Source organism: Acidipropionibacterium thoenii DSM 20276 (genome assembly GCF_000423445.1).
Classification (GTDB): Bacteria; Actinomycetota; Actinomycetes; order Propionibacteriales; family Propionibacteriaceae; genus Acidipropionibacterium; species Acidipropionibacterium thoenii.
Map to the genome: position 1 here is coordinate 1 of NZ_KE384019.1, position 56,014 is coordinate 56,014.

The 56,014-nt window shown below is 67.5% G+C and carries 58 protein-coding genes and 1 riboswitch (1 of these 59 cut by a window edge); of the genes, 29 read left to right on the forward strand and 29 right to left on the reverse strand.

All coding sequences use genetic code 11. The features are described from left to right. Positions 1-258: transposase (locus G554_RS0111790; RefSeq protein WP_027588057.1), on the reverse strand; the 258-nt coding region annotated here is incomplete at its 3' end. A 138-nt stretch (positions 259-396) separates the two neighbouring features. Between G554_RS0111790 and G554_RS17405 the strand changes: the two genes are divergently transcribed. From G554_RS17405 to G554_RS0111805, 3 genes are all read left to right on the forward strand, one after another. After that, complete coding sequence (locus tag G554_RS17405) at positions 397-1,074, forward strand: transposase (protein ID WP_245570065.1); 678 nt, start codon at positions 397-399, stop codon at positions 1,072-1,074. A 164-nt stretch (positions 1,075-1,238) separates the two neighbouring features. Continuing rightward, a complete protein-coding gene (locus G554_RS0111800) occupies positions 1,239-1,496 on the forward strand; it encodes a hypervirulence associated TUDOR domain-containing protein (protein ID WP_245570045.1) in 258 nt (85 codons plus the stop codon). Next, entirely contained in the window at positions 1,489-2,025 is a 537-nt protein-coding gene (locus G554_RS0111805; RefSeq protein ID WP_027588059.1) for a DUF488 domain-containing protein, read from the forward strand. The genes G554_RS0111800 and G554_RS0111805 overlap by 8 nt, the downstream gene beginning before the upstream one ends. A 128-nt stretch (positions 2,026-2,153) precedes the next feature. Here the strand turns inward: G554_RS0111805 and G554_RS0111810 are convergent, their stop codons facing one another. The 3 genes from G554_RS0111810 to G554_RS0111825 all read right to left on the reverse strand — a co-directional run bounded on the left by G554_RS0111810 (position 2,154) and on the right by G554_RS0111825 (position 5,858). Next, positions 2,154-2,741 (reverse strand): DUF3387 domain-containing protein, encoded by a 588-nt coding sequence (locus tag G554_RS0111810; RefSeq protein WP_027588060.1) that lies wholly within the window; start codon positions 2,739-2,741, stop codon positions 2,154-2,156. A 576-nt stretch (positions 2,742-3,317) separates the two neighbouring features. After that, positions 3,318-4,043 carry a mismatch-specific DNA-glycosylase gene (locus G554_RS0111820; RefSeq protein WP_084648520.1) on the reverse strand — a complete coding sequence of 242 codons (726 nt, stop codon included), beginning with the start codon at positions 4,041-4,043 and terminating at the stop codon, positions 3,318-3,320. A gap of 57 nt (positions 4,044-4,100) precedes the next feature. Next, a complete protein-coding gene (locus tag G554_RS0111825; RefSeq protein ID WP_027588062.1) occupies positions 4,101-5,858 on the reverse strand; it encodes an oleate hydratase in 1,758 nt (585 codons plus the stop codon). A gap of 87 nt (positions 5,859-5,945) precedes the next feature. Between G554_RS0111825 and G554_RS16120 the strand changes: the two genes are divergently transcribed. From G554_RS16120 to G554_RS16125, 6 genes are all read left to right on the forward strand, one after another. After that, the gene (locus tag G554_RS16120; RefSeq protein ID WP_051233032.1) at positions 5,946-6,593 is read left to right on the forward strand and encodes a TetR/AcrR family transcriptional regulator; all 648 of its coding nucleotides are present in this window, start codon (positions 5,946-5,948) and stop codon (positions 6,591-6,593) included. Positions 6,594-7,020: 427 nt separating this feature from the next. Further along, complete coding sequence (locus G554_RS0111835) at positions 7,021-7,302, forward strand: type II toxin-antitoxin system RelE/ParE family toxin (RefSeq protein WP_027588063.1); 282 nt, start codon at positions 7,021-7,023, stop codon at positions 7,300-7,302. Continuing rightward, positions 7,277-7,597, forward strand: coding sequence for a HigA family addiction module antitoxin (locus G554_RS0111840; RefSeq protein ID WP_027588064.1), 321 nt, complete (start codon positions 7,277-7,279; stop codon positions 7,595-7,597). Before G554_RS0111835 ends, G554_RS0111840 begins: the two co-directional genes overlap by 26 nt. Then, complete coding sequence (locus G554_RS0111845; protein WP_027588065.1) at positions 7,594-8,085, forward strand: GNAT family N-acetyltransferase; 492 nt, start codon at positions 7,594-7,596, stop codon at positions 8,083-8,085. Before G554_RS0111840 ends, G554_RS0111845 begins: the two co-directional genes overlap by 4 nt. A gap of 137 nt (positions 8,086-8,222) precedes the next feature. Beyond that, entirely contained in the window at positions 8,223-8,423 is a 201-nt protein-coding gene (locus G554_RS0111850) for an antitoxin VbhA family protein (protein ID WP_027588066.1), read from the forward strand. Continuing rightward, positions 8,402-9,049 carry a Fic/DOC family protein gene (locus tag G554_RS16125; RefSeq protein WP_051233034.1) on the forward strand — a complete coding sequence of 216 codons (648 nt, stop codon included), beginning with the start codon at positions 8,402-8,404 and terminating at the stop codon, positions 9,047-9,049. Before G554_RS0111850 ends, G554_RS16125 begins: the two co-directional genes overlap by 22 nt. Before the next feature lie 198 nt (positions 9,050-9,247). Here G554_RS16125 and G554_RS17895 read toward each other — a convergent pair whose 3' ends face one another. Next, positions 9,248-9,451, reverse strand: a complete 204-nt coding sequence (locus G554_RS17895; protein WP_027588067.1) for a hypothetical protein — start codon at positions 9,449-9,451, stop codon at positions 9,248-9,250. A 256-nt stretch (positions 9,452-9,707) separates the two neighbouring features. Between G554_RS17895 and G554_RS0111865 the strand changes: the two genes are divergently transcribed. The 6 genes from G554_RS0111865 (at position 9,708) to G554_RS0111890 (ending at position 15,320) form a co-directional block, all read left to right on the forward strand. Further along, on the forward strand, positions 9,708-10,199 hold the full coding sequence (locus tag G554_RS0111865; RefSeq protein WP_027588068.1) for an HIT family protein: 492 nt from the start codon (positions 9,708-9,710) through the stop codon (positions 10,197-10,199). Between the two features lie 54 nt (positions 10,200-10,253). After that, complete coding sequence (locus G554_RS0111870) at positions 10,254-11,003, forward strand: aminoglycoside 3'-phosphotransferase (protein WP_027588069.1); 750 nt, start codon at positions 10,254-10,256, stop codon at positions 11,001-11,003. A gap of 71 nt (positions 11,004-11,074) precedes the next feature. Then, positions 11,075-12,961, forward strand: coding sequence for an ABC transporter ATP-binding protein (locus tag G554_RS0111875; RefSeq protein ID WP_245570047.1), 1,887 nt, complete (start codon positions 11,075-11,077; stop codon positions 12,959-12,961). 120 nt (positions 12,962-13,081) lie between these two features. After that, positions 13,082-13,945 (forward strand): Fpg/Nei family DNA glycosylase, encoded by an 864-nt coding sequence (locus tag G554_RS0111880; protein WP_027588071.1) that lies wholly within the window; start codon positions 13,082-13,084, stop codon positions 13,943-13,945. 77 nt (positions 13,946-14,022) lie between these two features. Continuing rightward, a complete protein-coding gene (locus tag G554_RS0111885; RefSeq protein ID WP_036925710.1) occupies positions 14,023-14,622 on the forward strand; it encodes a hypothetical protein in 600 nt (199 codons plus the stop codon). 137 nt (positions 14,623-14,759) lie between these two features. After that, the gene (locus tag G554_RS0111890) at positions 14,760-15,320 is read left to right on the forward strand and encodes a methylated-DNA--[protein]-cysteine S-methyltransferase (RefSeq protein ID WP_027588072.1); all 561 of its coding nucleotides are present in this window, start codon (positions 14,760-14,762) and stop codon (positions 15,318-15,320) included. Between the two features lie 37 nt (positions 15,321-15,357). On the opposite strand, the gene G554_RS0111895 is transcribed toward G554_RS0111890, so the two are convergent. The 3 genes from G554_RS0111895 to G554_RS0111905 all read right to left on the reverse strand — a co-directional run bounded on the left by G554_RS0111895 (position 15,358) and on the right by G554_RS0111905 (position 17,715). Then, positions 15,358-15,924, reverse strand: coding sequence for an isochorismatase family protein (locus tag G554_RS0111895; RefSeq protein ID WP_027588073.1), 567 nt, complete (start codon positions 15,922-15,924; stop codon positions 15,358-15,360). Between the two features lie 329 nt (positions 15,925-16,253). After that, positions 16,254-17,492 carry a sensor histidine kinase gene (locus tag G554_RS0111900; protein ID WP_084648521.1) on the reverse strand — a complete coding sequence of 413 codons (1,239 nt, stop codon included), beginning with the start codon at positions 17,490-17,492 and terminating at the stop codon, positions 16,254-16,256. A 40-nt stretch (positions 17,493-17,532) separates the two neighbouring features. Beyond that, positions 17,533-17,715 carry a hypothetical protein gene (locus tag G554_RS0111905; RefSeq protein WP_027588075.1) on the reverse strand — a complete coding sequence of 61 codons (183 nt, stop codon included), beginning with the start codon at positions 17,713-17,715 and terminating at the stop codon, positions 17,533-17,535. Positions 17,716-18,032: 317 nt separating this feature from the next. On the opposite strand from G554_RS0111905, the gene G554_RS0111910 reads away from it, so the two are divergent. From G554_RS0111910 to G554_RS0111925, 4 genes are all read left to right on the forward strand, one after another. Further along, positions 18,033-18,752 (forward strand): response regulator transcription factor, encoded by a 720-nt coding sequence (locus G554_RS0111910; protein WP_211220479.1) that lies wholly within the window; start codon positions 18,033-18,035, stop codon positions 18,750-18,752. Between the two features lie 99 nt (positions 18,753-18,851). Next, positions 18,852-20,351 (forward strand): MFS transporter, encoded by a 1,500-nt coding sequence (locus tag G554_RS16130; RefSeq protein ID WP_051233036.1) that lies wholly within the window; start codon positions 18,852-18,854, stop codon positions 20,349-20,351. A gap of 74 nt (positions 20,352-20,425) precedes the next feature. Then, positions 20,426-21,280 carry a CHAD domain-containing protein gene (locus G554_RS0111920; RefSeq protein WP_154654276.1) on the forward strand — a complete coding sequence of 285 codons (855 nt, stop codon included), beginning with the start codon at positions 20,426-20,428 and terminating at the stop codon, positions 21,278-21,280. Between the two features lie 217 nt (positions 21,281-21,497). Further along, positions 21,498-21,908, forward strand: a complete 411-nt coding sequence (locus tag G554_RS0111925) for a hypothetical protein (protein ID WP_027588078.1) — start codon at positions 21,498-21,500, stop codon at positions 21,906-21,908. 76 nt (positions 21,909-21,984) lie between these two features. Here the strand turns inward: G554_RS0111925 and G554_RS16135 are convergent, their stop codons facing one another. Continuing rightward, positions 21,985-22,650, reverse strand: coding sequence for an HAD-IA family hydrolase (locus G554_RS16135; RefSeq protein ID WP_051233037.1), 666 nt, complete (start codon positions 22,648-22,650; stop codon positions 21,985-21,987). Between the two features lie 85 nt (positions 22,651-22,735). Here G554_RS16135 and G554_RS0111935 point away from each other — a divergent pair, with 85 nt between their 5' ends. After that, complete coding sequence (locus G554_RS0111935) at positions 22,736-23,374, forward strand: aminoacyl-tRNA hydrolase (RefSeq protein WP_027588079.1); 639 nt, start codon at positions 22,736-22,738, stop codon at positions 23,372-23,374. A gap of 85 nt (positions 23,375-23,459) precedes the next feature. Continuing rightward, positions 23,460-23,978, forward strand: a complete 519-nt coding sequence (locus G554_RS0111940; protein ID WP_027588080.1) for a glycine cleavage system transcriptional repressor — start codon at positions 23,460-23,462, stop codon at positions 23,976-23,978. Between the two features lie 19 nt (positions 23,979-23,997). Here the strand turns inward: G554_RS0111940 and G554_RS0111945 are convergent, their stop codons facing one another. After that, on the reverse strand, positions 23,998-24,816 hold the full coding sequence (locus G554_RS0111945) for a hypothetical protein (protein WP_027588081.1): 819 nt from the start codon (positions 24,814-24,816) through the stop codon (positions 23,998-24,000). A gap of 256 nt (positions 24,817-25,072) precedes the next feature. On the opposite strand from G554_RS0111945, the gene G554_RS0111950 reads away from it, so the two are divergent. The 3 genes from G554_RS0111950 (at position 25,073) to tpx (ending at position 27,732) form a co-directional block, all read left to right on the forward strand. Further along, a complete protein-coding gene (locus tag G554_RS0111950; protein WP_245570048.1) occupies positions 25,073-26,062 on the forward strand; it encodes a PQQ-dependent sugar dehydrogenase in 990 nt (329 codons plus the stop codon). Positions 26,063-26,134: 72 nt separating this feature from the next. Next, positions 26,135-27,106: an aldo/keto reductase gene (locus G554_RS0111955; RefSeq protein ID WP_027588083.1), complete on the forward strand. Its 972-nt coding sequence runs from the start codon at positions 26,135-26,137 to the stop codon at positions 27,104-27,106. Positions 27,107-27,228: 122 nt separating this feature from the next. After that, entirely contained in the window at positions 27,229-27,732 is a 504-nt protein-coding gene (tpx, locus tag G554_RS0111960) for a thiol peroxidase (RefSeq protein ID WP_027588084.1), read from the forward strand. A gap of 215 nt (positions 27,733-27,947) precedes the next feature. On the opposite strand, the gene G554_RS0111965 is transcribed toward tpx, so the two are convergent. Then, positions 27,948-29,120 carry a nucleotide sugar dehydrogenase gene (locus tag G554_RS0111965; protein ID WP_036925719.1) on the reverse strand — a complete coding sequence of 391 codons (1,173 nt, stop codon included), beginning with the start codon at positions 29,118-29,120 and terminating at the stop codon, positions 27,948-27,950. A gap of 78 nt (positions 29,121-29,198) precedes the next feature. Here G554_RS0111965 and G554_RS0111970 point away from each other — a divergent pair, with 78 nt between their 5' ends. The 4 genes from G554_RS0111970 (at position 29,199) to meaB (ending at position 35,848) form a co-directional block, all read left to right on the forward strand. Continuing rightward, on the forward strand, positions 29,199-30,161 hold the full coding sequence (locus G554_RS0111970; protein WP_027588086.1) for an alpha/beta fold hydrolase: 963 nt from the start codon (positions 29,199-29,201) through the stop codon (positions 30,159-30,161). A gap of 68 nt (positions 30,162-30,229) precedes the next feature. Further along, positions 30,230-30,499, forward strand: a riboswitch (cobalamin riboswitch). An 82-nt stretch (positions 30,500-30,581) separates the two neighbouring features. Beyond that, complete coding sequence (mutA, locus tag G554_RS0111980; RefSeq protein WP_027588087.1) at positions 30,582-32,489, forward strand: methylmalonyl-CoA mutase small subunit; 1,908 nt, start codon at positions 30,582-30,584, stop codon at positions 32,487-32,489. After that, the gene (scpA, locus tag G554_RS0111985; RefSeq protein WP_027588088.1) at positions 32,486-34,672 is read left to right on the forward strand and encodes a methylmalonyl-CoA mutase; all 2,187 of its coding nucleotides are present in this window, start codon (positions 32,486-32,488) and stop codon (positions 34,670-34,672) included. The genes mutA and scpA overlap by 4 nt, the downstream gene beginning before the upstream one ends. 147 nt (positions 34,673-34,819) lie before the next feature. After that, positions 34,820-35,848 (forward strand): methylmalonyl Co-A mutase-associated GTPase MeaB, encoded by a 1,029-nt coding sequence (gene meaB, locus G554_RS0111990; RefSeq protein ID WP_027588089.1) that lies wholly within the window; start codon positions 34,820-34,822, stop codon positions 35,846-35,848. 22 nt (positions 35,849-35,870) lie between these two features. Here meaB and G554_RS0111995 read toward each other — a convergent pair whose 3' ends face one another. The 17 genes from G554_RS0111995 to G554_RS0112075 all read right to left on the reverse strand — a co-directional run bounded on the left by G554_RS0111995 (position 35,871) and on the right by G554_RS0112075 (position 51,388). After that, positions 35,871-36,086 (reverse strand): RNA-binding S4 domain-containing protein, encoded by a 216-nt coding sequence (locus tag G554_RS0111995; RefSeq protein WP_027588090.1) that lies wholly within the window; start codon positions 36,084-36,086, stop codon positions 35,871-35,873. Between the two features lie 101 nt (positions 36,087-36,187). Then, positions 36,188-36,949 (reverse strand): amino acid ABC transporter ATP-binding protein, encoded by a 762-nt coding sequence (locus tag G554_RS0112000; RefSeq protein WP_027588091.1) that lies wholly within the window; start codon positions 36,947-36,949, stop codon positions 36,188-36,190. Between the two features lie 53 nt (positions 36,950-37,002). Then, positions 37,003-37,944 carry an ABC transporter permease subunit gene (locus tag G554_RS0112005; RefSeq protein WP_027588092.1) on the reverse strand — a complete coding sequence of 314 codons (942 nt, stop codon included), beginning with the start codon at positions 37,942-37,944 and terminating at the stop codon, positions 37,003-37,005. 19 nt (positions 37,945-37,963) lie between these two features. Continuing rightward, the gene (locus G554_RS0112010) at positions 37,964-38,905 is read right to left on the reverse strand and encodes an ABC transporter substrate-binding protein (protein ID WP_051233039.1); all 942 of its coding nucleotides are present in this window, start codon (positions 38,903-38,905) and stop codon (positions 37,964-37,966) included. A 42-nt stretch (positions 38,906-38,947) separates the two neighbouring features. After that, positions 38,948-39,901 carry an ABC transporter substrate-binding protein gene (locus G554_RS0112015; protein ID WP_051233041.1) on the reverse strand — a complete coding sequence of 318 codons (954 nt, stop codon included), beginning with the start codon at positions 39,899-39,901 and terminating at the stop codon, positions 38,948-38,950. A gap of 131 nt (positions 39,902-40,032) precedes the next feature. After that, on the reverse strand, positions 40,033-41,619 hold the full coding sequence (locus G554_RS0112020) for a permease prefix domain 1-containing protein (RefSeq protein ID WP_051233043.1): 1,587 nt from the start codon (positions 41,617-41,619) through the stop codon (positions 40,033-40,035). A 7-nt stretch (positions 41,620-41,626) separates the two neighbouring features. After that, positions 41,627-41,989 carry a PadR family transcriptional regulator gene (locus G554_RS16140; protein WP_245570049.1) on the reverse strand — a complete coding sequence of 121 codons (363 nt, stop codon included), beginning with the start codon at positions 41,987-41,989 and terminating at the stop codon, positions 41,627-41,629. A gap of 166 nt (positions 41,990-42,155) precedes the next feature. Then, positions 42,156-43,007 (reverse strand): metal ABC transporter permease, encoded by an 852-nt coding sequence (locus tag G554_RS0112030; protein ID WP_027588096.1) that lies wholly within the window; start codon positions 43,005-43,007, stop codon positions 42,156-42,158. Then, complete coding sequence (locus G554_RS0112035) at positions 43,003-43,866, reverse strand: metal ABC transporter ATP-binding protein (RefSeq protein ID WP_036925722.1); 864 nt, start codon at positions 43,864-43,866, stop codon at positions 43,003-43,005. Before G554_RS0112035 ends, G554_RS0112030 begins: the two co-directional genes overlap by 5 nt. A gap of 219 nt (positions 43,867-44,085) precedes the next feature. After that, a complete protein-coding gene (locus G554_RS0112040) occupies positions 44,086-45,027 on the reverse strand; it encodes a metal ABC transporter solute-binding protein, Zn/Mn family (protein WP_027588098.1) in 942 nt (313 codons plus the stop codon). A 125-nt stretch (positions 45,028-45,152) separates the two neighbouring features. Beyond that, entirely contained in the window at positions 45,153-45,719 is a 567-nt protein-coding gene (locus G554_RS0112045; RefSeq protein ID WP_027588099.1) for a cysteine hydrolase family protein, read from the reverse strand. Then, entirely contained in the window at positions 45,719-47,179 is a 1,461-nt protein-coding gene (locus G554_RS0112050) for a purine-cytosine permease family protein (protein ID WP_027588100.1), read from the reverse strand. The genes G554_RS0112045 and G554_RS0112050 overlap by 1 nt, the downstream gene beginning before the upstream one ends. Positions 47,180-47,236: 57 nt before the next feature. After that, on the reverse strand, positions 47,237-48,001 hold the full coding sequence (locus tag G554_RS0112055; protein ID WP_027588101.1) for a hypothetical protein: 765 nt from the start codon (positions 47,999-48,001) through the stop codon (positions 47,237-47,239). Continuing rightward, a complete protein-coding gene (locus G554_RS0112060; RefSeq protein WP_027588102.1) occupies positions 47,998-49,167 on the reverse strand; it encodes a hypothetical protein in 1,170 nt (389 codons plus the stop codon). Before G554_RS0112060 ends, G554_RS0112055 begins: the two co-directional genes overlap by 4 nt. Continuing rightward, positions 49,167-49,865, reverse strand: coding sequence for an ABC transporter ATP-binding protein (locus G554_RS16145; RefSeq protein WP_051233047.1), 699 nt, complete (start codon positions 49,863-49,865; stop codon positions 49,167-49,169). Before G554_RS16145 ends, G554_RS0112060 begins: the two co-directional genes overlap by 1 nt. Continuing rightward, positions 49,862-50,932: a hypothetical protein gene (locus G554_RS0112070; RefSeq protein WP_126412633.1), complete on the reverse strand. Its 1,071-nt coding sequence runs from the start codon at positions 50,930-50,932 to the stop codon at positions 49,862-49,864. Before G554_RS0112070 ends, G554_RS16145 begins: the two co-directional genes overlap by 4 nt. A 30-nt stretch (positions 50,933-50,962) precedes the next feature. After that, entirely contained in the window at positions 50,963-51,388 is a 426-nt protein-coding gene (locus G554_RS0112075; protein ID WP_027588104.1) for a hypothetical protein, read from the reverse strand. A gap of 384 nt (positions 51,389-51,772) precedes the next feature. Between G554_RS0112075 and G554_RS16150 the strand changes: the two genes are divergently transcribed. After that, a complete protein-coding gene (locus G554_RS16150; protein WP_084648524.1) occupies positions 51,773-55,354 on the forward strand; it encodes a bifunctional proline dehydrogenase/L-glutamate gamma-semialdehyde dehydrogenase in 3,582 nt (1,193 codons plus the stop codon). Between the two features lie 29 nt (positions 55,355-55,383). Here the strand turns inward: G554_RS16150 and G554_RS0112090 are convergent, their stop codons facing one another. Continuing rightward, on the reverse strand, positions 55,384-56,014 hold the 3' portion of the coding sequence (locus tag G554_RS0112090; RefSeq protein WP_027588105.1) for an alcohol dehydrogenase catalytic domain-containing protein. It continues 437 nt past the right edge of the window; the window shows 631 of its 1,068 coding nt (coding positions 438-1,068); its start codon lies off the right edge, out of view; the stop codon is at positions 55,384-55,386.

A 56,014-nucleotide genomic window follows, 5' to 3' on the forward strand; every position in this document is an offset into this window, starting at 1 on the left:
CGCTTTTTTTAGGAACTCGTTCTCCATCCGGGCCTCACGGAGATCCTTCCTCAACCGTTCGAGTTCGGCCGACTCGGCACTGGTGAGGTTCTCGGTTTCCGGGTCCGGATTCTTCTTGCGATACTCCTTGACCCATACGCCGACAGTCTGAGCGACAAGATTGTATGATTCTGCTACGGCTTTGATGGTGCGATGCTTGTCCACGACTTCAAGAACGACCTGGTTCTTGAACTCCGGACTGTACTTCGATCCTGGCATGATGTGATCCTACCCGATTCTCGAAACTATGACTTTCCTCAGAAGTCCGGGAAGCTTCACTCAGTCCACCCAGCACAGAAGAAACTGAAACATCTACGCGTTGATGCCACGTCTATGCAGGTGTCATTGCCGGTCGCGATGACTTGGTGGGCTCAGCGCAGTGCGCTGCCTCGTACTCGGCGGGTGGGGCGTTGCCGAGGCGGGTGTGCGGGCGGGCGCTGTTGTACCTGTCGATCCGGGATCCGCACCGCCCTGGCGGACGCGCGGATCGCAGTCGACAAGTGGCATCTCGTCGCCCTCGCCAACCTCATGGTCACCCAGGTCCGTCAACGGATCACCCGGCAACTGCACGGCCGCCGCGGCACCGCCACCGACAAAGTCTGGGCCAGCCGGCAACTGCTGCTCACCGGCTACGAGCACCTCACCGTCAAGCAAAAGGCCCGGTTCAACGCCGCCCTCGCCGCCGAGGATCCGACCAACGAGATCGCCGCCGCGCATGCCGTCAAGGAACGCCTGCGCCTGCTGCTGGCCGAACACCAGCCGCACCAGATCCGGCGCAGGCTGTACGACTTCTACGACGCCGCCGCCCGCGCCGACATGGAGGAAACCAGCCGCCTGGCGACCACGATCGACACCTGGTGGCCAGCGGTGCTCGTCGCGCTCACCGAGGATGTGACCAACGCCCGCACCGAGGGCTTCAACCGGATCATCAAGCAAACCAAGCGTGTCGGATGCGGCTTCACCAACATGGACAACTACCGAAGGCGCATCATGGTCCACATCGCCCTCACCCGAGGGCAGAGACCAGCAGCATGAAATCAGCACACGCCCCGCTCAAATGCGGAGAGCCGATAATCCACGCTGGAGGCATCGACAAAGCCTTCGACACGTCGGGGCGCTTAGAATTGTGACAGAGTCGACGCGCCGTCGCTGTGCTTCGCGCAGTGGGGAACGGAGCGGACTCGCCGTTGCTACCCTGCGTGGCAGCGGACGAATTTCATCAGGCCACGGAGGGAACGAAGATGCCTGAAAGATTCAACATCGGTGACCACGTCGCGTGGAATTCGGAGGCGGGGCACGTCTCGGGCACGGTGACCAAGGTGCACACGAAGGATTTCGACTACAAGGGCCACACTCATCGTGCGTCGGAAGACGACCCGCAGTACGAGATCAAGAGCGACAAGACCGACCACATCGCCGCCCACAAAGGCAGCGTCCTGACTCTGGTCGATGAGTGAGCCTTTCTTCACGATCGGTCACTCGACGCGAGCGCTCGACGAGTTCCTCGAACTGCTGCGTGACAGCGGGGTCGAGCTGATCGTCGATGTCCGGAAGCTCCCGGGGTCGACGCGGTATCCGCAGTTCGACCAGGACGCGCTCGCGTCGTCGCTCGAGGCGGCGGGCATCGGATACCGACGCGCCGATGGCCTGACTGGTCGCCGCCCGGTGAGCCGGGACGTGCCGTTCGCGATCAACGGCTGGTGGGAGAACCGCAGCTTCCACAACTACGCCGACCACGCATTGTCCGAAGAGTTCAAACAGGCTTTGACAGAGCTGCGGGAGCAGGGGAGCGCACAGCGCGCGGCCGTGATGTGCTCGGAGGCGGTCTGGTGGCGGTGCCATCGGCGGATCATCGCCGATCATCTCCTCGCCCACGACGATCAGGTGCACCACATCCTCGGCGTCGATCACGTCGATCCGGCGCAACTGAGCCGCGGCGCGGTCATCGGGCCCGACGGCACGGTGACGTACCCGGCCGACGAATGACCAATGCGCCATTCGCTTCCGCACCCCGACCAGGGCTCGAAGACGCCCCGCCGATTTGGATCGCCCCGGGTTTAGTGGAGGGCTGGTTGTGCCGTCTCGGCGGTTGCCGGGGCGGTGGTCGTGTCAGCCTACCCTGACACTCCGCCAGCGAACACTTCTGCCTGCTCCAGCACCAGCTCGATTGCCTTAGCCTCCGCATCAGGTGGGTAGTCGTACTTGGCGAGGATGCGGCGGACCTTGGAGCGCATCGCTGCCAGCACGGACTCCTTGAGGTTCCAGTCGATCGTTGCTGATTGCCTGACAGACTTCACGAGCTCTTGCGCGATCGCCTTGAGTGTCTCGTCGCCCAGCTCCATCACCGCAGAGTCGTTCTGCACTACAGCGTCATAGAAAGCGACCTCGTCTTCGCGCAGCCCGAGCTCCTCGTGCCGCTTCTGAGCGTCTCGCATCTGCTTCGCGAGCTTGACCAGCTCGGCGATGATTTCAGCGGTCGTCAACGACCGGTTCGTATAGCGGTTCACGGCCTCATCGAGCATCTCCGAGTACTTGCGCCCCTGGACGACGTTCGTTCGCTGCACCGTACGGATCTGGTCGCTCAGGAGACGCCGCAGCAGCCCCAGCTGAAGGTTTGGCTTGTCCTTCTCCGCAAGCGAATCGAGGAACTCATCGCTGAGGATCGAGATCTCAGGCGTCTCGATCCCGGCGAGCTTGTACACGTCGACGAGGGGTCAACTTTCAGATCAGCGTCCCTGAGATCGAGCCCATCGTGGATTCCCTCCGGCATGCAGGTGTGGCTCTCTTCATGGAGCCGGAGACGAAGTGGTACCGCGTCAGTGACACCGAGGAAGCGGGTGTCCGCCAGTTCCTCGTGACTGATCCGGATGGGTACCTGATTCGGTTCCAGAGTTCGATCGGACGGCGTGAACCCGCGGACTGATAGGCGTGCGCTGTGCGACATCCCCGGACCACACCGCTAACGGTGACGTAACCCGATGGAGTTTGGGTTCTGAATCTAACCTCTGGCGTGGGACGGCGCCGGGAGCGTCCAGATCCAGCGGTGCCTGCGGGCGCTCTTCGACACGCTCGCCGGGCCGTGCGAGCTCCAGCAGCGAGCGGCCTGCTCGAGCGCCGCGTGGCGCTTCACCGTGGGCTCGAGCGCTGGTGACACGATCCGCTCGACCGCAGGCTGGCCGGTTGCGCGGATCCGCAGTGCCTGGGCCGGGCGCGGGGCACAGCGGCGCGCACCGAGCAGGCCCCCGGGCTCGAGGCTCCGCCGGCCTGAGCGCGGCGGCTCAGCCCCGCAGGGAGGCGGGCGGGGCGCCGGTGGCGGCCCACACCTCCCGCCACTTCTGCGCCAGCGTCGCGGCAGTCTCATGGGCGTTGAGCCCGCTGGGGTTGGGCAGCGCCCACAGGGTCACCCCGTCCGGCCACCCGGGCACCCACGGCGCCCCGGACTCATCGGCCGCCGGCTGCACCCCGAGCACCGCACCGGGACGGTCGAAGGCCTGACGGAATGCGGTGATGCCCACCACCGCGACGGCGCAGGGCCGCAGCACCGCGGCGCGCTGGATCAGGCGCCGCCCGCCCGCGCGCAGCTCTGCGCGGGTCAGCTGGGCGGCGCGCGCCGTGGTCCGACCCACGAGGTTGGCGATCCCGATCCCGCGCTCGGCCAGCAGCCGCTCGTCGTCCGGGCTCAGCCCCCGCGAGGCATCGACGGTACGGGGGAGAATGCCGGCCGCGGCGAGCGAGGGCCAGAAGCGGTTGCCCGGGCGCGCGAACGGGGCGTTGACCGCGGTCGTCCACGGGCTCGGGTTGATGCCCACGATGAGCAGGCGCACCAGGCCCGCGGACTCGGCATCGCCGGGCAGCGGCAGCACGTCGTCGCGAGCCGGGCCCTCCGCCGCCGCGGCGAGCTGGGCCGGCGTGGGCCGCGCACCGGCCAGCGGCGAGGGCCAGCGCCAGGGCCGCCAGGCGGCGGGCAGCCGGGATTCGGAGCCGAGGGGAGCGGTGGGCGACATGGGACCAGCCTAGGTGCGCCTCGGGACCGGGCCCGAGGCGCACCCGCGGCGGGGGGCTCAGATGAGGCTGTGCTCCTCGAGGAGCTGGCCGATCTCGCCGTGCTCGAGCCTGCCGCGCAGGTAGCCGCGCAGCGCGGCCGGGCCGGGCATCTCCACCTTCTTGCCGTCGCGCATGCGCGCCGAGGCCTCGAGCAGGTCGCGCACATCGTACGTGGAGCCCCAGGTCTCCGGCACCCCGCGCTCCACGTCGAGGAGTTCGTAGACGGCCTCCATACCGGTGCGCACCGAGTACTCGGTCGTGAAGATCGTGTCGCGGCCGGTCTCCGCGAACTGCCCGAGGAACGCGAAGTTCGCCGCCCCCTCCGGCACGACCTGCGGCCGGTCACCCGCGCGGCGGGGCATGAAGAAGCTCGTCACGTAGGGCATCATGACCGGCACGCACCGGGCGCCGGTCGCCGCGAGCCCGGGGATCTCCTCGACGGGCACGCCCAGGTGGTAGAGCCATTCCTGGGTGATCTCCTCGCCGGTGCACTGCGCCAGGGGCTTCTTCACGTAGTCGCCGTCGACGTCGACGAACAGTCCGTAGACCCAGACGACGATCTGATCCTTCGGCTGCTTCTTGAAGTGCGGCTGGCGATTGACCGTCCAACTCAGCAGCCAGGAGGAGTCCTCGGCGGTGACGATGCCGCCGGTGACCACGCGGCCGCTGAACGGATCGCGCTGGGCGATGCGCTCGATGTAGGCGGGGATGCGCTCATCAAGCGTCGTGACGGTGGCCGATTCCCACTTCGTCTCCTCGATCGAGGAGCAGAAGACCTCCGGGCGCCCGAACGCCGTGTCCTTCTTCGCGATGCGCTTCCACAGGTCCCAGGCCGGGGCCGGGCCCTCGTTGAGGGCGGCGGGCGTGTGGTGGTCGCCGTCATCGGAGTTGTCCACGAGCGAGCCGATCGTCATGAGCGCGAGGTCGTGCGCGCCGAGCTCGATGGTCTCCTCGGCGCCGTCGCGGCGGCAGCGGATCGCGGTGGCGCGGATCTCGCCGTTGCGGTGGGCGAAGTCCACATCGAGGACCTCGGTGCCGGAGCGGAAGACGACGCCGTGCTCGGTGAGGTAGTGCATGAGCGGCAGGACGAAGGACTCGTACTGGTTGTACTTCGTGAACTTCAGCGCCGTGAAGTCGGGCAGCCCGCCGATGTGGTGGATGAAGCGGTGGAGGTAGAGCTTGAACTCGAGCGCGGAGTGCCACTCCTCGAAGGCGAACATCGTCCGCCAGTACATCCAGAACGGCGAGTCGAGGAACTCGCGGCCCATCACCTCGTCGATGCGCTTGCCCTCCATCTCGGAGCGCTCGGCGAGGAAGATCTTCAACAGGTCCTTCTGCGCCCGCTTCGGCAGGTCGAAGCGGCCCTCGTGGCCGGCGTCCTCGCCCCGGCGCACGGTGGCGCGGCGCAGCGAGTAGTTGGGGTCGTCCTTGTTGAGCCAGTAGAACTCGTCGAGCACGGAGGCGTCCTCGAGCTCCAGGGAGGGGATGGAGCGCATCATGTCCCACAGGCACTCCATGTGGTTCTCCAGCTCCCGGCCGCCGCGGATGACGAAGCCCTTCTCCGGGACGTCGAGGCCGTCGAGCGCACCGCCGGCTATCCCGCCCTTCTCGAGGATCGTGACGTTGGCGCCGGGGACCCCGGCGTCGCGGATGAGGAAGACGGCCGCCGCGAGCCCAGCCAGCCCGCTGCCGACGATGTAGGCCTTCGTCTCCTGGGCGTGCCGCGCGGGGCGGGGGCGCGCGAATGCCTCGTAGTTGCCTGCCGTGTGTTCCATGGTCCGTCCTTCCCGACGCGTGCCGGACGGCGGTCATCCGGCCTCGTAATTGAGTGTACTCAATAATGAGTCGACTACAATCGCGGTATGAGGACTCAAGATGCCATGCGGCACGGGCAAGCGGCGGTGCCGGGCAGGCGCGAGCGGGCCAAGGCGGACAAGCGCGCCCGCATCCTCGCCGCGGCGCGCGCGCTGTTCGAGGAGCGCGGGTTCGAGCGGACCTCGATGAGCGAGGTCGCGCGCGCCGCGGATGTGGCGCAGGGGACCGTCTTCCAGTACGCGGCCACGAAGGCGGAGCTGCTCATGATGGTCGCCGAGGCGCTCTGGGGCGCCCACGAGCAGGCGAACACGGCCCCGCCGCGCTCCGCGCCGGCGGCGGGGGAGCCCGCGGCCCAGATCGCGGCCCTTATCTCGCCGTTCGTCGTCGCGATGCGCCGCTGGCCCGAGCCCACGACGTGGGTCGCCCGCGAGATCCTCTTCGGTGCGGATATGCCGCACCGCCAGCGGGTCCTCGGCCGCGTCGAGGGGCTCGAGGAGCAGATCGCCGCGCGCCTGCGCCACGACCGGGCCGGCGCCCCCGGCGCGGCTGCGGCAACCGGCGCCCGGCTCATCGTCACCGGGGTGCTCGCCGAGCTCAACCGCTCCCGGCAGGGGCGCATCGACGGCGAGGACGTCGATCTGGTGCTCCGCCGGCTCATCGACCTCGTGGTGGCGGGGGCGGGCGCCGCCCGGTGACCCGGAAGCCGTCCGGGCCGTTCGGGCCGCCGCTGGCACCGGCCGGCGCCGCCGCGATTGCCCACCGCGCGGCCGGCAGGCGCGTGCCCGCCACGGTCGTGTAGGGCCCCACGGTCAGGTCCTCGCCCAGCAGGGCGGGGGCGATGGCGCCATCGGAGAACTCCACTGCCGGAGATGTCGTTGTCCTCGTAGACCCCTGCTGGAGTCCATCCTCTAGCCTTGATGAGCGCCTCGGCGTCCTCCCTGTGGCGGTCCACACCCAGGCGACGGTTCTCGCGATCCTGAGAGATCCGCAGGTAGACGGCGGCCCGCCGAGGCTCAGCACTCATGGAGCCAATGGACGTCAAAGGTTATTCGGCTACGGAACGTGGTCGAGTTCCGGTTTAACGTCTAGCGTTATTGACGCTCCGCGTTATAAAGTGGTCACGTGATCAGATCGTTCGGCAGCACGGACACCGAGCGCATCTGGCATGAGCAGTACGTCAAGCGCGTCGATCGCACCGTGCAGCGGTCTACTCTGCGGAAGCTCGAGCTGATCCACGCGGCAAAGGACGTCGAGGATCTCCGGATCCCGCCGGGGAATCGGCTGGAGCGGCTCACCGGTGACCGTCGTGGCCAGCACAGCATCCGTGTCAACGCAAAATGGCGTCTCTGCTTCGTCTGGAGAGATGGAGGTGCGGACAATGTCGAACTCGTCGACTACCACTGAGGCCGATCTGATCGAACCGATCCATCCGGGGGAGATCCTGATGGACGACTTCATCGAGGGCTTCGGGATTACGCAGAACAAGCTCGCTGTGTCGATCGGCGTGCCGCCGCGGCGTATCAATGAGATCGTGCACGGCAAGCGGGGGATCACCGCGGACACGGCGATCCGTCTGGCGCGTTACTTCGGCACGTCCGAGGAGTTCTGGATGAACCTGCAGTCGAACTACGAGCTGCGCCTGGAGCGCCGGGCGCTGCGCGACAAGGTCGCTGCGATCACACCGCTGGCAGTCGCGTGACCGGCGCTGCGTGGGTCGCTGAGCGCGACCAGCAGGTGCCTGATGACCTCGCACGATTGCTTGCCACGGTTCCAGAATGGTTTGGGCGGACAGAAGCCAACGCCGAATATATCGAGGCTGCTCGGACCAAGGAGACCTGGACCGTGCGCGACACGGATGGACAGGTCATCGGTGCGACGCTGGTGGATCGGCACTTTCCCTGGGCCGCGGAGATCCACATGACCGTGGTGGAGCGTTCGGCTCACGGCACCGGGGTTGGGACCGCAATGCTCACTGCGATCGAACGTGATGCGGTTCCCCGTGGAGTTCGCCTGTTGGAGGTCAAGACACTTGGTGCATCTGATCCGGATGAAGGCTACGCCCGCACGCGTCACTTCTACGAGAAGTGCGGGTTCCTGGCGCTTGAGGAGACCAACCTCTGGGGAGACGAGACCCCATGCCTGATCATGGTGAAGTCACTTGGGGAATCGGGGGTCGCGCCGCACTGATAGGCGTCGACGCCAGAGGTTGATACGAACCGGAACTCGGTGGAGTTCCGCTTCAACGTGTGATCAGGTGGCTTTCTCGCGAGGGGCCGGGCCGTCCTAGTCTGGGAGACGAACACACCCCCTCCAAGGAGGTCATCGTGAGCATCAAGGATCCTGTGGAGAGCCGTCGCCAGTCTCTCGAGGAGATCGCGGCGAGCTGGGACCTCGAAGGGGCTCTTCCGGATGCGGAGACCTTGGAGATCGCCCGACAGTACGCCGACGGCGCCTACGAGATCGAGGAAGCGATCGAGAGGATCCGTACGTCGACTCTGTCTCGATGCGCATCGCAGCAGGCATGACCGAGATCACAGACCCGTACGTCTACCCGGGAACAGACGTTCTGCGCAACACAGTGGGGCTGATGGACCCCGATGACGCCTTCCGGTTCGAGCGCAACATGTCGTTCGCGCGTCGACGACAGTTGGAGATCAACCCGGTCCAGGGCGAATTCGATCTCAGGCATCTCTGCCGCATCCATCGGCAGCTCTATCAGGATGTGTGGGACTGGGCCGGGCAGATCCGCACGGTGGAAATCTCCAAGGGGTCCTCGCAATTCCATCCCCATACCCTCATCAGGCTCGCATTCGCCGGTGAGGTGGAGAAATTCCTGGCATCCAGCGCACTACTCAGCAACCCTCACGTCAACGATGATGCGTTCGTCCATGACGCCGCCGAACTGCTGTCGATGGTTAACTACATTCACGCTTTCCGGGAGGGAAACGGCCGGACCCAACGGGCCTACATCGATCAGATCGCAGGGCTGAGTGGTCGCCGCCTGACCTGGCGGAACGTGAGCCGACTCGACAACGAGCAGGCCTCGATCCGCGCATTCAACAGCGCAGCGGGAGCTCCCCTCGAGCTGATGCTCAGGGCAGCTCTTGAGCCCCCTGCCGCCGGATCAGCAGTCCTGGGTAGCGAGATCTAGCCTGTCGAGGGCGGTTAACTCATCAACTCCCTCACTGGCGCGTGTCCGCGCGATTCCGCGAGGGGTCGGCCAATCCGAGCAGCTGAAGTTACGGGACGCGAGGTGAGTGCACTCGGTCGGGGCACCAGGCATGCAGACTCCCCGAACGGGTTGGCCAGAGACCATCAAGGGTCCCGTGCCGATCTGCAGCACACGTGGTTACGCGCCGTTCTGTTTTCCTGGCTCAGATTCTTTCATCCGATCCATCGTCACTCGTATTGCGATGACCACCGGGATGATGAACATCTCAATTCCAAGAAGGTATCGCGTTGGATTGTTGAGGATTATGAGCAACACGCCGAGGAAGATCCCCACCACGCCCAGTGAGAGAAGCGTGATCTTGTAGAAGTGTCGTAACGTCATGGCGGCCCCTCATCTCATTTGCTCGTGTGCCAGCCCATGCCGGACGTCAACGTCCAATCCAGAGCGAAGGTAACTCGCGGACCCCCGCTGGCTGAGGTGTATCACCATCTCAGATCATATGCAGATAGTTACTCGCATCTCATCCCGGTCGCACCACTTCGCCTGACCAGACATCACAGGTGTCCAGCTGGTGTCATGATCGGCTATCGGCGGCGCCAGGTGACGGGATTTCATCATCACCTCTATCGTCAGTCCCATGGATTGGCGTGAAGACCGCATCGGCTCCGCTGCCAGAGGAGAGAACCCCACCGTTCTCGCTGAGCTCCCCAGTGGCTACGCCGTGATCGGTGACGTCCAGTTCCTTCCCGGCTACTGCGTACTACTCGGCAGGGATTCCCACACGAAGTCTCTTGCCGAGATGGCCCGCAAGGACCGAGTCCAGTTTCTGGCGGACTCTGACCTGCTCGCGACTGCGGTCGAACAGGCATGCCGCGATGCCGACCCTGCCTTCCGCCGCGTGAACATTGAAATCCTCGGCAACGCGGACGCCTTCCTCCATACCCACATCTGGCCGCGCTATGGATGGGAACCGCCCGAGATGATTCGGCGACCCGTCTGGCTTTACGGACCGGCCAGCTGGAAGGATCCGGCAACCGAGCTCGGCGACCGACACGACCACCTCCGCGCGGCCATCACCCGCCGTCTTCGGTCACTTGCCGGCGCTGACACTGTTCGCATTTCCGACTGACCTTGGGTGACCGTCAAGACCCGGTCGACCGGCTCTCGTTCCTATCATTCGGGTATGAGCGTCCCTGCTGTCGGTACTCCCGTTCCGGACGCCATCGAGCCGATGCTCGAGCAGGCGGGCCTCGGGGGGTTCGGCGTGCAGCCGGTCTGGGTCAACCAGGCCGGGGGATGGACTGTGGCCGTCCTTGGCCCCGACCGTCGACCTCAGTGGTACGCCAAGTGGAACCCGCTGTCCTCAGGGGAGTCGCTGGCCCGGGAACGTGAGCGCCTCACCTGGTTGCAGCCCCGGCATCCGGTTCCCGAACCGGTCGGTTACGACTGCGATGAGGCTCAGGAGCTGCTGATCACCAGGGCTGTGGCGGGTCGGTCCGCGGTCAGCCCGAGGTGGAGGCGCCGTCCGGATGTCGCGCTGGCGGCCCTGGGACGAGGCCTTCGCCGACTCCACCAGCTGCCGGTCGAGGACTGCCCCTTTGAGTGGGGCACCGAGACCAGGCTGGCGGGGCGAGACGTCGCAGACCTTCTCGGTGCCGACGAGCCGTCGATTGACCGACTGGTGGTGTGTCAGGGCGATCCGTGCGCACCGAACACCCTGCTCGCCGAGGACGGCGGCTTCCTGGCTCATGTCGATGTCGGCCGGTTGGGGATCGCCGATCGCTGGGCCGATCTGGCCGTCATGACATTGTCGATGTCCTGGAACTACCCGACCTTCGACGAGTCGGTCTTCTGGAGTGCCTATGGGGTGGAGCCAGATCCACAGCGGATCGATTTCTACCGCCGGCTGTGGCAGGCCGAGGACCAGGGCTGAGAGCAAATCGGGTGCTGGCCCTCCGACGGCTGGCTCGACGCCCGATCGGCCTGGCTTCCTATGATGCGCACATGAGCATTGGTGGCATGGGCCCTGGCGGCGGTCGTCCCGGCGGTGGCCGACGGGGGATCGACGAGGCGGCCCAACGGGCCCTCAACGCCCAGGCCCCCGAGGTGGCCAATCTGCGCGGTCGGGTGCTGGGACTCTTCGCCCCGTACCGGGGCAGGATCCTGGTCACCTGCCTCATCGTGGTGATATCGGCAGGTCTGGGCGTCGTCCCGCCGTTGCTGGTCAAGAGGGTCTTCGACGACGCCCTGTTCCCGCCCGGCCGGCGGCCGGTGATGGGCCTGCTGGCCGTTCTGGTCGCCGCGATGATCTGCTTCTACCTGCTGACCGCTGCCCTCAACGTGCTGCAGACCTGGCTCACCTCCACGGTCGGCAACCTGGTCACCGGGGATCTGAGGGTCCGGCTCTTCGAGCACCTGCAGAAGATGGAACTGGGATTCTTCACCCGGACGCGCACCGGTGTCATCCAGTCGAGACTGCAGAATGACGTCGGCGGCGTCTCCAGCGTGCTGACCTCCACCCTCACCTCCATCCTGGGCAACGTCGTCACCGTGATCGCCTCGCTGGTGGCGATGATCCTCATCGACTGGCGGCTCACGGTGGTCGCCGTGATCCTGATGCCCATCCTGGTTCTGGTGCAGCGTCGGGTCGGTCAGATCCGCGCGCGGATCGCCGGCCAGACCCAGGAGTCCCTGTCGGAGCTCACCGCGATCACCCAGGAGACGCTGTCTGTCTCCGGGGTGCTGCTGGCCAAGTCCTTCAACCGGCAGGCCGGTGAGGCTGCTCGCTACCGCTCCGAGAACACCACCCAGATCCGTCTGCAGGTTCGGCGTGCGATGAGTGGCCAGGGGTTCTTCGCCATCGTCCAGGTGCTGATGGCCTCGGTGCCGGCGATCATCTACCTGCTCGCCGGATGGCTCATCATCGCCGGCAGATCCGGTCTGACCGCCGGTGCCATCGTCGCCTTCACCACGGTGCAGGCGCGACTGCTCAACCCGCTGGTGGGGCTGATGCGGGTGGCCCTGGACGTGCAGACCTCGCAGGCCCTGTTCGCTCGCATCTTCGAGTACCTCGACCTGGTGCCAGCGGTCGTCGACGCACCCGACGCCCGGCCGGTCGCCGAGGCCCCCGGACCGCGAGGGCGAATCCGCCTGGACGACGTCACCTTCCGTTACCCGGACGCTACGGCCAGCTCCCCGCCCATCCTGGACCGGGTGAGTTTCACCGTCGAACCCGGCCAGCACGTCGCCCTGGTCGGCCCCTCGGGATCCGGCAAGTCCACCATCCTGTCGCTGGTGCCACGGCTGTACGACACCACCACCGGCCGGGTCGAGTACGCCGGCGCCGACGTGCGGACCCTGCAGCACTCCTCCCTGGTCGACGACGTCGGCATGGTCTCCCAGGAGACCTATCTGTTCCATGCGACGATCGCCGAGAACCTTCGATATGCCAGACCCGAGGCCACCGACGCCGAACTCATCGAGGCCTGCGCCGCGGCCAACATCCACCATGTCATCGTCGGCTTCGAGCACGGTTACGACACCGTGGTGGGGGAGCGGGGCTACCGGCTCTCCGGCGGCGAGAAGCAGCGCATCGCGATCGCCCGAGTGCTCCTGAAGGATCCGCCGGTGCTGCTGCTCGACGAGGCCACGTCGGCACTCGACACCGTCTCCGAACGCCTGGTCCAGGACGCCATCGACGAGGTCGCCGACGGCCGCACCACCCTGACGGTGGCCCACCGGCTGTCCACGATCGTGGACGCCGACATGATTCACGTCATCAAGGACGGCCGGATCGTCGAGAGCGGCAGTCATCAGGAGCTGATGGACCTGGACGGGATCTACGCAGAGTTGGCCAGCCAGCAGCTGGCGGTGCCGGCCCATCACGGCTAGCCGGCACGGCGCAGACCGTGACGGCTGCATGGGATCCGGTCTGAACTGTGACGGCGAGGGGGAGACCGGCATGAGGTCAGACCCTCGGAACAGAGCCGATCGAGGGGACACAATGGCCACATGCCCGAGATGCCCGAGATCGAGTCGCTGCGCCGGCTGTTGACCGGCAGGATCATCGGTCGCACCATCACCCGGATCGACATCGTGGCGATCAGCGCTCTGAAGACCGTCGACCCCGGCCCGCAGGCGCTCTGCCAGGAGCCGATCAGAGCCGTCGAGCGGTACGGCAAGTTCCTGGATGCCGACGCCGGGGCCGCCCATCTGGTGATCCATCTGGCCCGGGCCGGCTGGCTGAGATGGTCCCAGGACCTGCCCGGGACCCCGCCACGACCGGGCAAGGGCCCGCTGGCGGCCCGGGTGCACCTTGACGACGGGTCTGGATTCGATCTCACCGAGGCGGGCACTCAGAAGAAGCTGGCCATTCACATCGTCAGCGACCCCCAGCTGATCGACCAGGTGCGCACTCTCGGCCCGGACCCGGCAGCCGAGAGGTTCGACCGGGCGCAGCTGTCCGCAGTCCTCCACGGCGCCGGAAGGGCCTACCTCAAAGGGGTACTGCGCGACCAGCGGATGCTGGCCGGGATCGGGAACGCCTACTCCGACGAGATCCTGCACGCTGCGAGACTGTCACCCTTCAAGTCCGCCAACAGCCTGACGTCCGCCGAGATCGACGCGCTGTTCACCGCCATCAAGGCCGTCCTGGCCGATGCTCTGCGGCGCTGCGAGGGAGTGGCCGCATCCGATCTCAGGAAGGAGAAGAAGGTCGCCATGGCAGTGCACGGCCGCACCGGCATGCCCTGCCCGGTGTGCGGGGACACCATCTGCCAGGTCTGCTACGCCGACCTCAGCCTGCAGTACTGCCCGACCTGCCAGACCGGCGGCACCCAGCTCAAGGACAGGCGGATGAGCCGGCTGCTGAAGTAGCCATCTCGACGACGCCGGGAGGATCTCGACGGCATCGACTGGATACCGGGGGCCACCATGACGCAGGATGGAGGTCAATGAGTAGTGATCTGGTCTGGTACGTCTCCTACGGGTCGAACATGAACGCCGCCCGGCTCGGCTGCTATCTGCGAGGCGGCTGTCCGCCGGGGGCGCGGTTCAGCTACCCCGGAGCCCGTGACCACACCCCTCCCCGGGCCAACGCTGCGGTGATGCTGCCCGGTCAGCTCTACTTCGCAGGGGTGTCGACGGTGTGGGGAGGGGGAATGGGTTTCTACGACCCGGACGCCGAGGGACCGACGCCTGGACGCGGCTACCTCATCAGCGTCGAGCAGTTCGCCGACATCGCCCGCCAGGAGATGCACCACCGCCCGGTGGCCGACAGCCCCCTGGAAGCAGCGGTGAGGTCCGGGGTGCCGGATGGTCGGTACACCGTGGGGCCGGGCCGGTACCAGACCCTGGTGCGGGTCGGGCAGCGCGACGGGGTCGCGATGCTCACCTTCACCGCTCCCGGACACTTGGGCGATGCGGACCTCAACCAGCCGACCCCAAGCTACCTGCGGATGCTCGTTGAGGGACTGTCCCAGGCCCACGGCTGGAGCCAGCAGCGCTGCCAGCGCTACTTCGCCCGCTGCGGGGCCGACGCACTCGTGGCCTGAGCCGGCTGGGTGGATGGGGCCGACCGGGAGCTGGCGCGCGGGCGGCAGGCCGGGGGAGAGCCGGCTGCGGCCTACAGTGTGCAGCAGCTTCCAGCCGGTCACGGTATGCCGGCAGTCACACATCCAGGAGGACCGCAATGGCTCGGCCGACACCCTCTCGTGAGCTGGCGCACACAACCATCGACACTCCGGTCGGGCCGCTTCTGCTGGTCGCCAGCGGGCAGGGGCTGGTCCAGATCTCCTTCGAGTGCGAGGGGTTCGACGAGGTCCTGGACGCTCTTGCCGGCACCCTTGACGGGCATCTGGTGAGCGGGCCGTCCGTGCTGGGGGCACCTCAGGAGGCAGCGCTGGGGCAGGCCGCCCGTCAGATCGACCAGTACTTCCACCGGGCCCGGACCGCCTTCGAGGTGGCGATCGATCCCCTGGTGCTGGTGGGATTCCGAGGAGACGTGCAACGGCATCTGACCACCATCGGGTACGGGCAGACCGCCAGCTACGCCCAGGTCGCCGAGGAGCTGGGCAGGCCAGGTGCAGTCCGGGCGGTCGGTACCGGATGTGCCACCAACCCCGTCCCCATCGTGCTGCCGTGCCACCGGGTGGTGCGCAGCGACGGGGCCCTCGGCGGATATCGGGGAGGGCTGGAGATCAAACAGAGACTGCTGGATCTGGAGGCCCAGAATCTGGTGGCGGCCGGCTGAGGCCGGGTCTGCTTCCAGACGGGTGACGCTGCGCCGCTCAGCTCACCCAGCTGATCCCGGCCGCGGTGAATTCCTGGACCACCCGGGCCACCGCATCCGGATGCACCGCAGCTGTCAGACCGCCGAGCACCCGGGTCTCGAATCCCGCCAGCTCGGCGTCCAGGGCGGTCGCCCGTACGCAGTAGTCGGTGGCGATCCCGCAGATGTCGACCTGGTCGACGGCTCGCTCGCGCAGCCACTCGGCGAGCGCCTCCCCGTCGTCAGCGCCGCCGATGGTCCCCTCGAAACCGGAGTAGGCGGCTCGATAGGAGCCCTTGTCGAAGACCGCGTCGAAGGCGACATCCCTGAGCGCGGCATTGAGCTGTTGGCCCGGCGTGCCGACCACGCAGTGCGGCGGCCAGCTGTCGACGAAGTCAGGATGATCGGAGAAGTGGGTGCCCGGGTCGATGTGGTGGTCCCGGGTGGCCACCAGAAGGGAGTAGCCATGTGCTCCCGACAGCAACCCGGCGGTCCGGTGGGCGACGGCGTCTCCCCCCTGAACCCCCAGTGCGCCGCCCTCGCAGAAATCGACCTGGATGTCGACGACGATGAGTGCTGTGGCCATGGCCCCTCCCGGCAGGTAGCGTGCGACCAGTTGCGACGAACCTAGTACCACCGGTCAATCCTGCATGTCCCCGCCGCTGAGATGCCGCACGACCCGAGCTGCCGGGTACCAGGCCGGATTGGCCGATAGTTGTGTCAGCCTCCGGAAAGTTCGGACGAAAGTTGCTGGTCCGCGGCCTGATGGCGGGGTTGAATACCTAGTGAGAGGGCCACCGAGCACTTCGGCGAGGGGTCTTCTGAGGGATCTGGGGACTTGAGCGGTCCGGTCGGGAAAGGTGTCACCCGGCCGGACCGCTCAAGCGTTGTACGGGGCTCTGCTGGACAACTCTCTCAGCTGGTGGACGCCGGATCGGGCAGGGTCAGGGTCATGAGCCATTCGTGCTGCTGGCCGACCGGGTGGGCCGAGACCACGCACTGTGCCTCCTCGGCCTCTTTCTGAAGCCCCCGGATGCCCAGCCCGGTCGACGCCTCGGGTCCAGCGGCGCCCATCTCGATGGTGTTGCGCAGGCTCACCTGCCAGCCATTCGGCACGGTGGCCGAGCCGATCGTCACACGCGCCCCCAGTCCGCCGTGCTTGGCGGCGTTGGTGACCGCCTCGCTGAGAAATCGTTGCAGCAGTGTCCGCTGCTGAGCGGTGGGCAGCAGCTCGGCGGTATCGGCGCTGATGGCGAGGTGGACGTGGTCGCCGATCACCTGGAGGTCCTGGGCGGCGTCCTTGATCAAGGTGGCGACGGGCACAGCGCGATGATCTCCCGAGATCGGCAGCGGGGATCCCGCGATCGGCTCCGACTCGCCGTCGTCATTGAGCAGCCGCAGCACCCGTCGCAACTCATCGAGTGCTTTCCGGCTGGTCTGCTCGACGCTCCCCAGCAAGTCGACATCCTGTTCGGGAGACTGCTGGGAGGCATTGCGGCGAGCCCGTGCCCCGGCCAGCCCGGCGACGATCAGGGTGAGTTCGTGGGCGACATAGTCGTGCATGTCGTGGGCCAGCCGCTGCCTCTCATGCTCGGCGGCCTGCTCCACCTGCTTCTGGATGTCGGCGATCCGCTGCTCCTGGCGTCGGCGTTCGCTGCGGGCATTGAGCACTGCGCGCAGCACCAGGCCGAGTGCGGTGCTGGCGACGAGGAGGAATGCGCCGGTCCACAGGATTGCCGACGGGTCGTGGGACCACTGCGCCCACTTGATCGCCATCGCTGTCGCACCGCTCACAAGCAGCGCGGTGTTCAGTGCGACGAAGGGGAGGGTGGCCGTCGCCGTCACGACAACGCAGACGATCGGCCCCACGACTGTCAGGAGCGCAATGTTGTTGGCAGCAATGCTGACGGGGATCGCCCCCCACAGCAGGAAGGCTGCGATGCGGGGAGACCAGCACACAACCCCCAACGCTAGCGCACACAGCAGCAGTCGGACGAGCTCCACGACAGCACCGGGGGCGCCCAGTCCACGCGACGCTCCGACAAGATCGTCAAGGTTGAAGAGAATCGCGAAGCACGAGACGGTGATGGCTATCGCGCGGGGCAATGCGTGGGTTTCCTTCCAGAAACCCTCCCGTGAGCTCTTGAGTCTCATCGCTGCATGCTGACCGGCGCCCCCGGGTCGGGGGAATGACCTATCGGCAGTAATTGGGCAGCCAATAGCACATCATCGAGTTGAGACCCAAGGGCGTGACCTTCGTGGCGCTGCTCGGGCTGGAGCTGATCGGGGCGGCCTGGGCCGGCACGGCGCCCAATCCCAGCGAGGCGCTGAGCAGGACAGCGGCGACAAGAGCTCTGACGGAACGGTGCGTTTTCATCTCTGAATCTCCTGATGACTGTGAGGGACGCTGTAAATGATGAGGGACGGGGGCTCTGGGGCTTCGGACCGGTGGGCTCCGCCGACCGCGCTCAGGCGGTCGATGCTGCCCACACTAACTGGTGCCCGGCGAGTCGTTGTCGGCGGGTTGATGAATGGCAGAAATGTATCACCGGGGCGCCAGCAGGGATCACCCTTCCCAGTCGTGAATGCTGTGTCGTCGGCGAACACCGGCATCGGCGGATCGGGGTCGCGGGGCAGGGGCATCGGCGAATCGGGGCATCGGCAGATGTCGGCACGAGCAGATACCCTGTCGGAGTGAGCAAGCTGAGAGTCCTGGTGGTCGATGACGACCAGGTCCTGCGCGACGGACTGGCAGCCTTGCTGCGCTTCGACCAGACGGTGCCGATCGAGTCCGTGGAGACCGCCCGTGACGGCCAGGAGGCACTGGTGAGGTGCATCGCCGATCCGCCCGATGTCGTCGTGATGGACATCAGAATGCCGCGGATGGACGGCGTCGAGGCGACGCGCAGGATCGTTCGGGAGCACCCCGAGATCAAGGTCCTCGCGCTGACGACCTTCTCGACCCAGGAGTACGTCGCCTCGATGCTGGCCGCAGGCGCCAGCGGCTACCTGGTCAAGGACAGCACCGAGGAGCTGTCGGAGGCGCTGCGGGCCGTGCTGGCTGACGAGTTCTACATCTCCCCGCGACTGTCCAGCGTGCTGGTGAAGATGGTGCGGGGCTCCGTAGCTGCGGTGGACTCGGGTCCCGCAGATGGCGACGAGCCGGCGTCTCACCCGGGGGGATCGCGGTTCCTTCCCGACCTTCCGCTGACGGAGCGAGAGTGCGAGGCAGTCGGCTGGTTGGCCCACGGCTACTCGAATGCCGAGATCGCAACGGCGATGGGTGTCTCGGTGGGATCGATCAAGGGATATCTCAGCAGAGCGGGCGAGAAACTCGGCGTCCGCGACCGCGTCCAGGTCCTTCTCGAGGCCGCCCGGCTCGGCATCGTCACACTCGGGACAGACGACGACTGAACCTGATGCCGGGCTTCACGGCCCAGCTCGCCGGCGGTTCCCCTGTGCGCTTCCCCCTCCTATAGTTCGGGGAACATCAACCGTGGAGGGCAGACCGATATGGCAAGTGCACCAGACCGTGGCGAGGCATCACAGGCCGGTGAACCGCGACAGGATCGGCGTCTCGAGGTCTCCGACGTCACCGTCGTCGAGCCAGCAGTTCTGAGGAAAACCATCGCCGGCACCATCGTCGGCAACCTGATGGAGTGGTACGACATCGGGGTCTACGGCTATCTCGCGGTGATCATCGGCCGGGTCTTCATGCCCGGCGGTTCGCCCACCGCGCAGAACCTGTTCTCCCTGGGAGTCTTCGCGGTGACCTTCATCGCACGGCCGCTCGGCGGAGTGGTGCTCGGCCAACTCGGGGACCGAGCCGGCCGGCAGAAGGTGCTCGCCTTCACCCTGCTGATGATGGCCTCGGCGACCTTCCTCATCGGGGTCCTGCCCGACTACTCGAAGATCGGGTTCTGGGCGCCGATCCTGCTGATCGTCCTCAAGCTGCTGCAGGGATTCTCGACCGGTGGGGAGTACGCCGGTGCGACGACCTTCCTCACCGAGTTCGCCCCCGACCGGCGCCGCGGATTCCTGGCCGCCCTGCTGGACCTGGGCTCCTACCTGGGATTCGCCTTCGGCGCCGCGGTCGTCTCGGTGCTTCAGCTCACCCTCTCCCCGGACTTCATGGCCAGCTGGGGATGGCGTCTGCCGTTCATGTTCGCCCTGCCCTTCGGGCTGGTGGCGCTGTACTTCCGCTCGCAGATCGAGGAGACCCCGGCCTTTCAGGAGGCCAAGAAGCTGCAGCAGGAGGAGGACAGCAAGGGGCCCAAGTCCTTGCGGGAGGTGGTGGCCACCTTCTGGCGCGAGATCCTCGTCGCCATCACGCTGGTGGCCGCGGCCAACACCGCCGGATACGCCCTCACCAGCTACATGCCGACCTATCTCACCAGCACGCTCGGCTACGACGAGGTGCACGGCACCCTGCTGACCTTGCCGGTGCTGATCGTGATGAGCCTGTGCATCCCGCTGGCCGGGGCCCTGTCAGACCGGATCGGCCGGCGGACGGTACTGCGGATGGCCTCGATCGGAGGCGTCGTGCTGGCGATACCGGCCTTCCTGCTGATGATGCACGGGGTCGTCTGGTCGACCCTGCTCGGGCTCTTCGTGCTCTCGGTGCCGGTAGCCCTCTACGTCTCCAATCTCGCCTCCTGCCTGCCGGCGCTGTTCCCGACCTCCTCCCGCTACGGGGGTATGGGCATCTCCTACAACATCGCAGCTGCGGTCTTCTCGGGCACCGCGCCGTTCATCATGGAGGCCCTGGTCGCCCTCACCGGCAAGGCGCTGGCCCCGGCATTCTGGGTGATCCTCACCTCGGTCGCCGGGTTCATCGCGATCTTCTTCCTGCCCGAGTCGGCACGTCGTCCGCTGCCGGGCGGGATGCCGACGGTCTCCAGCGATCAGGAGGCCTCCCAGCTCGTGGAGGGGCAGGAGGCCAATCGGGACCTGGACGTCGACGAGGTCTTCCGCCAGTTCGAGTTGGATCGCGAGGGGTCATCGGTTCGCTGAACCAGGGATCGGCCAGGACCGGCGATCCTGGCGAACCATCGGCGGCACCGCTGCGCAGCCCGTAGGCTCGGACCGTGTCCAAGGCCGCCAGGAGTGTGCAGCAGTACTGGGCCGAGCAGGTCGAGTTGATGAGGACGCTGCCGGCCCAGGTAGCCCGCCGCGATCCCGATGGCATCCATGACCTTCGGGCAGCGGGACGCCGACTGCGGGCCACCATCCGGATCTACCGTCCATTGCTGCACCAGAAGCAGGCGGTCCGGCTGCTCGACGAGTTGCTCTGGTACAACGGCGTCCTCGGGCAGGCCCGCGACGCCGAGGTGGCCGCGCAGCATGTCAAGGAGCTGCTGGAGGCCGCCGGTCGTGGGTCGGAGCCGCACGACGCCGACCTCGAGGGTGCTGAGGAGTTGCTCCACCGCCTCGGCGCCGAGCAGGAGCGCACCGCACGGCAGGTCGATCAGATGCTGGCCGGCGACCGGTCGCAGGCTCTGATCGGCGAGCTGACGCAGTTCGCCTCCGATCCGTGGCGCAACTCGCTGGCCAGGTCCGGTAAGGGGCCGAGGAGGTCGAGGATCCTCGCCAGAGTGGCCTGGGCCGAGAACCGGGCCGCGGAGATCCGGGAGCAGCTCGATGACGTCGGTCTGGCCGGCGAGGCGCTGGCGCCGACCAGGCACCGGCTCCGTCGCCGGATCAAGGCCGCCCGGTATGCCCACGAGTCCCTCGGCGAGTCGGTCAAAGGAGCCGCCGAACGGGCCGATCGTCACGCCGAGGCAGCTGACGTGCTGGGCGAGATGCAGGACGCCGTGGTGGTGGCGCAGGTATTGGCCGGGGACTCCTCGCAGGCGGCTGAGGCGGTCATCGCCGAGCAGCGGAGACTCTCCGAGGACGCTGCTCGGCGTGCTCCCGGGATCGTTGACAGGGCCTTGTCATGACCGTCGAAACCTGTTCATCTGGCATGGTCGGTCCGACGACGGATGCCGAGTCGTGGGGCACGGTTGTGGCCGGCCGACACCGGCTCCGTGACGGCTTGTGGATGTGGCAGGATTGAGCACACGCTCGCAGCTCGCGGGTCAGGGGCTCCCGTATCCGGGGGCGCGGGAGGGATTCATGGCACCGGTCGATCTCACGATTACGGCGGAGTGATCGATCGTGTCCCAGTACGCCCCCAACGATGTGCTGTCCCAGCTGGTCGGAGACCGGTTGCGCGCCATCGAGATCGCAGCCGGTGAACCGCTGCGACTGGCGTTCTCGCACCCGGGGCGGTCCACCGACCGGGTGTTCAGTACCCGCGTCTGGCCGAGCATCGAGAGGTCGGCCGGAACCTGGCGGGACGGCGACATGGGGTACACCGACCTGCTGCGTCAGCTCATCGGCGCCGAGGTGACCGGGACCGTCGAGCGCAGTCGTCACGGGCTGCGTATCGACCTGACCCGGGGCTCGCTGATCCTGAGCCCGAGACGTGCCGACCCGTCCCGGGAGATCGCCCTGCTGTCAGGTTTCGAGGACGGCCGGTGGATGGCCTGGTGGCCCGGGGACTATGCCTTCGAGGATCTGGTCTGAAGGCACTCGCGGCCACCGTCGGAGTACACCCACCGGCGCTGCGAACCCCGCAGTGGATCCGCTGGGGGAGGACCACTCAACCGATCCTGTTCAGCAGGTCGGTCAACGCACCGATCTCGAAGCATCCGGCCGGCAGCTGCCCGGCGGCGCCGGCAGCAGCGGGTTGCTGCTCGCCACTTGGCCTCAGCAGGGCCCCCGCCAGCCCGGCGGCGGCGGCAGCCTGGACGTCGATCGGGCGGTCCCCGACGCACAACATCTGATCGGCCACCAGATCATGACGGGCCATCAGTAGCAGATACATCGCCGGATCGGGCTTGCGGGGATAGCCATCGGGGGCGCAGACCAGATCATCGGGGTGCAGTCCCAACCCGTCGAGCAGGGCCTGGGCGCTGGTGCGGTCGCGGTGGGTCGCCACCAGGTTCAGCCCGCCGGCGGCGTGCACAGCCGCCATCACCTGGGTGGCCCCGGCCATCAGCGGCGCGGGATGACTCTCCCAGCGCAGTTTCAGGGCGCTGTACGCCTCGTCGAGCCGTTCCCGTGGCACACCGTGGCGGGCAGACAGCACCTCGATGGCATGGTTGATCGACCGGGACCTCAGTACGGCGACCTCCTGCAGGTGCTCGTGCCGGTCAGCGTCCTCGGGGGCGGCGGCGGTACCCCAGACGGCGTCCGCCAGCGCCCTGTCGACCTCCGGATAGGTGTCGACGAGGGTTCCTCCCATGTCCCAGATGATCGTGTTCATCACTGCCCAGTCTGGCAGGCGACCGGCAACCCCGCGAGTACCCTCACCCGGTGTGGCAGTTGAGCACGAACCGGATCCGTGGGCGATGCAACTGGTCGTGATGCGCGACCGGCACCACCCGGCACGCCAGGTCGACGTCTGCGAGGTGGCGGCCAGGGCTGTCGTCAGCCTGCTCGACGACCCTCGTTCGGCCGAGGGCGGGCGATGGTTCGCAGCCGTCCAGCACTGGAACGACAACCGGATCCGCAAATTGGTCCGTCGCGCCGACGGCAAGCGCTGGACCGACGTCCAGCTGCTCGACGGGATCACCGTCAGCCAGCACGGTATCGAGGGCTTCGGGCCTGCTGCGGTGCGGGTCTTCGCGCCGGCTCCGGCCCGTCCGCTGCCCAAGGCACTCGACAAGCTGCAGGTCTCGGGAACCCACTTCCCCGACGAGGGCCTCAGCGCCAACTCCGATGCCATCGTCACCATCGAGATCAACCCGAACCTGGAGATCACCAGCGGCAAGGCCGCCGCCCAGTGCGGCCACGCAGCCCAGCTGGCCCGCCAGATGATGCCTCCCGAGGCGCTGGCGGCCTGGCGGGCCGACGGTTTCCGGGTGAGCGTCCGCACCGCCGGCCACCAGCAATGGGATGAGGCGGTCCGGCCGGTCTCGATCGTCGACTCCGGGTTCACCGAGCTGGACGGGCCCACCGAGACGACCCGGGCCTACTGGCGCGGCTGATCGCCTCGCACGGGCGACGAGGCGACCGGACGAGGCCCGTGGCCCCGGCCCGGCGCCGGCCGGCACGAACCGGTAGCATCTGGCCATGGCACAGCTTCTATTGACCGCAGTCGGCGCCGACCGTCCAGGGATCGTGTCCTCGGTGGCGGCGAAGGTCTCCGCACACGGCGGCAACTGGCTCGAGAGTCGGATGGCCCTGCTGGCAGGGGAGTTCGCCGGCATTGTCCTGGTCGACATCGACGACCAGAAGGTCGAGGAGCTGCGTGCCGGACTGGCGGAGCTGGCCGCCGAGGGGCTGGATGTCACGGTGACGCCGACCAGACCGATCACACCACCCGATCAGACGGTGTACGCGGTGCGCCTGGTCGGCCACGACCGCCCCGGCATCGTCAGTCAGGTCACCGGTGCGATGGCCGGCCTCGGAGCCACCATCGACGATCTGGACACCGGGGTGCGCGACGCGCCGATGGGCGACGGGGTGCTCTTCGAGGCCGAGGCCAAGGTGCGGCTCACCAGCGCCACCACTGTCGATGATCTGCGCGAGGCTCTTGAGCAGATCGCGTCGGAGCTGATGGTCGACATCGAGATGGTCGAGGCGGGCTGAGCTCAGCCCGACTGAGCACTCAGCTGCTGGGCTCACGGTCCTGGTGCTCGTGGGGAGGGGTTCCTCGCCAGGTGTGGGTGCGTTCGGCCTCCTCCAGTTGACGCCGGTAGCGTCGTTGGAATCCCGCCGATCCGGCCCGGTCGTCGTCCCGTTGGCGGACCATCCGGGTGTCGGCGTCGACCAGTACGCAGTTGGAGCAGATGTAGTGCATCGGAAGCTGCCAGATGAGGCAGCAGGACGACCGGACGAAGGGTCCCTCGGTGGTTCCCGAGCCACGAAGCTGCGGAGTGGTGAGCAGTCCGGCCCGTATCGTCTGTGCGGCGCCGGCCAGATCGGGCCGGGCTGCGCCGATCACCTCGCAGGATCCGACGACCGCGGCGGCGACATCCCCGATCAGGACCTTTCGGGACAACCGGCAGGACTGCGAGATCACCGTGACCAATGGCAGCACCAGACCCTCGAGGGCGGCCAGTGGATCGGCGCGGGTCGGCGCAGCCGTGGTCGCCAGCGGGATGGGGCCGCGCTGGACCCGTCTGAGCCAGGTCGTCCGGGGATCCGCATGTAGCGTCACCGAGCCCAGTACGGCAGCCCCCAGCACCGGCGACAGCAGCCGGGAGAACAGACCCAGGGCCATCGTCGAGGCCACCGCACGGACCTGTCGAGGCCCGTCCCCGATCCCGCCGATGGCATCACGGGTGTTCCTCACCCGCTCCATCACGGCCTCGGGGGTCAGCATCGCCGACAGCGGCATCCATCCGCTGGATGCCCTGATCTGCCCACCATCGGCCAGCTCGAAATTGGGACCGAAGATGTCTGCTGCGAACGGCGAACCAGTCATGACCTGCCCCTGTGAGCGCTTGGCCTTCTCATAAACTCTTTGCATGGTAGACCGCCGCACATTCCTGGCAGCGATTCCGCTCCTCGCCCTGGCCGCCTGCACGGGCCGGGGTTCCGACGGGCAGCCTGCCCCCAGTCCCTCCGACCCATCGACCGGCGCGAGGTCGTCGGCGCCGTCCCCGACCGGCTCGGCGAGCGGGTCGGCCTCTGTCTCGACTGCCTCCGCCTCAGCTGCTCCGGCCACCGGCACGGTGGTGGTGAACCGCACCGTCACGACCGGGCTCAATGTCCCCTGGGGGATGGTGCGACTGCCCGGCGGTGACGTCCTGGTGACCTCGCGTGACACCGCTGCCATCACTCGGATCAACCTGAGCTCCGGGGCCGAGACCGCGCTGGGCACCGTCTCGCAGTCGGTGAGCAATGTGTCCTCCGGTGGCGAGGCAGGCCTGCTCGGCATCGCGGCGTCCCCCGACTTCGCCTCCGACCGGCTGCTCTTCGTCTACCACTCCACCGGCAGTGACAACCGGGTCGCGCGGCTGCGCTATGAGGAGTCGGCTCCTGCCGGCAGCCAGCTGTCGGGCTACACCGCGGTTCTCACCGGGATTCCGCACGCCGTCCACCACAATGGCGGCGGGCTGGCATTCGGGCCCGACGCGATGCTGTACGCCAGCACCGGAGACGCCTCGCAGAGCTCTCGCTCCCAGGACCGCAATGATCTGGGCGGCAAGATCCTGCGGATGACGCCGTCCGGCCAGCCGGCGTCCGGCAATCCGTTCAGTGGTTCCGTGGTGTGGACGCTGGGACACCGAAACGTTCAGGGGATGGCCTGGGATGCCCAGGGTCGGATGTGGGCCTCGGAGTTCGGTGACCACCAGGCCGATGAGCTCAACCTCATAGAGAAGGGCCGCAACTACGGGTGGCCCGATGTCGAGGGAACCGGCGGTGGCTCCGGTCTCACCGACCCGGTCGCCACCTGGGGTACCGATGTCGACTCCCCGAGCGGAATCGCGATCGCCGGCGGGTCGGTGTGGATGGCCGCTCTGCGCGGTGCGAGATTGTGGCGGGTCCCGCTGGCTGGGACGAAGCTGGTCGCCGATCCGGCCAGCTTCCTGCAGGGCAGCCATGGTCGGCTGCGCAGTGTGCTGGCCCTGGATGACCACACCCTGCTGGTGGGCACCAGCAATACCGATGGCCGATCGCAGCCCGGATCCGGGGACGACCGGCTGTTGGAGCTCAAGGTGACCTGATCGGGTCCTGCGACATTCGTCGGAGCGGTGCCCGTGGCACAATAGTGATACGTCAACAAGTTTGGAGAACTCGTGGTGCATTTCGCCGGTCAAGATCTCGACGTCCGCTCGCTGGTGCTGGGGGGCAACACCTTCGGATGGACCAGTGACGAGAAGGAGTCCTTCGCAGTACTGGATGCCTTCACCGCCGATGGTGGGGGATTCATCGACACCGCGGACGGTTACTCGGCCTGGGTGCCGGGCAACCACGGCGGCGAGTCGGAGACCATCATCGGGCACTGGTTGAAGGCATCCGGCAAGCGCGACCAGGTGGTCATCGCCTCCAAGGTCGCCACCCACCCGCAGTTCAAGGGACTGGCCCCCGACAACATCGCCGCCGCAGCCGACGCCTCACTGGCGCGGCTGGGCACCGACCACATCGATCTCTACTACGCCCATTTCGATGACGACACCCAGACGGTGGCTGACATGGCACGGGCCTTCGACGCGCTGGTGCGCGCCGGAAAGATCGGACACATCGGGCTGTCGAACTTCTCGGTGGCCCGCGAGCTGGAGTGGTTCGAGGTCGCCGATCGCGAGGGGCTGGCCCGTCCGGTGGCCCTGCAGCCGCAGTACAACCTGCTCCACAGGTCGGATGTCGAGGGTCCCGCTGGTTACGGCGCCCTGGCGGCCGAGAAGGACCTGGCGCTGTTCAGCTACTTCTCCCTCGCCTCGGGTTTCCTGACCGGCAAGTACGCCAGCGTCGAGGACGTCAAGGGCGCCTCCCGGGCCAGTGGCATATCCGGCTACATGCCTGACGAGGCCGCGCGTTCTGCAGCATTCGGCGTGCTGGATGCCGAGCGTCAGATCGCGGCTGCCCACGGCGTCGAGATCACCAGCGTCTCGCTGGCCTGGTTGCTGGCCAAGGGGGTCACCGCCCCGATCGCCTCGGCCCGGGTCCCCGAGCAGCTGCCCGCTCTGCTGGCCGCCACCGAGCTGGAACTGGGAGCTGAGGAGGTCGAGGCTCTCGACAAGGCCTCGGCACCTTTCGTGGGCAGGTCCTGAGCCCAGCGCGGGCATCTGGTGGGGTGGCCGCGGGTCGATGAGCTGCCCGAGCCTTCCGGCTCGGCTGTTCGTCGCTGGCGCAAGTCGTTGCGGCCGGTCAGGGGGCTCACAAGAATGGCCTCATGGCCGAAACGAAGTTCAAGGGAAATCCCGTTCACACCGTCGGAGAGCTGCCCGCTGTCGGGGCGGCTCTTCCCGCGTTCACCCTCACCGGATCCGATCTCGGTGAGCTCACCAGCGACTCGCTGGCGGGCAGCACGCTGATCCTCAACATCTTCCCGAGTCTGGACACCGGCACCTGCGCCGCCAGTGTGCGGACCTTCAACAAGCAGGCGGCCGACCTCCCGGAGGCCACCGTGCTGTGCGTCTCCAACGACCTGCCGTTCGCCCAGTCGCGGTTCTGCGGGGCCGAGGGGATCGACAATGTCACGACGGCCTCGGGATTCCGTTCCAGCTTCGGTGACGATTTCGGCGTCACGATGACCGATGGGCCGCTGGCGGGTCTGCTGGCCCGTTCAGTGGTCGTCGTCGATGCCTCGGGGACCGTCACCTACACCCAGCTGGTCCCCGAGATCGCCGATGAGCCCGACTACGACTCGGCTCTGGACGCCGCGTCCAAGGCCTGAGGAGCCGCCGCTGCCGCTGCCGCCACTGGCGCTGCAGTCCACGTTCGTCCTCAGATCCGACGTTCGTCCTGGAATTCCAGGACGAACGTCGGATCTGAGGACGAACGTCGTGAGGGGCCCCAGAAGCCAGCGGAGCCAACCTCGTCGATGCTGGCAGTTCCCACTTCGAGGGGGTGGTTGAGGGTCGGGACGGGGAGTGCCCTCCCAGACCCGGATCAGTCGTTGCCGAAGAGGTCTCTGGTGTAGACCTTGTCGGCGACGTCGGCCAGGTCGGGGGTTCTGCGGTTGGCGATGATGAGGTCGCACTCCTTCTTGAAGGCGTCCAGGTCGTGGGTGACGGTGGACCGGTAGAACTCGTGGCCCTGGTAGGTGGGTTCGTAGACCACGACCTCGATGCCCTTGGCCTTGATCCTTTTCATCACTCCCTGGATGGAGGAGGACCGGTAGTTGTCGGAACCGGCCTTCATCACCAGCCGGTAGACCCCCACCTTCTGCGGGTTGCGCGCCACGATGTCGGCGGCCACCCAGTCCTTGCGGACCGTGTTCGAGTCCACGATCGCCCCGATCAGGGTCTGGGGCACGTCCTGGTAGTTGGCCAGCAGCTGGCGGGTGTCCTTGGGCAGGCAGTAGCCGCCGTAGCCGAAGGACGGGTTGTTGTAGTGGTCGCCGATCCGCGGATCCAGGCACACCCCGTCGATGATCTGGCGGGTGTCCAGTCCCCGTTGGGCCGAGTAGGTGTCCAGCTCGTTGAAGAACGACACCCGCATCGCCAGGTAGGTGTTGGCGAACAGTTTGGTGGCCTCGGCCTCGGTGGACCCGGTCAACAGCACCGGCACCTCAGGGTCGGCGGCACCTTCGACCAGCAGGTCGGCGAACCGGCGGGCCCGATCATCGGTGCCCCCCACGATGATCCGGGAGGGATGGAGGTTGTCGGCCAGGGCCTGGCCCTCCCGCAGGAACTCCGGGGAGAACACGATGTGCAGTCCGGGGTGCTCGGCGCGGGTGGCCTGGGTGAACCCGACCGGCACGGTGGACTTGACGACCACGGTGGCATCGGGGGCCATCTGGGCGACCTGGTCGATGACCGAGACCACCGAGGAGGTGTCGAAGTAATTGGCGGCCGGGTCGTAGTTGGTGGGCGTGGCGATCACCACGACATCAGCGCCCGGGTAGGCCTGGGCCGGGTCGGTGGTGGCATGCAGGTCCAGATCACGATCTCCCAGGTACTCCTGGATCTGGGGATCGACGATGGTGGTGTGGCCGGCATTGACCAGATCCACCCGCTCAGGATTGATGTCAACGGCAGTCACCTCATTGTGCTGCGACAACAGCACCGCCATCGCCATCCCCACATAACCCAACCCAGCAACCGCGATCCTCGTCTTCACCGTCCACACTCTAGGGGGTCGGGCGCCGCTGTCCGCCTTCCGGGGAAGGATGGAGCTGCAGGAGATTAGTCTGGCGCCATGGACTGCATCACTCTGACAGCTGACGACGGCGCCCAGATCGACGTGGTGGTCTGGCAGCCCGGTGCCGGGCCCGATGGCGCCGGGGTGCAGCCCCGGGGAATCGTGCAGCTGGTCGTCGGAATGCGCGACTACGCCGCCCGCTACGATCAGTTCGCCCGTGTCCTGGCGGCCGACGGCTGGCTGGTGATCGCCGGTGAGAACCGGGGCGGGGGCCCCCGGGCGCTGGTCTCGGGAGAGCTCGGGCAGATGCCCGATCGCGGCTACCACCAGCTCCTCGACGACATGTCGATGGTGATCGATCACTTCCGGACCGGTCGGCTCAACCTGCCGTGGGTGCTGGTCGGGCACTCGATGGGCTCGTTCCTGGCACGGATGATGGCCGCCCGTCGCGGCCGGGAGCTCGCAGCCCTGGTGCTGATCGGCACCGGCTGGTCGCTGGACCCGATGACCTCGCTGGGGATCGGGGTGGCTGAGGCCCAGATCGCGCTGTCGGGTGAGGATCGGCGCAGCCGGTTGATGAACACCCTGATCTTCGGCAGTTTCAATGCCGCCTTCCGGCCCACCAGGACCGATTTCGACTGGCTCACGCGGGATCGGAAGATGGTCGACGCGTACATCGCCGATCCACTGTGCAATTGCGTCTGCAGCGCGGACTTCTACCGTGAACTGCTGACCCTGCTGCGATCGGCCAACAGTGTGGACGTGATGCGGGCCACCCCGCCGCAACTGCCGGTCGGCCTGTTCAGCGGGGAGGCCGACCCGGTGGGCGCAGCCGGGCGGGGAGTACGTCAGGTCGCCAGTCGGCTGCGGGCCGACGGGGTCCGAGATGTCAGCGTGGTGCTCTACCCGGGCGCCCGCCATGAGATCCTCAACGAGATCAACCGGACCCGGGTCCACGACGAGATCCGGCAGTGGATCGACGAGAAGGTCCCGGCGGCCCAGCTGACCCAGGCCTCCTGACCGGCGCCGTGCACGGATGCCGGGCCGGTGAACACCCCCACCCCGGCGGTCGGCGCCAGAGCTTCTTCGATACGATAGGGATCGCTGGTGTTGGGGTCTCGAGAGTGGTCCCGACCGAAAGAGGGAAGCCGGTGAGATTCCGGCGCTGCCCCGCAGCGGTGAGTGGGAACGACATCACCATCGCCGCCAGGTCCGCGGTCCAGATCGCGGGCTCGACGGTGATCAAGCACTGGGCCACGGCCCGGGAAGCGGTGACGTAGGACCTGCCAGTCGGCGAAGATCCGTCGACGGGCGGGGTGCCCGCAAGTCCGAATACCTGCCGGCACGTCTTCGCACCGCCGCGTGCGATGCGGTACCGCGGACCTCGAGGGGAGGTCTTCGGCACATGTCCATCCACAGCGGAGCAGGAGTCTGCAGAGTATGACTGATCCCGACAACCCCGGCGAACCGGCGCAGTCCGACGTCCCCGAGGCGCTCACCCTGGCCGGGGATTTCCCGGCCCCCACGCAGGAGCAGTGGGAAGCTGAGGTGGCCAAGGTGTTCAACCGGGGCCGCCCCGAGGGCAAGCAGCTCACCTTTGAGCAGTCGTTGAAGCGCATGGAGCCGACCACCGTCGACGGCGTGCAGTTCGAGCCCATGTACACCCGGGCAGATGCCCCCGAGCACCTCGGTGCTCCCGGCGTCACCCCCTTCACGCGTGGCACCACCATCAAGACCGGGGACATGGACGCCTGGGACGTCCGGTCCCTCCACGAGGATCCCGACGCCGATTTCACCCGCAAGGCGATCATCGCCGACCTGGAGCGCGGCGTCACCTCCATCTGGCTGCGGGTCGGAGCCGACGCCGTCAAGCCCGAGGACATCGCCGGTGATCTCAAGGACGTGCTGCTGAACCTGGCCAAGGTCGAGGTCTCCAGCCGCGACGACCAGGCCGCCGCCGCCAACGCCCTTCTCGACGTCTACTCCTCCTCGGACCTGGCGCCCGAGGAGTTGTCCTTCAACCTGGGTATCGATCCCATCGGGCTCGCCGCTCTCAACGGCACCAAGGCCGACCTGTCCGGGATGTCCGAATGGGTCAAGAAGATCGAGCCCTACAAGAACTCGCGAGCCTTCGTCGCCGACGGCACCCTCTACCACAACGCCGGCGCCGGGGACGTCGCCGAGCTGGCCTGGGAGATCGCCACCGCCGTCGAGTACGTGCGAGCCCTCATCGAGCAGGGAGTCAGCGCCGAGGAGGCCTTCGACGCCATCAACTTCCGCGTCACGGCCACCCACGACCAGTTCCTCACCATCTCCCGGCTGCGTGCCCTGCGGGTGCTGTGGAACCGGATCGGCGAGGTCTTCGAGGTTCCCGAGGCCAAGCGCGGGGCCCGTCAGCAGGCTGTCAGCAGCTGGCGAGAGCTGACCCGCGACGATCCCTTCGTCAACATCCTGCGTGGCACGATCTCCACCTTCGGTGCCGCTGTCGGCGGCGCCGAGGCGATCACCACACTGCCCTTCGACGGTGCCATCGGGCTGCCGAGGAATCAGTTCACCCGCCGGATCGCCCGCAACACCGGCATCGTGCTGTCCGAGGAGTGCAATATCGGACGGGTCAACGACCCGGCCGGTGGCTCCTTCTACGTCGAGTCCCTCACCAAGACCCTCGCCGAGGCGGCCTGGAGCAAGTTCCAGGAGGTGGAGGCAGCCGGTGGTTTCGCCGCCTTCCTCGCCGACGGCAAGGTGGAGGCCGAGCTGGCCACCCTGAACGCCGAGCGCGCCAAGCGGCTGGCCACCCGCAAGCAGCCGATCACCGCCGTCTCGGAGTTCCCGATGATCGGGGCCCGTTCGGTGGAGGCCAAGCCCTTCCCGCCGGCAGCGGCTCGCAACGGCCTGGCATGGCACCGCGACTCCGAGGTCTTCGAGGCCCTGGTCGACCGGTCGGGCAAGGCTCCCGAGCGCCCCGAGGTCTTCCTGGCCTGTCTGGGCACGCGGCGCGACTTCGGCGCCCGCGAGGGCTTCTCCGCGCCGATGTGGCACATTGCCGGCATCGAGACCCCAGAGGTCGAGGGCGGGTCCCTCGAGGACATCGTCTCGGCCTTCAAGAAGTCCGGGACCACCGTGGTGGACCTGTGCTCCAACAAGAAGGTCTACGCCGACCAGGGCCTGGCCGTGGCCAAGGCCCTCAAGGAGGCCGGAGCCAGGAAGGTCTACCTGTCCGGCGCCTTCAAGGAATTCGGTGACGACGCCGCGGAGGCCGAGCAGGTCTTCGACGGTCGGGTCGCCATGGGGATGGACGTTGTCTCGGTCCTCTCCGACACTCTGGACACGTTGGGAGTTGCCAAGTGAGCACCTTGCCCCGTTTCGATCAGATCAGTCTCGGCGACGCGAAGGTTCCTGCCGATGTGCAGGAGCGGTTCGCCAAGCTCGCCAAGGCAGCCGGTGAGAAGGAGCCGTGGCTGACCCCTGAGCAGATCCCGGTGGGCCACCTCTACAGCGAGGACGTCTACAAGGACATGGACTGGCTCGGCACCTATGCCGGCATCCCGCCCTTCGTGCACGGCCCCTACGCCACGATGTACGCCTTCCGCCCGTGGACCATCCGCCAGTACGCCGGATTCTCCACCGCCAAGGAGTCCAACGCCTTCTACCGCCGCAACCTGGCGGCCGGTCAGAAGGGCCTGTCGGTGGCTTTCGACCTGCCGACCCACCGTGGCTACGACTCCGACAACCCCCGCGTCCCCGGTGACGTCGGCATGGCCGGTGTGGCCGTCGACTCCATCAAGGACATGGAGGAGCTGTTCGCCGGCATCCCGCTGGACCAGATGAGCGTGTCGATGACGATGAACGGCGCTGTGCTGCCGATCCTCGCCCTCTATGTGGTGGCCGCCGAGCGCCAGGGCGTCAAGCCCGAGCAGCTCGCCGGGACGATCCAGAACGACATCCTCAAGGAGTTCATGGTTCGTAACACCTACATCTACCCGCCGCAGCCCTCGATGCGGATCATCGCCGACATCTTCGCCTTCACCAGCGCGAACATGCCGAAGTGGAACTCCATCTCGATCTCCGGCTACCACATGCAGGAGGCCGGCGCGACCGCCGACATCGAGATGGCCTACACCCTGGCCGATGGCGTCGACTACATCCGCGCCGGTGAGAATGTCGGCCTGAAGGTGGATCAGTTCGCACCGCGGCTGTCCTTCTTCTGGGCCATCGGGACGAACTTCTTCATGGAGGTCGCCAAGATGCGCGCGGCCCGCATGCTGTGGGCCCGCCTGGTCCACCAGTTCGGTCCGAAGAACCCCAAGTCGATGAGCCTGCGGACCCACTCGCAGACCTCCGGCTGGTCGCTGACCGCCCAGGACGTCTACAACAACGTCGTCCGCACCTGCGTGGAGGCGATGGCCGCCACCCAGGGCCACACCCAGTCCCTGCACACCAACTCGCTGGATGAGGCCATCGCGCTGCCGACCGATTTCTCGGCCCGGATCGCCCGTGGTACCCAGCAGTTCCTCCAGCAGGAGTCGGGTACCACCCGGGTCATCGACCCGTGGAGCGGTTCGGCCTATGTCGAGAAGCTCACCCTGGAGCTGGCCCGCAAGGGCTGGGGTCACATCCAGGAGGTCGAGGCCGCCGGCGGAATGGCCAAGGCCATCGAGAAGGGCATCCCGAAGATGAGGATCGAGGAGGCCGCGGCTCGTACCCAGGCCCGTCTCGACTCCGGTCGTCAGCCCCTGATCGGCGTCAACAAGTACCAGCTCGACGAGGAGGAGCCCCTCGAGGTCCTCAAGGTCGACAACTCCACGGTGCTGGCCGAGCAGAAGGCCAAGCTCGCGGCCCTCCGCGCCGAGCGCGACGAGGCGGCCACCCAGGCCGCCCTGGAGAAGCTCACCTGGGCCGCTGCCAATCCCGATCCCACCGACGCCGACCGCAACCTGCTGAAGCTGTGCATCGAGGCAGGCCGGGCCGACGCCACGCTGGGCGAGATGAGCGACGCCCTGGAGAAGGTGTTTGGACGTTACACCGCCCAGATCCGTACCATCTCCGGTGTGTACAGCAAGGCATCGGGTTCCACCGAGACCTCCAAGAAGGTCCAGTCCATGGTCAAGGAGTTCGAGGAGAAGGAGGGCCGTCGCCCCCGTATCCTGATCGCCAAGATGGGCCAGGACGGTCACGACCGCGGCCAGAAGGTCGTCGCCACCGCCTATGCCGATCTCGGCATGGACGTCGACGTCGGCCCGCTCTTCCAGACTCCTGCGGAGACCGCCCGCCAGGCGGTCGAGGGTGACGTCCACGTCGTGGGTGTCTCCTCACTGGCAGCCGGCCACCTCACCCTGGTGCCCGAGCTGCGCAAGGAGTTGGACAAGCTGGGTCGTTCCGACATCATGATCGTTGTCGGCGGCGTCATCCCGACCCAGGACTTCCAGGAACTGCGGGACGACGGGGCCGTGGCGATCTACCCGCCGGGCACCAATATCCCGGAGGCTGCTGTCGACCTGATGAGCAAGCTCCTCGAGCACGTCGAGGACTGAGCCAGTTCGGCCTGCACCAGCGCACTCATCCGACGGCCGGCTCCCGGGAGGACACTCCCGGGAGCCGGCCGTCGGCGTCCCGGGTGATCCGGCCGGGCGAGGTGCCGATAACGTAGGGGAGCAAGAACCGATGGAGGAACTGATTCGATGAAGATCGACGTCGCGGAACTGGTCGAAGGTGTCCTGTCGGGCAGCCGGGTGGACATCGCCCGGGCGCTCACCTTGGTCGAGTCCAGCAGGCCCGACCACCGGGAGAAGGCCCATCAGATGCTGCGCCAGTTGGCGCCGCACTCCGGAAATGCGATCCGGGTGGGGATCTCCGGGGTGCCTGGAGCTGGCAAGTCGACTTTCATCAACAAGATGGGCTGCAAGCTCATCGACGAGTACCACCACCAGATCGCGGTGCTGGCGGTCGACCCGTCCTCCACCCGCACCGGGGGTTCGATCCTGGGTGATCGCACCCGGATGGCCGATCTGGCCAACCGCGACGAGGCCTTCGTGCGCCCCTCGCCCTCCGGTGGTCATCTCGGCGGGGTGGCCCGGGCCACCCGCGAGGCGATGATCGTGATGGAGGCGGCAGGCTACGGGGTCATCATCATCGAGACGGTCGGCGTCGGCCAGTCCGAGGTCGCGGTGGCCGGGATGGTCGACACCTTCCTGATGCTGGCGGTCACCGGCACCGGCGACCAGCTGCAGGGCATCAAGAAGGGCATCCTGGAGCTGGCGGACGTGGTGGCGGTCAACAAGGCCGACGGGGACAATGCCGGCAATGCCCGGGTCTCGGCGCGCGACCTGTCGATCGCGATGAGGCTGGTCTCCTCGCAGGCCGACAAGCGCAGGGTGCCGGTGCTGACCTGCTCGGCCTACACCGGAGACGGCCTGGACGACGTCTGGAAGGCCGTGCTGGATCACCGCGCATACCTGGAGAAGGACGGCTTACTGACCCGTCGGCGGATCGACCAGCAGCGCGAGTGGCTGTGGAACATGGTCGAGAATGAGCTGCTGGAGTCCTTGCACACCGACCCGACCATCCAGCAGGCGGCTGCCGGCATCGAGGCCGGGCTGGGCACCGAGGCCACCAATGCCCTCGACGGCGCCTCCCAGATTCTTCAGCTCTTCGCCCAGCGTGTTCCCGAGCTGTCCTGGGCCCATGGCGAGATGACCTCCGGCAGCTGAGCCGATCCGACCGGCTCGGGGGTTACCAGGGGACGTCGATCTCGCCGAGTTCGACGGTCTCGTGCACCTCCTGGCCATCGCTGCGCACTGCCACATCGTCGCCGGGATGCAGTTGCCGTCCGCGACGCATCTCCTGCTCCCCGTTGACGAAGACCAGGCCTTCGGCGATGATCTCTCGGGCCTGCCCGCCGGTCTCTGCCAGATTGGCGTACTTGAGGAACTGTCCCAGCCGGATCATGTCGTCGCGCACCACGGTCCCCAGTCTGTCACGCGGACAGGGCCGGCCGGGTGGGGGACCGGGGTCATGTCGCGTCCCCAGCCGGGGTACCCCTCAGCGATTCAGAGCACCGACTTGAGGAAATCCTGGAGTCGCGCGGACTGCGGACTGTCGATGACCTGCGTGGGTGCGCCCGCCTCGACCACCACCCCGTCGGCCATGAAGACCACTTGATCGGCGACCTCTCGGGCGAAGCCGAGCTCGTGCGTCACGACCATCATCGTCATCCCCGAGCGGGCCAGATCCTTGATGACGCTGAGGACCTCGCCGACCAGCTCAGGGTCCAGGGCGGAGGTGGGCTCGTCGAAGAGCATCAGCTCGGGGTCCATCGCCATCGCCCGGGCGATGGCCACTCGCTGCTGCTGGCCTCCGGACAGCTCGGAGGGATAGTGGCTGGACCGGTCGGCCATCCCGACCCGTTCCAGCAGATCAAGGGCCCGCTTTCGGGCCTGGGCCGCCGGCACCCTGGCGACGTGGATCGGCGCCTCCATGACGTTCTGCAGGGCGGTCATGTGGGGGAACAGGTTGAACCTCTGGAAGACCATCCCGACCCGGGACCGCTGGGCGGCGATCTGCTTCTCGGTGAGCCGGGCCAACCGGCCGTCCGGCAGCGGCTCGTTGGCGAATCCCACCCGGTCCCCGCCGACCCATATCTCGCCGGCCTCGAAGGTCTCCAACTGATTGATGCAACGCAGCAGGGTGGACTTGCCGGACCCCGAGGGTCCCAGCAGCACGCAGACCTCGCCGGCGCTGACGTCCAGATCGATCCCCTTGAGGATGTGCAGCGCGCCGAACTCCTTGTGGAGACCGGAGATCTGCACCATCGGGGAGCCCGGCGCGGGGCGGGAGCCCTCGTCCGAAGTGGTGGTGACGGTACTCACTGCTCGACCTCCATTGACGGATCGGTGGTGGTGGTCCCGGCGGCATTGATGGCCGCCTGCCGCTTGGACCGGTTGGATCCGCCGGTGCTGAACCCGCGGCCGTAGTAGGCCTCCACGTAGTGCTGGCCCACCATCAGGACACTGGTCATCACCAGATACCAGAAGGCGGCCACGATGAGCAGCGGGATCGGGGCGTAGATGCGATTGGCGATGTTGTTGGTGGCGAACTGCAGATCCAGGGTGAAGGGCACCGCCAGCACCAGGGAGGTGGTCTTCAGCATCCCGATGGTCTCATTGCCCAGCGGCGGGATGATGACCCTCATCGCCTGGGGGATGACGATCCGGCGCAGGATGAGCGAGGGCTTCATGCCCAGTGCCTTGGCCGCCTCCGCCTGGCCGCTGTCGACGGATTCCAGCCCGGAGCGGATGATCTCGGCCAGGTAGGCGCCCTCGTTGAGTCCCAGGCCGATGACGGCGGCCGCGAATGCTCCGATGATGGCGGAGGTGTTGAAGGAGACGAACTGGGGGCCGAACGGGATGCCGAGCCCGATCACCGGGTAGAGCACCGCGACCAGCCCCCAGAAGATCAGCTGGGTGTAGACCGGGATGCCGCGGAAGACGAAGATGTAGGCCCACGACACCCCTCTCAGCACCGGGTTGGAGGCGGTTCTCATGATCGCCATCACCAGGGCGAGGATGGTGCCCAGGACCATCGAGCAGACGGTGAGCAGCAGGGTGTAGCCGATGCCCTCGATCACCTTGACATCGCGCAGGTACATCCAGACGATGCCCCACTTGAAGTTGGCATTGGTGACCAGTCCGTGGATCAGCATCGCGGCCAGGATCGCGACGATGATCGCCGCGATGAGTGTGCCGGGATGGAAGACCTCCTTGGCTCTGATCCGGTTCGGGATCTGCGCGTGTTGCTCGTGTGCCATGTCGGTCACTCCACTCTCGTCACTTCACCGGCGGATTGATCTGCGATGTCTTGATCATGCCGTCCTCGTTGCCCCAGGTGGCCAGGATCTTCTTCATGGTGCCGTCGTCGATGAGTTTCTGGGTGGCCGCCTGGACGGCCTTGGACAGGCCGTCGTCCTTCTTGGCGGTGACGACTCCGAAGGGCTCGGCGTCGGTGATACCACCGAGCTGCTCCATGGCGCCGTTGGTCTGTTCAATGGAGTAGGCGATGATCATCGAGTCGGCATAGGAGACGTCGGCCTTGCCGCCGATGACATTGGTGGTGGCGTCGGTCTGGGTCTTGTAGGACAGGATCTTGACCGCCGACTTCCCGTCGGCCCTGCAGGTCTTGTCCTGTGCCTGGGCATCGGCCTCCTCGGAGGTCCCGGTCTCCACCGCCACGGTGACCCCGCACAGCGAGTCGGCGGCGATCTTCTTCGGGTTGCCCTTGAGCACCGCCTTGGCCATGCCGGCGGTGAAGTAGGAGATCATGTTGACCTGCTTCTCGCGCTCGGCGGTGATCGTGAAGGAGGAGACCGACATGTCGTACTTGGAGCCGACCGAGGGGATCAGGGTGTCGAAGGTGGCATTGGCGAAGCTCACCTTGACTCCCATCAGCTTGCCCATCGCCTCGGCGTAGTCGACGTCGTAGCCGATGATGGTGGAGCCGTCGGCCGCGACGAACTCCGCGGGTGCGTAGCTGGCATCGGCGCCGATGGTGAGGGTGCCCTTGTCGGCGATGGACTTGGGGACCAGCTTGGCGATCGCGTCGTCCTTGTCGATGGAGTCGATGAGCGTCTGGTTGGACGCCGTGGAGGCCGAGGCGGAGGCGCTCTGGCCACCGGAGGAGGCCGTCTGGGAGGCGTCGGTACAACCTGCCAGCGCCATCGCGGCGGCAATGCAGAGCGCCGCGATGGCGCGAGGAGTGGTGGTTCTGATCATGAGGTGTGTCCCTGATCTATCTGCAGATGTGTGGAGTGGGAGTTACTTGAGCGCCGGGTTGATCTCGGACTTGGTGATCATGCCGCCGTCGTTGCCCCAGGTGGCCAGGATCTTCTTCATCGTGCCGTCGTCGATGAGCTTCTGGGTGGCGGCCTGGATAGCCTTGGCCAGGGCGTCGTCGTTCTTGGCGACGACCACGCCGAAGGGGGCCGCCTGGGTGATCCCGCCGAGCTGCTCGAGGGTGCCGTTGGTCCTGGCGACCGAGTAGGCGATGATCATCGAGTCGCCGTATGAGATGTCGGCCTTTCCTCCGACGACATTGGTGGTGGCCTCAGGGAGAGTCTTGTAGGACAGGATGGTGGCCGGCTTCTTTCCTGCCGCCACGCACTCCTTCGACTGCTTCTGGGCGTCATCGTCCTCGGAGGTGCCGGTCGAGACCGCCACGGTGACCCCGCACAGCGAGTCGGCCGGGACGTTCTTCGGGTTGCCCTTGAGCACTGCCTTGGCCATGCCGGCGGTGAAGTAGGAGATCATGTTGACCTGCTTCTCACGCTCGGCGGTGATCGTGAAGGAGGACAGTGCGATGTCGAATTTCGAGCCGACCGAGGGGAGCAGGGTGTCGAAGGTGGCATTGGAGGCCTTGACGTCGACCCCCATCAGCTTGCCCATCGCCTTGGCGTAGTCGATGTCGTAGCCGATGATCGTGGTGCCATCGGTGTCGGCGAACTCGGCCGGGGCGTAGTCGGCGCTGGAGCCGACGGTGATGACCCCCTTGTCGGCGATCTTGGACGGCAGCAGCTTGGCGATCTCGGGATCCTTCTGGATCGATGCAAGGAGGGCATCATTACCGTGACCCGCGTCGGCAGTGGCCGAGGAGGACGAGCCGGCTCCTGCTCCGTCGGAGCCGGTCTCCTGCTGGGATGCGTTGGTGCATCCGGCCAGGGCCAGGGCGAGCGTCACCAGGCCGACTGGGACGATACGGGTGAGCTTGTTCATGAATCTTCCTTGCGACGGGGCGCCGGTCAGCACCAATATTCACATATTTATGCATTCGCATGCATATGTGCAACTCGAGAGCGCTGATCGGGCGCGATGTCACGAAATTGCAACACAATGCAGGTTCAGACTCAGCTCCAACCGAACAGGGGTGGGAACACCAGGGCCACGACCAGAGCCCAGCCCCCGAAGACCGGAAGCGCTGCGCACTGCCAGCGCACCAGGCGGGTGCTGGTCGCGACCGGTGAGGCCCGCCGTGCCAGGCAGATCCGCAGATACCACCAGGCCGATCCCGCCAGATGTCCCAGCAGCAGGACATTCGCGCCCAGCCCGGCGATCTTGTTCGCCGATGGCCCCCACTGCGCCAGTCGCCCGGCCATCGCCCAGAGCATCACGAGGTCCACCACCAGGGCCACCACGATCAGCACCAGCTGCATCCAGTCCAGCGCGCCGCCTGGTCTCTCCGGGCTGCGGGCCGAGACCGTGAACAGTGCGATCGCGGCCACCGCGATGAGGACGGCGTCGAAGATGATGAGAACGTTCCGGTCGCTGTCGACCGGGTTGCCGGTGACCGCCAGGGCGATCAGGAAGGCCACCAGGGCGACGGTCATCAGTGGGGTGAATACCGCGGTGAGCACCGGGGCCATGTTCTCGATCACCGACTTCTTGCGCTCGACCAGCCACCCGCAGACGATGACCGCACCGACTGCGCAGACCGGCAGCACCCACCCCAGGATGCGGCCGAAGGCCGGTCCGGAGATGTCGATGGCCTTGAAGATCGCGGTCGAGATGACCGTCAGAACTGCGCCTCCCAGTGCCACCAGGATGTAGTAGAGGACCGCTTCGCCGAGGAACCGGACCCAGTCCATCCAGGCCTCGAGACTGCGCCAGCGATCGCCCAGATAAGCGATGCCGACTGCGACGGCCAGTGCGATGGGCAGGTGGATGGCGGTCAGCGCAAAGGTCTGCGAGCTGGGATCAGCCGGGTACAGGTTGACCAGGACTGCCGGCACCGCGAAGCCGACGGCCAGGGTGATGACGCCGGAGAGCCCGCCGATGCGGTCGATCCGGTCAGCCCCATCTGAGCGGTTGCGCCAGTGGCAGATGAGGAAGTAGCAGCCCAGTGCCGCCAGGACGATGAGGGCCACATTGCGCGGGTAGAAGCCCTCGACGTCGAGTCCGCGGATCAGGCCGTAGGGCAACCGGACTGCCAGGCCTGCACAGCATCCGAGGACCAGGGCCAGGATCAGGTCCCGATGAACCTCCCCGTCGCCGGGCGCCCCAGCGTGGTCGAGGGCACCTGGGTGGTCGAGGGGACCTGGGTGGTCGAGGGGACCGGTCCGGACGTGGCGGCCGGGGCGGACAGCAGCTCTGCCGACCGGTGAGCCGGAGTCCGGCTGGGAGCCGAGGAGGAGCTGTCTCCACAGCCGGTCGGGGTGGGCCCGGGCGAACTCATCGCTGACGTCGTCACGGCTACCGATGCGGCGCACCGCGATGAGAAAGGCCTCATCGCGGGACAGACCGGCTGCCATCAGATCGAGCGTCTCGGTGTGCAGGTGGTCGGTCAGTTCGTCGAGGTCATCTGCGCTGATCCCGGGCCTGGACGCCATCAGCTCGCGCCACTGGGCCAGGCTGCCGTCGAGATCCGCGGTGGCGGGGCCGGCAGGGCCGTTGAGGGCGTCGGTGCCGCTGGAATGGAGTGATGAGGAGTCCGTCACGGCAGCCTCAGATCCCGCCGGCGGTGAGCGCCGAGCCCTCGGGCCATCGAGCCGGGAGCGCGGGGGAGGCGGGCAGCAGGGCATCGAGGGTCTGGACCACGAGGCGCCACTGAGTGACATGGGTCTCCAGCTCGCCGCGCCCGGCGGCGGTGATGGCGTAGTACTTGCGTCGTCTCCCCCCCGGCGAGGCTCCCCAACGGGAGGCGACCAGCCCCTGCTGCTCGAGCCGGTGGAGCAGGGGGTAGAGCATCCCCTCCTTCCACTCCAGCTGCGCTCCCGAGGCCTCGGTGACCCGGCGCATCAGGGAGTAGCCGTAGTCCTCGCCGCCGCTCAGCACTCCCAGCACGATGGGGGTGGCCGAAGCTGCCATCAGTTCCTTGGGTACTTTCACCTGTTGCCTCGCAGTCCTAGGTATGGGATACCCAGAAACCTAGCACGACGAGGTATACATCGGGCGGTCAGCACTCCGAATCGCCGCCACGCGGCACGGCAGTGCCGATCGGGCAGGTTGCGCGGCGCTGGGGTTCCGCCGCAGCTCAGACCCGCCGGGACCAGCCCTGCCGGCGCCGCCAGGCGCCGATCGGCAGGCAGACCAGGTAGATCACGAAGCTGATGGTGGTGACGTAGGGACTGATCGGCAGGCCGGGCCCCAGCGAGAGCAGGATGCCGCCGACCGCCGAGATCACCGCGAAGACGATCGACAGCAGACACAGCGCCGATGGCCTGGCGGTCACCCTGGCCGCTGCGGCGGTCGGGGTGATGAGCAGACTGAGTACCAGCAGAGCCCCGACCAGTTGGATGGCCATCGCGGTGGTCAGCCCGAGCAGCACCATGAAGATGATCGACAGGGTCCGCATCGGGATGCCGCGGGCCTTGGCGACCGCCGGGTCGACCGAGGCGAAGAACAGCGGACGCCAGACGACTGCCAGGGCCAGCGCCACCAGTGCGGCCACCAGGCACAAGGTGGTGAGCCGGGTGCTGTCGACGGCCACGATCTGACCTGTGAGCAAACCGAACTTGTTGGAGGATCGGCCCTTGTACAGGCTGAGGAAGAGCACGCCGATACCCATCCCGAAGGGCAGCATGATGCCGATCGAGGCATTGCGGTCCTTGGCGCGCACCCCGAGCAGACCCAGCACGACTGCGGCCACCAGTGAGCCGGCCACCGCCCCGGTGGTGACGCTGACGCCCAGGAACAGGGCCACTGAGGCCCCGGCGAAGGACAGTTCGGAGGTGCCGTGGACGGCGAATGCCAGATCGCGGGCATGGATCATCGGGCCGATCAGCCCGGCCAGCACGCCCAGCACAGTGCCCGCGATGATGGCTCCGCTGACCAGCGGTACCAGCGAGGAGAATCCCTCGAAGTTGATGATGGAGCTGAAATCAATCACGAGTCGTCGCCTGGTGTTCTCCGTGGCTGTGTGGGGCGCGTTCCTCATCGGCCAGGACGATGATGCGGCCGTTGTGACGGAAGACCTGTACCGGTGAGCCGTAGAGATCGCTGAGGGTCTCCGAGCGCATCACCTCGTCGGGGGTCCCCACCAGCACCCGGCCGCCGGCCACATAGGCGACCCGGTCGATGTAGGGCAGCACGGGGTTGATCTCGTGGGTGACGAAGAGGATGCCGACATTGTGGGTCCAGCGCGACTGGTCGATGAGTTGGGAGACGGCATTCTGATGCCGGATGTCCAGGCTCAGCAGGGGCTCGTCGCACAGCAGCAGGCCGGGCTGGCTGACCAGGGCCTGGGCGATCCGCAGCCGCTGCTGTTCACCACCCGAGAGCTGGGAGATCGGGGCGTCGGCGTAGCTCGTGGCGCCCACCTCCGCGATGGCCCGGCGGACCTTCTGGCTGCGTGAGTGCGAGGGCCAGCGCGGCCCCCAGTGGTGGCCGTCGACCCCCATCGTCACCAGGTCGCGGCCGCGGATCGGGGCCAGCGCGTCCATGGCTCGCTGTTGGGGAACATAACCGATCTCGGCCGATCCCTTGGTCACCGGATGACCGGCGATCGTGGCGACGCCCGACGACAACGGGATCTGGCCGAGCAGCACCCTCAGCATCGTCGTCTTGCCGGCCCCATTGGGACCCAGCACCGCGACGAACTCACCCTGATGGACAGTCAGGTCGACGTCGTGCCACAGCACCCGGTCGCCGAAGGTGACGCTGGCGCCGGCCAGTCGTGCCGCCTCGGGTCGTGGGGATGGGTCGAGCGGACCGGCGCCGGCCGGGCCGGCGTTGTCATCTGACATGAGCTCTCCAAGTGTGAACCGGCCGCAGCTGTCTGCGGGTCGAGCGAAATAATACGGAGAATGAGTCCCAGTCCGTTAACGCGACAGGGATCGTCCCGCCGCGAGCTGGCGGCTCGCGGCGGGACGATCCACTCGGTGCAGGGCTGATCGGGGTGCCGGGCCGGCCGGCACGCCGTGAATCAGTGCTGGGTCGATCAGTGCTGGGTCATTCGGTGCTGGTCACTTGGCCAGTGCCTTCGAGATATCGGTGATGGTGCCACCGATGAACTGGGCGTAGGTCGTGACCCCCTGGGGGAAGGTCTCGGTGACGCCGACACTCGGCACTCCGGCCTTCTGAGCTGCACTTTGGAGCTGCTTGGTGACGTCATCAGAGGTCTGACCGTTGACCACCAGCAGTCCGGCCTTCTTGGTGGTCAGCAGCGCCTCGGTGTCGCTGAGCACCTTGACCGAGGGGCCGGCGTCGGTCTCGGCCTGCTCGACGAAGGCCTCCGGGGTGATGTTCTTGATCCCCATGTCGGTGAGCAGGTAGCCGACGACCGGTTCGGTGGCCACTGCGCTGGTGTTCGGGTGGGCCGCGCCAGCAGCCTTGGCCTGGGACTCGAACTTTCCGATCTCGGTACCGAAGGACTTGGCATTCTGCGCGTAGGCCGAGGCATTGCTGGGGTCGAGCTTGCTGAGGTCGGTGGCGACCACGTCGGCGACTTTTCTCGCGGTGGCCATTGAGTAGAAGACGTGCTCGTTGAAGGGATCGGCCGAGGAGTCGAAGCCGGAGGTCTCAACGGCATCGACCACAGTGGCATCGCTGCCCTTGGCCAGGGTGGAGGCCCAGTCGTCGTAGCCGCCGCCGTTGACGATGGCGATCTTGGCGTTGGAGAAGGTGAGCTTGTCCTTGGCGGTGGCCTCGTAGTCGTGCGGGTCCTGGGCGGGGCTGGTGATGATCGAGGTGACATCGGCGTGATCGCCGGCGACGGCCTGGGCGACAGAGCCCCAGACGTTGGTGGAGGCGACGATCTGGACCTTCCCGGAGGTGGTGGCCCCAGAGGATGCCGCACCGCTGGGGGCGGCCGAGGTGGAGCCCTCCGCTGATCCATTGCCCGAACACGCTGACAGGCTGAGCGGCAGGGCGGCGACCGCCACGGTCGCCAGCACCTTGCGGGGGATGGAGATGGTCAGGGAACGCGATGACATGTAGGTCCTCAATTCAAGTTTTGACTGATAACCATTATCAAGACGTCGGGGTTCTGACGCAAGTCGGGGTGAGTGCGCTGGGCCGATCCGGCCCCGGCTCAGGCCGGCGTCCGGTCGGCCAGGATCTCGTCAACGCTGCGCAGCCGGATCTGCGGTGCGTAGAGCCCCATCACGGTCATCGCTGCCTGGTGATGGCCCGGCGTCGACCCCGCGCAGGCGTCGGAGGCCACCTCGACCCAGGCGCCGGCATCGGCGGCGGCCAGTGCGGTGGAGATGACACAGCAGTCGGTGGCGACCCCGGACAGCACCAGACGGGGGTGGGCCCCGGTGATCGCGGAGAGCGCCGGTCCCCACTTGCCGAAGGTGGTGAGGTCCAGGGTCGGGGCTGCCGACCAGCCGAGGGCGGCGTCCACCAGATCGAAGCAGGGATCGCCATCCGGCCGGTCGGCGAAGCTCCAGCGATCGAAGTAGTCCGCCCAGGCGCCCCGGTGCTCGCTGCCGGGCAGCCATCTGGTCACCAGTACGCGCTCCCCGAAGTGCTCGGCAAGCCGGCCGATCGGGCCGACAATCGCCTCGAAGTCGTGGGCGCACCAGGGCGAGGCGGGGTCGGCGAATATCCGCTGGGGGTCGATGACGACCAGCCAGGGCGGATTGGCCCGCGCCATCAGAAGGACTCCTGGTGGCGGACCCGGGAGCGACGGGCCAGGAAGGTCACCAGGAATCCCAGCACCAGGGCGGCGATGACCCCGATATTGGCCCACGCCCAGGAGCCCTCCCTGCCGCCCAGGCCCAACGGTCCGAGGAGGTATCCCTGCCAGTCGTTCCAGCCGACCCCCGGGTACTGGTTGATGACCAGACCCCAGCCGATCGCGGTGACCACGACGAGGGTGACCAGGGAGACCCAGTCCACCGCACCGTACCGACCCTCGGGGCGGAACAGATCTGCGTCGTCGTAGGCCCGGCGCCGCAGCGCGATGTCGGACATCATGATCCCCGCCCAGGCCGCCAGCGGAACTCCCAGGGTGACCAGGAAGGACTGGAAGGGGGAGATGAAGTTCGGGGAGAGGAAGACCACGTAGATGGTGCCGGCGGTGAGGATGACACCGTCGATGAGGGAGGCGGCGGGCCTCGGGATCCGGATCCCCAGGCTGAGCAGGGTGAGACCGGAGGAGTAGATGCCGTTGATCGCCCCCGACAGCAGGGAGAGCACCGCCACCACCAGGAAGGGCACCAGGAACCAGGTCGGCAGGATCGTCGCGAGGGCGCCGACCGGGTCCACCTGGACGGCCTCGGACAGGTTCTTCGAGGAGCCCGCCAGCAACAGGCCGAAGGTGATGAGGAAGACCGGCCCAAGGGACCCGCCGAAGGTGTTCCAGAACACGATCGAACCGCCCCGGGCCTCGCGGCTCTGGTAGCGCGACCAGTCGGCGGCGATGTTGACCCAGCCCAGCCCCATCCCCGTCATCACCATGGTCAGCGCCCCGACCACCGACTGCCAGGGTCCCGACGGGATGGCCGCGACGGCGTCCCAGTGGATCGCCCGCACCGCCATCACGAGGTAGATGATCGTCACGATGCCGGTGACCCAGGTGAGCACCGACTGCATCCTCATGATGATGTGATAGCCGGCCACCGCCCCCAGCACGATGAGCAGGGCGACGACGATCGCGGCGATGACCTTGACCGTGGTCCCGGAGCTCCAGCCGAGTCGGGAGAAGACCGTCGCGGTGGCCAGCACCGCGCTGATCGCCAGGGAGGTCTCCCAGCCGATCGAGGTGATCCAGGAGATGATGCCCGGAACCTTGTTGCCCTGCACCCCGAAGGCCGCCCGGGAGGCGACCATGGTCGGCGCCGAGCCGCGCTTGCCGGCGATCGCGATCACCCCGCAGAAGATGAAGGAGACGACGACTCCCAGCAGGGTGGCGACCGTCGCCTGCCAGAAGGAGATCCCGAAACCGAGCACGAATGCCCCGTAGGACATCCCGAACACCGAGATGTTGGAGGCGAACCATGGCAGGAACAGATTGCGCGGCCTGGCGGTGCGCTCGGATTCCTCGATGATCTCGATCCCGGTCATCTCGATGCCTGCGGAGCGACGTGTCGACTCAGATGCGGACATGGTCATTCTCCTGGTGGGCGGCGGACGGCTGCATGCGCGCCCAATTGTGTCAGCCCAGCGGTCTCAACGGGAGGAGTAGCGGCGTCGTGCCACCAGGACACCGATCAGCACGGCCAGCATGCCCCATCCGAGAACGAGGAGGATCGCAGTCCGACGTGAGATGTCGATGAAGAGGATGCTCGCCGGATCGTGGTAGAGAAGCCGCCAGGGGCCACTCAGGGGATGGAGTACCTGAATGGCGGTCCGTCCCGTTCCCACGTACATGAGAACGGCCATGAAGGATCCAGCCATAACCAGCAGCACCACGAGGGCGGTCCTCGCCGACCATCCGCAGGCGTGGCAGAGAAGGGCGGTCGCCAGGGTGGCGACGACGATCACCATGGTCGAGACGCCCGCCTCGCGCAGCGGATCGGCTCCTGCGAGGGAGAGGGCCGGAAGACCATCGCGCAGCCAGCCGCCCAGCCCGACCAGCGCGGCGACCAGGCAGCTGCCGGCCGCCAGCAGGAGGGAGGCGGCGAGGGCGCAGGCCAGGTCGAGGGCGATGCGGGTGTGTCCATGGGTCCCGCAGAGCCGCTGTTCGCGGTCCAGACCGGCGTCCCGGTCGGCTCCGCACAGCGACGCGGTGATCGCCACCGCGGCCAGCCCTCCCGGCCAACGGCACAGTGTCAGGGCGGTGGTGGCTGCCCCGATGGGGTTGATGGCGGAGAGTCCGTCGATGAGCGGTCTCCACAGGCCGAGGATCCCGCCGGTGATCAGGGTCGCCGTCAGGAGTCGTCTCGTCCTCAGCCGACGAATGGCGATGAGGACACGGGTGTGCAGCTCGGTCATCGATAGCAGTCCTCCTGCTCCGAGACTCCGGAGACGAGCCAGCCCTTCTCGTTCTTCACCATGCAGAGCCCCATCTGCGAGCCGTTCACCCGCACCTGAGCGTGTCCCTTGTCGTCGACGCGGTCCAGCAGGACGGTGGCTCCGGACGGCAGACTGGCGAAGGCCCAGACGGAGTCTCCCAGGGTTCTTCGCGCCGAACCGTCCACCGACAGCCTGTCGGCCCGGCTGGAGTTGGTGCGCAGGGAGAGCAGGAAGTCCTCGGCCCTCTGTTGGGGTGATGTACCGGCAAACCGCTCGAGCAGGAGGAAGGGCCGTGCATTCATCGGAACGGTGGCGGTCGCCAGGCCGGGGATCACAGCTCCGGCGGCCAGGCAGCCCGCCGCCAGGGGGATGGCGATCCATCCGCGCAGGCTCCGCCGCCGGTCCCCCCGGGTGGCCGTGGTGGTGGTCCGGGGTTCGCGGAGAGCGGGGCGGGAGAACAGGGCGTTGAGGGCGACCACCGTCCAAACTGCCCCAGAGAGCAGACAGAGTTGCAGGACCCGCGTCCCGTAGGGGTAGTAGATACTGGGGGCGGCGTGCAGGGCGCGCAGAGCCGCGGTGGGCAGCAGTACGCGCACCAGGTCGAGGACAGGATTGTCGGGCAGGTACACCAGCGCCAGGGCGACTCCCACGGCAGCCACAGCCAGACCTATGGCTGGTCCGATACGTACCGCGTGGATCAGGGCTGCGGCCCAGGCTGTGACGAGGAGGCCGCGCAGCAGGATCAGCCCGATACTTGCCGGCCATGGGGCCAGAGCCGTCACCGTGAGAGCCGGGCCGAGCCGGGACAGGGCCAGTGACGCCCCACCGGCGAGCAGGCACCAGGCGAGAGCGAGAGTGCAGGCCACCAGAAGGCGCTGGGCGGTCCACCGGCGCTCGTCCAGGCCGGTGGACCGGCGATCTCGGCGAATGGAGTCCTGGGCGTCGGGTCCGAATACCCAGAAGGAGATGAGCACGCAGGTGGCGGGCAGGATCTGGTCGGCCATCGAGTCGAAACCGCCGAGCACTTGGCGCCAGTTGAGGGTGACGCCCTTGATGACGCCCATCCAGGCAGCGACGACGGCCCACACGGCCAGCCCGACCACCAGGAGCGGCGAGCGCAGCGCGATGCGCCATGCGGTGCGCATCAGGTGAGGCCGATCGCGGAGAAGTACAGGTCCTCGATGGTGGCTCCCTCGGCGAGGTCGGCGGTGGCGCCTCCAAGGATCTGTTCGCCGCCGTTCATCATGACGTAGGAGTCGCAGATCTGCTGCACCTCGTGGAGCATGTGGCTGGACAGCACGATGGCGTGGCCGGCCGCCTTGAGATTGGCGACGATCTCGCGGAACCGGTGCAGGAAGACTGGATCGAGTCCGTTGGTGGGCTCGTCGAGAACGATGACGGGGGAGGAGCAGACGAGAAGCCGGGCGATCCCCAGGCGCTGCCTCATGCCTTGGCTGTACTTGGAATAGTGCAGCCGGGAGTCCTCCAGCTCGACGTTCGCCAGGGCTGCGGCGATGCGTCCGATGCGTTCGGAGTACCCGCCACTGAAGGCCCGCAAATTCTCCCGTGCCGACAGGAACGGGTAGAAGGCGGGTTCCTCGATCATTCCGGTGATCGACACCTCGGGGCCCAGCCGTACGGGCTCCTTCCCGCCGACCGTGAGGGTTCCCGATGCGATCGACGCCAGCCCGCAGATCATCTTGAGCTCAGTGGTCTTCCCGGCCCCGTTGGCGCCGACCAGCCCGAGGCACGAACCCGCTTCCACCGTGAAGGTGACCGGCCCGATGCGCGACCCGTTGGAGAAGGTGTGCGAGAGTCCGGACACCGCAAGGGTGCTGCTCACGGGTTCTTCCGCCATTCGACGTGGCCGTCGGGATACAGCAGCACGAGGGCACCGGACGCGGTGAATCGGGAGGCGATAGCGCCCTTGTAGGTGGTCCGGATTCTCCCGTTCGCAGTGGACACCGCGATACCCTGAGGAGTCCGGAAACTGGCCGTCGACCCGTCGCGGGACGCGGTCGGAATTGACTCCGTCGGTTCCTTCACGGTTCGCAGAAGAGCTCCCTTGGAACTGAAGAACCTCAGGACCGAGGTGTAGCTGGTCGTGGCTCCGAGACTGGCGCTGAGCGATGCGGTGATGAAACCGGTGCGGCTGATGGTGCAGGCTCCCAGATCGTTGGCCGTGACGCCCAGATCGAGGGGCAGGGTTCTGCCCTGCTGATCGACCAGCCGTGCCTGTTCGCCGATGGGGACGAGGGATGTCCCGTTGGGGCCGACGCAGTTTCCGCCCTCGCCCGCGATCTTGAACGGATGACCCAGGGACGGCTTGCCGTTGACCTGTGTGGCCACGGTGGCCCAGGTGGTACTGCCCTCGGTCGTCGTGATGACCCCGGGGCCGTCCTGCGTACCGCCCCAGGTGGGGGCGCGGCCGGGAATGCGGATCGGGGCCGACTCACCTGTGGCGGTGGCCCAGGTGGCTTTCGTGGTGCCGTCCTTGGAGGTGCGCAGGACGAGTACTGCCCCGCCCAGTCGTACCGGGGCCCACAGCTGGAAACCGTCGGCGAGGGGGACAGCGGGCTGGCCCCTGAGGAGTGGGGTGGGGGTCTTCACCACCGGCGAGTTCCATGCGTCGATGTCACCGGTGAGGATCGCGTTGGGGCACGAGTCGACGCAGACGGCGTTCGTCCTGGAGGACGGCCCCATCCACACCGTCCGGCCCGAGGAGGCGATCCCGCGGGTGCTGTCGGAGCTGGCGATCACCGCGCCACTGTCGTCGGCGGCGAGGAACATGAACGGTGTCAACGCGTCCTTGCCGGTGCTGAGATCCTCGGGGGACGGGCTCGAGGCGGACTGCGGCCTGAACAGCAGTACCGCCGCGATCACGACTACGACCGCGGCGACACTGCTCACGAGGGCTTTCTTCTTCATGGTTGTGCGGGCTCAGAAATTCTTCCTGGCGGCGGTGCACTGAGGATCGACGCCGGAACGATCGAAGATGGCCGTCCAGAAGATGGACTCATGATCAATAGGGCGAGTCTTGGCGTTCTGCATGCCGGTGTGGCCGTTTCCGAAGGGCATGCTGTCGGGTGAGTTCCATGCCCACTTCTGAGTAGCACCAGAGTAGAGCCTGATGTTGACATTGTTCTTTCCGCCGGTCGGCGTGCCATTGATGGTCCAGCTCGCGAGCTTCCAGACGTGGTAGCCACCACTGTCGCTGTATGTGGCCTGCGCGTTGAGATTGTTTCCGCTCGCGGAACAACTCCCGGTTGCGGTGTAATTGCCTGCCTCGGCTGCGGTGGGGACCCCCACAGCCAGAGCGATCGCGGCGGCAACGGCACCCGCCGCCCTCCATCGTGTGATGAGCATATCGGACCTTACTCGAACTGTCTGGTGTGACGCTAGCACCGTCCATGGATACGGAGTGTCTGCCATCGGCATCTTGGTCGAAAGTCACGGAATCAGGAGAGACGGTTTCCTTTTTCTCGGCATCTTGGTCGAAAGTCACGGCATCGGGAGGCGCATGTCGTTGGTGCCCACATCGCTGGAGTGAGGCCCACCTCGATCCAGGCTCCGCCGAAGTCCGCGAACTGGGGTCACGGGGCATGGACGCGACGGTTGTCCGACGGGAGTCACCTCGGTGGCCGGGATGGTTGACTCGCTGCATGTCGTCGGCGTTGTTCAGTGTGCGATCGTCGGTTGAGTTCACCCGAGGATCGAACACATACCGCCCGGCGGGACTATCGTCCCGTCATGGGCACCCACGGCACTGACCATGACGACCGCCACGACGAGAACCCCGAGGATTCCTGGAGCTCTGCCGGTCCCCGCCCGGTCGAACTCGCCGATGAGGCCGTCCAGCTCGCCCGTCGATGGGCCCTCGACGGCTCTTCGCAGCAGGGCCGTACCGGATCGCAGCAGCTCCGGACCGGGACCGTCGCACGGTGGCGCGGGATGCTCCCCCGGGACCGCGGCAGGGTCGCCGCGACCCTGCTCTCCCAGGTTCTGAGGGAACCCTCCGGGCTGCCCTTCACCGTGGAGTTCATCGACCGGGTGATGCGCCCCGAGGACCCTGGCACCGCCGCGGCGGCCCTGGCGCGACTGTCCCGCACCGACGCATCCTTCCTTCCCCCGGTCCTGCGCGCCGGGGTCCGGATGGCCGGCCGGACCGCCCCCCACGCCCCCCGCCTGGTGGTCGGCCTGGCCCGTGGCGTGCTGCGACAGATGGTCGGACACCTCATCATCGACGCCCGCCCCCGGGCACTCGGCCGCGCCCTGCGCCGACTGCGCAAGGACGGTGTGAGGCTCAATCTCAACCTGCTCGGCGAGGCGGTGCTCGGCGACCGGGAGGCCGCCGCCCGACTGGCCGGCACCAAGAGGCTGCTGGCCCGCGACGACGTCGACTACGTCTCGGTGAAGATCTCGGCGGTGGTCAACCAGCTGGACCTGTGGGCCCACGACGCCACCGTCCAGGAGGTCGCCGACCGGCTCGCACCGCTGTTCAGACTGGCCGCCCGCTCGGCCACCGCCAAGTTCATCAATCTCGACATGGAGGAGTACCACGACCTGGACCTCACCATCGACGTCTTCCAGAACCTGTTGGACCGCCCGGAGTTCCTGACCCTGGAGGCCGGCATCGTGCTGCAGGCCTACCTCCCCGACTCCCTGGCCGCCGCCCAGCGGCTCACCGCATGGGCCGACCGGCGCACCGCCCGAGGGGGAGCCGGCATCAAGATCCGGCTGGTCAAGGGAGCCAACCTGCCGATGGAGAAGGTCGACGCCGAGCTGCACGGCTGGGCCCAGGCCCCCTGGCACTCCAAGGTCGCCACCGACAGCAACTACCTGCGCGTCCTGGACTGGGCGCTGACCCCCGAGCGCACCCGATCGGTGCGCTACGGGGTGGCCGGGCACAACCTGTTCTCCATCGCCATGGCCAAGCTGCTGGCCGATCGGCGCGGGGTCGGCGACCGGGTCGAGTTCGAGATGCTGCTCGGGATGGTCCCCGACCAGGTCGAACGGGTCGGTGCCGATGTCGGCGGGGTTCTGCTGTACACCCCGGTCGTCCATCCCGACCACTTCGACGTCGCCATCTCCTACCTGGTGCGACGCCTCGAGGAGGGGGCCGCCGCCGAGAACTTCATGTCGGCGGTCTTCGAGCTCGGCCGCGACCCGGAACTGTTCTCCCGCGAGGAGGCCCGGTTCCGCGCCGCCCTCGACGGCTTGACCCGCACCGTTCCGGCGCCCAACCGGCACCAGGAGATCGACCGGGTGCCCGACCCGGCCAATGGCTACCGTCCCAGTACCGACTCCGACCCGGCCCTGGCCCCGGTGCGCGAGTGGGCCGCCGAGGTGGCGGCGGTGATGGACCACTGCCGACTGGGAGCCACCACGGTGGCCTCTCACCACCTCGCCAGCGTCGAGGAGGTCGACGACGCGGTCGCGACCGGCCTGGCCGCCCAGCCGGGCTGGAACGGTCTGGGTGCCGCCCGCCGTGCCGGGATCCTGCGGGAGGTGGCCGCCGAGTTCGCCCGACGTCGCGGGGACCTGCTGGCGATCGCCGGCGCCGAGACCGGCAAGATCGTCGCCGAGGGGGATGTTGAGATCTCCGAGGCGATCGACTTCGCCACCTGGTACGCCGACCACGCGATCGGCCTGGAACAGGTGGACGGGGCGACCTTCACCCCGCCCCGGCTCACGGTGGTCGCCCCGCCGTGGAACTTCCCGCTGTCCATCACCGCCGGATCGGTGCTGGCCCCGCTGGCCGCCGGATCGGCGGTGCTGCTCAAGCCGGCCCCGCAGGCCCGACGCTGCGCCGCGGTGATCGCCGAGTGCCTCTGGGGGGCCGGGGTCCCGCGTGAGGTCCTCCAGCTGGGCGACGCCGCCGAGGACGAGGTGGGACGCCGACTCATCAGCCATCCCGACGTCGAGCGGGTCATCCTCACCGGGGCCCATGACACCGCGACGCTGTTCCGCTCCTGGCGCCACGACCTGCCACTGCTGGCCGAGACCAGTGGCAAGAACGCCATCATCGTCACCGAGAACGCCGACTACGACCTGGCCGCCGCAGACATCGTGCGCTCGGCCTTCGGCAACGCCGGCCAGAAGTGCTCGGCCGCCTCCCTGGTGATCCTGGTAGGTCAGGCCTACCGGTCCAGACGGCTGCGCCACCAGATCCTGGACGCCGCGGCCTCCCTGAGGCTCGGCGACCCCAGCGACCTGGCCACCCAGCTCGGGCCCCTCATCCAGCCCGCCGAGGGCAAACTCCTCGAGGGCCTCACCACTCTGGACCCCGGACAGACCTGGGCCCTGAGACCCCGCCGGATCGACCCCTCGGGCCGGTTCTGGAGTCCCGGGGTGCGCGCCGGGGTGAGGCCGGGGGACCGCTACCACCTCACCGAGTACTTCGGCCCGATCACCGGCATCATGTCAGCCCCCGACCTGGCCACCGCCGTCTCCTACCAGAACGGCACCCCCTACGGCCTGACCGCCGGTATCCACTCGCTGGATCCCGCCGAGATCTCCTGGTGGCTGGACCACGTCCAGGCCGGAAATCTGTACGTCAACCGCTCGATCACCGGCGCGATCGTCGGACGCCAGCCATTCGGCGGCTGGAAGAAGTCGGCAGTCGGCCCGGGGGCCAAGGCCGGCGGGCCCAACTACCTGGTGGTACAGGGCTCCTGGACCGCCGCCGAACCCGCGGAACCGGCTCCCGGCGGACCGTTGGAGGACCGCGTCGACCAGTTCCTGTCCCACATCAGCCACCACCCGGTCGCACTCTCCGGCCGATCCCAGTGGCTGGTCGACGCCGCCCACCGCGACGCGGCCGCCTGGGCCGATGAGTTCGGGGTGAGCACCGACATCGGCGGGCTGGTCTGCGAACGCGACGAGTTCCGCTACCGGCCGGCCGACACCCTCATCCGGGTCTGCGCGGGGGCCGACCTGGCAGACGCCGCCCGGGCCTGCGCCGCCGGCCTGCTGGCGGCCGCAGACAAGCTGTCGGTCAGTATCGACCCCGCTGTCGATCCGGTGCTGGCATCGGCGCTGGTCGCGGTGGGGGTGGGCTGCGACGTGGTGTCCCAGTCCGAATGGCTGGTCGCGATGGCCGGCCCCGGCGCGCCCCGGCGGGTCCGACTGATCGGCGGGGACCCCGGCGAGGTCGCCGAGGCGGCCGGGGGGGACGCCGACCTCGCGGTCTGGGGATGGCCGGTGACCTCAGCGTCCAGGATCGAACTGCTGCCCTTCCTGCGCGAGCAGTCGGTCTCACTGACCGCCCACCGATTTGGCACCCCCACACCGCCTCTCGCGCCGGTCCCGCAGACCTCACGGTTGCCGTGAGGGATGGCAGGGCCGGCGAGGGATGACCCTCAGCGGTTCGGGTCGATGGCGATCTTGACCCCCAGGTGGTCTCGCACGGCGTCGATCGCCTCGGACCACTGGGACAGCCCGAAGGTGTGGGTGACGATCGGCGTCTCATCGATGACTCCGGCAGCCAGCAGACGCACCGCGTCGTGGACGTCGGCCCGCCGCGCATTGGAACCACCGGAGACGGTGAGCTCCTGGTAGTGCACGGTGTTCGGGGTCAGTGGCGAGGTCGATCCCTTCGGGAAGCCGGCGAACCAGCTCACCCGGCCCCCCGGGGCCGCCAGGTCCAGCGAGGTCTCGGCCAGATCGGGGCGCCCGATGGCGACCACCACCACATCGGCGCCCCATCCGCCGGTGAGATCGGCGACCGTCGCGGCGAGATCCTCGGGCCCGACCCCGATGGCCCCCAGACCGCGAGCCACCTCCCGGCGCTCCTCGTGCTTGTCGCACAGAATCACCTGGGCCGCTCCGCCGGCCACATTCAACTCCGTGTGCAGCAGGCCGATCGGGCCGCCCCCGATCACCACCACCGTCTCACCCGGGTTCACCCCACCGTGGTTGTGGTGTCCGTTGAGGATGCAGGACAACGGCTCTGACAGTGCCAGCCGGTTGGCGGGCAGCTCGCCGGGGGAG

What these genes read in the sequence shown, in the direction of transcription:
- G554_RS0112005 (WP_027588092.1), bottom strand. Translation starts at nt 37,944, where the DNA reads ATGGCACACGAGCAACACGCGCAGATCCCGAACCGGATCAGAGCCAAG.
- G554_RS0111935 (WP_027588079.1), top strand. Translation starts at nt 22,736, where the DNA reads ATGCAACTGGTCGTGATGCGCGACCGGCACCACCCGGCACGCCAGGTC.
- G554_RS0111820 (WP_084648520.1), bottom strand. Translation starts at nt 4,043, where the DNA reads ATGTCGCCCACCGCTCCCCTCGGCTCCGAATCCCGGCTGCCCGCCGCC.
- G554_RS17895 (WP_027588067.1), bottom strand. Translation starts at nt 9,451, where the DNA reads ATGACGTTACGACACTTCTACAAGATCACGCTTCTCTCACTGGGCGTG.
- G554_RS0112055 (WP_027588101.1), bottom strand. Translation starts at nt 48,001, where the DNA reads ATGACCGAGCTGCACACCCGTGTCCTCATCGCCATTCGTCGGCTGAGG.
- G554_RS0111905 (WP_027588075.1), bottom strand. Translation starts at nt 17,715, where the DNA reads ATGAAAACGCACCGTTCCGTCAGAGCTCTTGTCGCCGCTGTCCTGCTC.
- G554_RS0111885 (WP_036925710.1), top strand. Translation starts at nt 14,023, where the DNA reads ATGAGTAGTGATCTGGTCTGGTACGTCTCCTACGGGTCGAACATGAAC.
- G554_RS0111875 (WP_245570047.1), top strand. Translation starts at nt 11,075, where the DNA reads ATGAGCATTGGTGGCATGGGCCCTGGCGGCGGTCGTCCCGGCGGTGGC.
- G554_RS0111900 (WP_084648521.1), bottom strand. Translation starts at nt 17,492, where the DNA reads ATGAGACTCAAGAGCTCACGGGAGGGTTTCTGGAAGGAAACCCACGCA.
- G554_RS0111865 (WP_027588068.1), top strand. Translation starts at nt 9,708, where the DNA reads ATGGATTGGCGTGAAGACCGCATCGGCTCCGCTGCCAGAGGAGAGAAC.
- G554_RS0111805 (WP_027588059.1), top strand. Translation starts at nt 1,489, where the DNA reads ATGAGTGAGCCTTTCTTCACGATCGGTCACTCGACGCGAGCGCTCGAC.
- G554_RS0111825 (WP_027588062.1), bottom strand. Translation starts at nt 5,858, where the DNA reads ATGGAACACACGGCAGGCAACTACGAGGCATTCGCGCGCCCCCGCCCC.
- G554_RS16125 (WP_051233034.1), top strand. Translation starts at nt 8,402, where the DNA reads ATGCGCATCGCAGCAGGCATGACCGAGATCACAGACCCGTACGTCTAC.
- G554_RS0111840 (WP_027588064.1), top strand. Translation starts at nt 7,277, where the DNA reads ATGTCGAACTCGTCGACTACCACTGAGGCCGATCTGATCGAACCGATC.
- G554_RS0112035 (WP_036925722.1), bottom strand. Translation starts at nt 43,866, where the DNA reads ATGTCAGATGACAACGCCGGCCCGGCCGGCGCCGGTCCGCTCGACCCA.
- tpx (WP_027588084.1), top strand. Translation starts at nt 27,229, where the DNA reads ATGGCCGAAACGAAGTTCAAGGGAAATCCCGTTCACACCGTCGGAGAG.
- G554_RS16120 (WP_051233032.1), top strand. Translation starts at nt 5,946, where the DNA reads ATGAGGACTCAAGATGCCATGCGGCACGGGCAAGCGGCGGTGCCGGGC.
- G554_RS16135 (WP_051233037.1), bottom strand. Translation starts at nt 22,650, where the DNA reads ATGAACACGATCATCTGGGACATGGGAGGAACCCTCGTCGACACCTAT.
- G554_RS0112075 (WP_027588104.1), bottom strand. Translation starts at nt 51,388, where the DNA reads ATGCTCATCACACGATGGAGGGCGGCGGGTGCCGTTGCCGCCGCGATC.
- G554_RS0112060 (WP_027588102.1), bottom strand. Translation starts at nt 49,167, where the DNA reads ATGCGCACCGCATGGCGCATCGCGCTGCGCTCGCCGCTCCTGGTGGTC.
- G554_RS0112045 (WP_027588099.1), bottom strand. Translation starts at nt 45,719, where the DNA reads ATGGCGCGGGCCAATCCGCCCTGGCTGGTCGTCATCGACCCCCAGCGG.
- G554_RS16130 (WP_051233036.1), top strand. Translation starts at nt 18,852, where the DNA reads ATGGCAAGTGCACCAGACCGTGGCGAGGCATCACAGGCCGGTGAACCG.
- G554_RS16140 (WP_245570049.1), bottom strand. Translation starts at nt 41,989, where the DNA reads ATGGCAGCTTCGGCCACCCCCATCGTGCTGGGAGTGCTGAGCGGCGGC.
- G554_RS0111870 (WP_027588069.1), top strand. Translation starts at nt 10,254, where the DNA reads ATGAGCGTCCCTGCTGTCGGTACTCCCGTTCCGGACGCCATCGAGCCG.
- G554_RS0112050 (WP_027588100.1), bottom strand. Translation starts at nt 47,179, where the DNA reads ATGACCATGTCCGCATCTGAGTCGACACGTCGCTCCGCAGGCATCGAG.
- G554_RS0112010 (WP_051233039.1), bottom strand. Translation starts at nt 38,905, where the DNA reads ATGATCAGAACCACCACTCCTCGCGCCATCGCGGCGCTCTGCATTGCC.
- G554_RS0111880 (WP_027588071.1), top strand. Translation starts at nt 13,082, where the DNA reads ATGCCCGAGATGCCCGAGATCGAGTCGCTGCGCCGGCTGTTGACCGGC.
- G554_RS0111940 (WP_027588080.1), top strand. Translation starts at nt 23,460, where the DNA reads ATGGCACAGCTTCTATTGACCGCAGTCGGCGCCGACCGTCCAGGGATC.
- meaB (WP_027588089.1), top strand. Translation starts at nt 34,820, where the DNA reads ATGAAGATCGACGTCGCGGAACTGGTCGAAGGTGTCCTGTCGGGCAGC.
- G554_RS0111995 (WP_027588090.1), bottom strand. Translation starts at nt 36,086, where the DNA reads ATGATCCGGCTGGGACAGTTCCTCAAGTACGCCAATCTGGCAGAGACC.
- G554_RS0112015 (WP_051233041.1), bottom strand. Translation starts at nt 39,901, where the DNA reads ATGAACAAGCTCACCCGTATCGTCCCAGTCGGCCTGGTGACGCTCGCC.
- G554_RS0111945 (WP_027588081.1), bottom strand. Translation starts at nt 24,816, where the DNA reads ATGACTGGTTCGCCGTTCGCAGCAGACATCTTCGGTCCCAATTTCGAG.
- G554_RS0111970 (WP_027588086.1), top strand. Translation starts at nt 29,199, where the DNA reads ATGGACTGCATCACTCTGACAGCTGACGACGGCGCCCAGATCGACGTG.
- G554_RS0111890 (WP_027588072.1), top strand. Translation starts at nt 14,760, where the DNA reads ATGGCTCGGCCGACACCCTCTCGTGAGCTGGCGCACACAACCATCGAC.
- G554_RS0112000 (WP_027588091.1), bottom strand. Translation starts at nt 36,949, where the DNA reads ATGGTGCAGATCTCCGGTCTCCACAAGGAGTTCGGCGCGCTGCACATC.
- G554_RS17405 (WP_245570065.1), top strand. Translation starts at nt 397, where the DNA reads ATGACTTGGTGGGCTCAGCGCAGTGCGCTGCCTCGTACTCGGCGGGTG.
- G554_RS16150 (WP_084648524.1), top strand. Translation starts at nt 51,773, where the DNA reads ATGGGCACCCACGGCACTGACCATGACGACCGCCACGACGAGAACCCC.
- mutA (WP_027588087.1), top strand. Translation starts at nt 30,582, where the DNA reads ATGACTGATCCCGACAACCCCGGCGAACCGGCGCAGTCCGACGTCCCC.
- G554_RS0111895 (WP_027588073.1), bottom strand. Translation starts at nt 15,924, where the DNA reads ATGGCCACAGCACTCATCGTCGTCGACATCCAGGTCGATTTCTGCGAG.